The following is a 57671-nucleotide window of genomic DNA, read 5'->3' as shown; positions in this document are numbered from 1 at the left end:
TGCAAATTTGTTCGGCTTTTTGAATGGTTGCAAGGCGGTGGGCAATGACCAACACGGTTTTCCCCTTGCACAATTCGGAAAAACTCTTTTGAATTTCAATCTCGTTATGCCGGTCGAGCGAAGAGGTCGCTTCATCAAAAATCAGAATAGGCGAGTTCCGTAAAAATGCCCGTGCGATGGCAATGCGTTGTTTTTCTCCGCCTGAAAATTTTGTTCCGTGTTCTCCGATGTTCGTATCATAACCGTCGGGCAGGCTTGTAATAAAATCGTGTATCCGTGCCTTTGTTGCTGCTTCAATAACCTCTTCTTTTGCGGCGTCCGGTTTGCCGATAAGAATATTTTCGTAAACGGTTCCAAAGAACATGTGGCTATCCTGCCAAACAGCCGAAATGAGGTCTTGTATTTCAACTACTGTTTTTTCGGACAGGATTGTATCGCCTATGGTGATTGTTCCGCTTTTAAGCGGATAAAACCCTGCAAGAAGGTGCGCAATGGTAGACTTTCCGCTGCCGGAAGCTCCGACCAGCGCCGTCGTGGTTCCGTGCGGAATCGTAAACGAAATATCATCGATTACGGTATCTTCCGTATAGGCAAAAACGGCATTTTTAAAGACAATATCGCCGGTATAGGCTTTTACGTCAGGCGCTTGCAGTGTCTTTTGCGTACTGCTATCTGTATGATCTCTTTTTTCCGTCCGGCTTTCTTTCATCTCGGTTTCTATCGGCACATTTGAAACGTGAGCCGAAAGCGAATGAGTAACCGGCAAGTTAAGAAAATCGTAAATAGTGTATGAAGCCGTAACGCCGCGGTACCCTAAATGCCAAATATTGATAAGCAAATACATCGGCGAAAAGCAAGCTCCCGTTAAAAATAACATATAAATGATATTTTCAGGATTGGTATATGCATATACCCTTAATGCCGCGACCGCAGCGGATAAGGTACCTCCGATTGTAGCGCAAAGCTGTAAAACGCCGTTATCAATCATAGTAACTTTTAAATGGTTCATAATGGTAACACGCAGGATTTCGCCCTGCTTTTGCAGCTTTGCTTTTTTGATACTCATCCGCATTCAAGGCTTTTAGCGACGGTAATCCTTGTACCGCATCCAAGCAATCGGCATAATACTTTGAATGAGCAGCGTTCTCTTTTTCGCCGCGCTCCCGCATAACCTTAAAAAACAACATCGGAAAGCCGAGCATCCCAGCCGCCCCTACAAGACAGATACAGCCTACGGCGCTATCAAGATAAAAAAGGACGGCAATTAACACGGCATCAAGTAAAACGGTTCCGCTTACAAAAGGGAGGTATTGATAAAAATACGGACTGAGCCATTCTATTTTTGTAAACGCCATCGCGGCAATCTCGCCCGAGCGCCGGTTCACCGTATAAGCGGGGCCGAGCGCGAACAGTTTTTTAAACACCTGCTCGCGCAACGCCGTTTTTATTTTGATACTGCATTTTTGTTCGGTTACGCCTACGATACGCTGCAGCACAATAATCGTAACGATGAGTGCTCCCATACAGATAAAGATGGACTGTAAGGACGTAAAAAACGGAACCTTCGCTTTTCTGAATATAAGATCGACTGTTACTGCCGTACAAATCGCCGTAAGCGTTTTTGCAGCGAGTAACACGAAATTAAGGACGGAAGAAAGAATTAACAGCTTTCTTCCCCCACGGGAAAGGCTGATGAGCTGTTTATTTATGAACATCCGCTTTTCCCCTTCGCTGTATGATCCGCATTAGCCGTATGAACTGAGGAGATAAAATCTATCACGATTCTGCCGTCCTGTTCTCTCATTTTGGCGCAGATATGAAAAACATCGCGCAGTATTTCTTTTGTTAACACTTCTTTCGGCGTTCCCTGCGCCAGTATTGCGCCTTGATGCAATAAGATAAGATAATCGCAAAAACGGGCTGCCAAATTCAAATCATGAATAGCCGACAATATCGTCATATCGAGAGTTTTCAAAAATTCCATAATTTGAAATTGATGGCCGATATCCAAGTGATTAGTCGGCTCATCCATAATGAGTAGCTTGGTTTCTTGAGCCAACGCCCTCGCCAATAAAACCCGCTGTTTTTCGCCGCCCGAAAGCGTCGCATAACATTGCTTCCGCTTATCTTCCATATTGACCTGTTTTAAAACGGCGCTTACGATTGCTCTATCCGTGTCGTTTTCGCCTTGAAAGAGCGTATGGTACATACTTCTTCCCATTGCGGTTACTTCTTCTACATTGAACGGGAATTCCGTAAAATTTTCTTGCGCCAAAACACCCATGTTTTCCGCCCGTTTACGGTTACTCAAGCCCGATATATCCTCGCCGCGTAAAAAAATCACCCCCGAAGTAGGTTTGAGTACTCCATATACTTGTTTTAAAAACGTGCTTTTGCCGCTTCCGTTCGGCCCTATGATTCCGGTAAACGCCCCTTTTTTTACCGTAATGGAAATATCATTGCATAAACGTATATTGTGTATGTCAAAGCATACTTTTTCAGTTTTCAGTATATCCATACGTCAATTACCGATGCTTTTTCAGCAAGAATAAGAAAAACGGCCCGCCGAGCAGCGAGGTTAGTACACCGATCGGCAGTTCGCGCGGCGCCAATACGGTTCTTGCAACCGCATCCATCCACATCGTAAATAGACTGCCTGTCAGTAGAATAACCGGTAGCGTTTTTCTGTTATCGGCACCGATAAAAAACCTAACAATATGCGGTATGATGAGCCCGATAAAGCCTATGGTACCTGCCGAGGCAACCATAACGCCGGTAATGGCGGAGATAATCAGAATAAGCTTTTTTTGCAAAGCACCGACATTTGTTCCGAGTATGGTAGCCGTATCTTTTCCCATTGCCAAAAGGTTAATCTGTTCGGCATGTAAAAAAAGAAGCGCCCCTCCTACAGTAAGCGCAATGACCGGTAACGCGAGCACATCCCATCGTGCTCCTGCCAAACTCCCCATAGACCAATACACAATGCTCTTTATCTTATATTCATTGCCTACGAATGTGATAACCAGCTGGGTAAAAGCGGCGCAGATCATCGATATGCCGATGCCGGTCAGAATAAGCCGTGCGTTTGAGGCTCCATAGGTATCCGTTGCAATCCCGTATACCAGCATCATAGCGGCAAAGGCGCCGATAAAAGCACCGATGGAAGGCGTTATACCCGATATTCCGGCAATGTTTCCCATTGTTGCAATGCTTAAAGCGGCCATAAACGAAGCGCCAGAGGCAACGCCTAAGGTATACGGCTCCGCCATCACATTGGCAGTAAGCGCCTGCATCACCGCGCCGCACACGGCAAGCCCCCCGCCGACGCAGATACCGAGCAAAGCACGCGGTAGCCGCAGTTCCCATACAATGTTGATAAAGGCTTTGGGGATTGAAACGGGAGCATCAGGCCTTATCTTGCTCGCATATACCTGTAATACGTCAGCGATACCGAGCTGTGCCGAGCCTAAAAACGATGTCAGCGGTACGGATACGATAATCGCAGCCGTTAGAAGCGTACATAGTACGGCTGTCTTTTTTGTATCGATATCATATTTTTGCATATGAAGCCTAATGCGCTGTAATGCCTTCAATAGCGGTTTGTATTTTTTCTATCGCATCGAATATTTGAAGCCCCGGAAATACTTCTATCAATTTTACTGATGTAAAATTATTATGTTTAATTGCCTCCACATCGGAGAGTCCAGGATTGTTTTTGAGTTCCGCGATCTTTTCTTCGAGAGTCCCGGCTGTATTTCCGTCATTATAATCGTAGATAACGATTAACTCAGGATTCCGCACTGCAATTTCTTCCCAGCTCACCCTGCCATACCGTTTCGCAATATCATTAAAGATGTTTTGACCTCCTGCCATACTGACAATTTTTTCATCAAGACAGTTTTTGCCGATGGTAACCGCTTGTTTTTCATCCCCGCTATTATAAACAAACACCTTGCATGACTTTTCTTTCGGTGCATGAGCTGCATATTGCGCTTCCCGCTCCTTTAAACGTTTAACCAATGTAGCAGCTCTTTCTTCTACCTTAAATATCTTACCGAGGTTTTCAATATCTTTATAGGTGTCCTCAATCCCTGAATTTTCTACGTAGGTACCTCTAAGCGCATAATAGGGAATATCGTTTTTTACAAAATCTTCTGCCGGTGCTACGCCGTATTGCGTAAAGCTGTACACCGTACCGACAACAAAATCAGGATTACTTTCCAGCAGCACTTCAAAAGTAGGTTTACTATCCGAAATAACCTTGAGCTTGCGTAATGTTTCCTGATATTCAGGTAAACAGTCGGCAACTCCTGTTTCCGCCGTCGCGATGCCGACAATCTTGTCCGCTAAACCGAGCGCTACCAAAAGCTGCGTTTCACTAAAACTTAACGAGACAACTCTTTCAGGCACCTTGGTAAAGGTAAAGGTGTTTTTAAAGGTTTCAATCGTTACGGGCTCATACGCTGCCGTTTGTACCGATGTCTGTTCATCAGTTTTTTTTGCCTGATTTGAATCCTTTTTATTCTGACACGAAAGCATACAGGAAACAGCTACAGTCAAGGCCAAAAGCTTCATTATATCTTTCATTTTTTCTACCCCTATGATATAGTATTTGTTAGTATGTACTAACTGACGCAGTATACAGCGAGCGGTAAAAAAAATCAATAATTATTAGATGGATATATGTTAAAATTAGCAATTTTTACAATTTTACTAGAAACACATCTAATGTCTTCTTGATGCTTCGTTTGTTTACGGCCAACACGGATTTACCGTCTTTATCCGTTCTTAAAATCATATTTGCATTGAATAAGTAATTTAAATGATAGGATACGGTGGCCGTTGTCAGCGATAGGGCTTCTGCAAGTTCTTTATTTGTGCCTAATCCTTTTCCGATCAGTTCCAATATCTGAAACCGCGTAGCGTCTCCTAAATTTTTAAAAAAGAATACCAGCCGTTCACGATTATTAATTATCGTTTGTCTGAGTTTTTGTAAACCTTGTTCCAAATGAAAGCCTTGCACATATGTCCTTTTGGTTTTATCGCCTTCATCACGACCCGTACTCATGAGGGGAGCAGCTCCAATAGAAATAAAAAGATACGAAGCATTTGACAGGTATTTCTCAGTATTATCCCACTCGTCATAGATGCCTTTCCACATATCGGAGATAACGGTATATCCGTGTTTTACGAGCCTTTTTTGCAGGTCAAGTCCGTACGCCTTCACTTCCTCGCGGTATAAAGCGTATTCTTCTAAAAACAGAGGCAGAAATGCTTTCATCAATGCAATATAGGAATCCCGTGTACTTTCAGGGTCATTCCATGCGCAAAGGATCCTCCACTTTGCGTTATCGGTCATGGATAATCCATGCAAGAACGTAAACATACCGTTTCGGCGTATATCGTCCAGATATGGAATTACATCTTCCGCTTTTTCGATTGAAATGCCTTTTAAGTTATACAAAAGCGAGGAAAGTATCATTGCCTGCAATTTGCCGCTATCGCAAGCGGCAAGATCGCTTAGCAGCTCTTCTTCCTTTTGATAGTCGGTGTAATACAAATACGGTATAAAATTTCCGAACAAGGCGCATCCGGGATAGTAATATGCTTCAAATTGCTCAAGCATATCCTTTGCCTTATTCAAAAGCGATAAGAAGAGCGTGTAACATACATCGTCATATCCTTTTTCTTCTTCGCGCCGGTTAAGTATATGCTCCTTATGCGCAAAAAGGTTAAAAAAATCGTATAGCCTGCTGCCGTTTTCCGAAAATCGTATGTGCATATGGGAACCTCTAAAAAACTAGCGGCTGCATTTAAAACGGCGGTTTTCTAAAGATGAATTGTCCCCTGCCCTTTTTGCCTAAAAATTCGTTATGCTTTACGATTAATTCCCCGCGGCTGAATACGGAATCGATTGCACACTGCACCTTCATCCCTTCATACGTGCAGTAATCGCAGGCGCTTTTCAGGTTTTTCTTTGTCAGCACTTCTTCCGCATTTGGATTGATAATCGTAATGTCGGCATCGGCGCCGGGCAAAAGACATCCTTTTTGAGGATACATACCGAAGATGCGGGCAGGATTTGCGGCCATCACCTGCACGAAGCGCTCCAACGAAATCCGCTTTTTTTGTACACCTTCGGAGAAAATAATCCGCACCCGCTCTTCAATCCCGGGAGCGCCGCCCGGCCCCTTGGTAAAATCGCCCTTGGTGTCCATCTTTTCTTTTAATAAGAAGGGACAATGATCGGTTGCAACGACTTGGATATCGCCGTTTGCAAGCCCGATCCAAAGCGCTTCTATATCTTGCTTTCTGCGCAAGGGCGGCGCCATCATATATTTCAGCCCTTCGATATTTTCAGGATCATCGGGACTGCCGTTCTCATTTCCATACTTTTCTTCCGAAAGCGTCAGATACTGCGTGCAAGTTTCTACAAACAACCGGTTAACGTGCTGCCGTCCCTCTACAACGCTGATAAGCGCCTCTCCTGTAGAAAGGTGTACAATATACAGCGGCGCATCCTCCACCATTTCCGAAAAATGGATAAGGCGGGAAACAGCCTCAGCTTCCGTTTCGTTAGGCCGACTGCGCGCATGATAGATAGGCAGCATTTTCTTTTCTTTTACGAATTTTGACCGGAGATAGTTGATAAGCGAATCGTTTTCCGAGTGCACGGTTAAAATACCGCCTGCTTCTTTCACGGTTTGCAACAAGCGATAAAAGCCCGTATCGTCAATTTTAAATCCGTAAGTCGTATAAGCCTTAAAGCTCGTAATCCCTTCATTTTTAATGATGCCGGATAGCTCCCGCAAAATTGCATCATCCACATGCTGAATAACACCGTGAAAGCCGTAGTCGATAACTGCCTTTTTTGCAAGCTCATGGTATCGGTCTATGGAATAATGCAGATTACATCCGGCGGGACCGAAAGCGATATGGTCGATAACGGAGGTTGTACCGCCGCAAGCTGCCGCAACGGTACCGGTGTAAAAGTCATCGACGGCGCGGTATTGCGGAGACTGCTGCAACTCAAGATGCGTATGCGCATCGATCAGCCCCGGCATGACATAACAGCCGGGAACTTCATACACGGCATCAAAATCGACGGGATTAAAATGTCCGATTCCGGTTATCTTGCTGCCGGTTATCGCAATGTCAGCCTTAAACGTATCGTTTTCAGTTACGAGCGTACCGCCCGTTATCAATGTCTTTTTCACAATTTCTCCTCCTTATCTATGGACAGCTCTAAAAGCCCTGTTAGATTTTTAGAGTTATCTCTATACAACTTTTCATATACAAAAAATACCGATCAGACTTATGATGACCCAATCGGCATTTTTGTATTTAATTTTTAATCGTCGTCCACCATAATGCGTAAAATCACCTTATCGGTTTCCCTCATGCCGTCTGCAGCGACCGAGCCTACACCGGCGATGGTCTTTTCTATGTCGCCTTTTACAATACCTTCACCGGGTTCAAACACTCGGTTCTGCATTGCAAGATAATGCGCATTCAGCGCCGCATCAACCGATGAGGCAATCTTCGAAGCGCACGAAGGTTTAGCGCCGTCGCAGACAATTCCCGACACAACCGCAAGGGTATTGGTAATCGTCTCGCATACCTGTTCATAGCTTCCACCTGAAAGATAGGTAACGGCAGCGCCGCTTCCGCACGCAGCGCTGACAGCCCCGCAATAGGCGGAAAGCCGTCCGATCCGCGTCTTTTGATGAATCGCAATCAAGTTGCTGACCAACAGCCCGCGCAACAGCTTATCATGCGGGAGCTTTTTTTCTTCGGCAAACACGATAACCGGTAGCGATGCCGTCAATCCCTGATTGCCGCTGCCCGAATTGGTAACGACCGGCAAGGTACAGCCGCTCATGCGGGCATCGGAACCTGCGGCAGCGGCGGCCTGCGCACGGATTTTTACGGTAACAGCCCGTTCCGCTTCAGCAGCCTTTAGGAGATTCGCGCCCGCGTTAATTCCGTAGCGGTGCTCCAATCCTTCCTGCGCGATGCGGGTATTATAATCGATCTGCCGCTCCAGTATCGGGCGGACGCGGTCAAGGTCTATCGTATCGGCAAACTCAAGGATCTTTTTTACCGACAATCCCGACCGGTCGGTCAACGCGGCATTTGCACTTGTAGGATCAAACGGAACGGATAACACGTCTTTTCCGTTTTTGGTTGTACGCACGATATTCGTATGCTGATGGATAATCTCAACCGATGCGCTGTCGGCGCCGGCAAAAACTTCTACAATAAAATGCAGAGAAGCCACCGTATCCAACAAGGAAACCTTACAAGGAATTTTTTCCAAAAATTCCTTGGTGCGAGCGATATCGGCTTCGGTTATGTCGGCAAGCACCTCAAGCCCCTTATCGGGATTGCCGCCGATAATACCGATTGCCGCCGCCGCCGGAATTCCCTTCATATTGCCCGAATTAGGGACGGTAACACTCTTTACATTTTTAATAATGTTACCGCTGCTTTTGATACACACACGGTCGGGAATCTTACCGAGTAAAGTGCGGGCATGAGCGCCCGCATACGCTATGGCAATCGGTTCGGTACAGCCGAGCGCAGGAACCAACTCTTCTTGAAGGATCGCGATAAATTGATTACAGTCGAAGTCCGTGAGTTCCATACCTTACGCCTGTTTTAACGTCCCATCCGGTTTATAGAACACACCGCGCAGAATAAGCGCAAGCGCTCCGTCTCCGGTTACATTGCAGGCTGTACCGAAGCTGTCCTGCAAGGCGAAGATAGCGATCAATAAGCCGGTGCCGATTTCGTTAAATCCGAGTATGCTGATGACGATACCGAGCGAAGCCATAACCGTTCCGCCGGGTACGCCGGGCGCTCCGACAGCGAATACACCGAACAGGAATGAGAACAAAACCATTGTTCCGATTGAGGGAACCGATCCGTACAACATCTGAGATATCGTCATTGCAAAGAATGTTTCGGTAAGAACGGAACCGCACAAATGAGTTGTCGCTCCCAGCGGGATAGCGAAGTCAACGATATCGGCAGGCAGAACGCTGGACTTATGCGCGCAGCGTAAGGCAACCGGCAATGTCGCGGCGCTCGACATCGTACCGACAGCGGTTGCATACGCAGGGCCGTAGTGCTTTACCACTTCAAGCGGATTCTGCTTTGAAACCGCACCGCCGATGAGGTACAGCAATGTCATCCAGATAAAATGACCGATCAGTACGATAATAATCACTTTCAAGAATACGGGGAGCTGGCGGGTTAAGCTGCCGCTGTATGCAAGCTCGGCAAAGGTTGTCGCAATAAAGAACGGCAGTACCGGTACGATAACGCGGTTGACAATTTCAAGTACCATTGCCTGAATCTCTTTTAAGAGTTTTTCAACCGTAGCAGCCTTTGTCCAAATAACCGAAATACCGGCTAAGATAGCCAATACCAGTGCGGTCATAACCGGCATAATCGGCTGAATATTCAGGGAGAATGCCGTCGTCGGTACTGCCACCAATTCGGCAGCCTGTGACGGAATATGCAGGAACGGAATAAGAATATATCCGGCTACAGTCGAAAACAAGGATGCGCCGACCGCAGATAGATATGACATCAGCAAAAATGCACCGAGCATTTTCCCCGCATTTGCTTTTAAATCGCAAATAGCCGGAGCAATAAAGCCGAAGATAACGAGCGGAACGGCAAAAAAGATCAGCGAACCGAGTAACTTTTTAATTGTCGCAATAATCCCCATCACCGGAGCGGGTACAAACAACCCGAGCAGCACACCGGCAAGAATCCCCAAAGCAAGCTGCGGTAACAGTCCCAATTTTCTACCGCTTTGTTTTTCCATAATAGTAGACCTCCTCTCTACAATTACAACAGTGATTGCCCGTCAATTAACATGAAGCAGGTCAATTCACAACAGAAAATATTATATACCTGCTTTTTTCCATTTGTCAAATTATAAATGATAAATATCGCAGCTGTGTGGAATCACCGCTGTCCTTGGCGGTTCTGCAATAGAAATATACTTCCAATTTTTAGGATATGATACGAATACACCGCTCTATGATGAGCAAAAGAAAGCTCTAAGTTTTTCTTCGTTCTGCGGAGACATGGCATAATCCCCCACAATGCCGCCGTTCCCCAAGTGTAAAATACGGGTACAAGCGGAAATCAAAAATTCATAATCATGTGTTACGACAAAAAGCACTTTGCCCATAGCAGAGAGGGTTTGAAAGAGGCGGGAAACATTGACCATGCTGTCATAATCCAACCCGCTAGTGGGTTCATCAAAAAGTAAAATGTCTCTCCGGCATACCATGCTTACCGCGACTGCTGTACGCTGCTTTTGTCCGCCGGAAAGCGTGCTGGGATGTACATTCCGGTACTCCCAAATACCAAGCTGTTCCATCGCCTGTTTTGCAGCTTCATAATCCGGAGATTGTATGCCGAAACAGCACTCCTTTTCCACAGTATCCGCAAAAAGTTGATAGCCCACTTCCTGCATCACCATATAACAATGCTGCAAACGCTCTTTTGCACTCAGTATCTTGCCATTCCACGTAACCGTCCCAGCCGTCTCTTTGTGTAAGCCGCACAATGCACGGGAAAATGTCGACTTTCCTGCACCATTATGACCGATAATCCCGATGATTTCTCCCGGTGCGGCACAAAGGCTAACCCCGGCTAGTACTGTATGATCATGATGTGCAAGAGCAAGATTCTGAATTGCTAATATGGTTTTTTCGTAGTTCCGTGTTCTATCGGGAATACAAATGTGCGATAAGTCCATCGTTCTTAATCCCATAGTACACCGATCAGCTTCTGAAATGTTACACACTTGTTCCGATGTCAAGGATTGCCGGATCGTTCCATGCTCCATATAGAGAATGCGGTCTGCAATATCTTTAAGATAATGGATCCGATGTTCAGCTATCATAATAGTCTTTCCTTGCTTTTTTAATAATACCACTATTTTTCGCAGACTTTCGATGGCTGCCGTATCCAAATTGGAAGAAGGTTCATCCAATAAATAAATATCAGGCGAAAGAGCATAGATAGAAGCGAATGCAACTTTTTGCTTCTCTCCGCCCGATAACGCTGCAACCCGTCTTCCGCTCAGTGTTTCGATTTGCAAATCACGAATTGTTTTACTCAACCGCTCTGTCATCTTTTCTCTCGTCCAAGCGAGATTTTCCATACCGAATACCATTTCGCTGTCTGTGTCTATATTAAAAAACTGTGAACGGGGATTTTGAAATACAGAGCCTACCTGTTCCGCAAGTTGATACAGAGGAGTTTCCTTAACAGCCTTTCCGTTAATCAATACTGAACCGGATAATTCTCCGGAATAGAACGAGGGAATAAGACCATTGATTAATCTAATCAAGGTTGTTTTTCCGCATCCGCTCCGGCCGCACAGCAATACACATTCTCCAGCTTGAATTGTTAAGTCAATGTGAGATATATTCGCGTTTTGTGCGGAGCTATGGTAACTGAAAGATACCTTTTCCATCTCTATCATGCTGTAATCATCCTATGCGAGATTCCTGCCTATCATAAATAGGATAGAAATCACAAAAAAAACGGTAAACGCAAAAGCACACACACAATCTTTCCACGTAAAACGAATATCCGCCATACAGCTTCTCTGCTTTGGATTTTCCAGCCCTCGAGTAATAGAGGCTGCGGAAAGTTCGTCTGCCACCTTGAGGGCGGACATCATCATCGGAACATAAATACATTCAACAGTACGAATAGGATGAGTCAACAAACTTTTCACGGTAGGTGCGACATCCCTCATTTTCATTGCGTCGTGAATAAAGCCCCAGTCTTCCTGAACCATCGGGATATATCGAATCATCACCGTCATAGGAATGATGACAGACTTAGGGACGTGAATACGATGCATCGCTGCCATAAATTCATTAACCTGCGTGGTTCCAACTAATATGCCGCCCATCATCGCGCAAGAAAATATCTTCCGAATATAAAAGGTAAATGTTACAATGGCGATTTGCAGCCAGCCGGTCATCCCATAAATTCCTATATGATATAAGATTATAAGGGATGTGTATATTCCGGTCATTTTCAAAGTAAACCGTTTTTCTCCGCAGCTCAATCCGACTATCGTAATGAGTGCTACCAGTGCAACCTCATAATATACTGTCGGTGCAAGAAAGAGGTCTACGGTACCGACGAGCAGCATATAAAACTTTGTTCGGGGATCCAAGTGCTGTGTTTTACAAAAAATATCCGCCGAAAACGGTGCAGTCATTACACCAACCCGGCTTTTTCAAAATGTTTTCTGAGTAAGTGCTGTCCAAATTTTCCGCTGATACATGAACAGATCAAATTGCCGGCAATCATAGCAGGCAGTACCCATAGATGCGCGTTGGCAATCATCGTATCCATATATGCCTGTTCCGTTCCATTTTTCACGAGGTAGTTTACATACTCATCACGATTGATCCACAGCATTGCATAGGAAAAAATAGGACTGATAACAAAAATCATATACGCAAATAAATTTCTGGTCTTGCTTTTAAAATTTGTAGAGCCAGCCACCAATTCGGCTACTACTCCTAAAATGATATACGCTAAGCACATCAGCCAATACATTCCCGTTACGAACAAAACACCGCCTACTAAAATGCCGGTAATGAAGATAGGTCCATGCTTTGGAACTTTAGCAATAATTAACATAAAAACCGGTCCGCAAAGCAGTGCAATCGACAAAGGACACAGAAACGTCAACACGGGGAAAAATCCGAATATCAGCTCGCCGATAAACGCACAAACAACATACAGTGCTGCTAAAATTCCGGTGGTAATCAGGTCTCGTGTTGTAAGACCTTTTTTGCTCATTTCATTTGCCATAGAGAAGTCCTCCTCACACTCTATTTGTATTTGGAAAAAATAATGTTTCATCTTTTCCCATCGTACCCGTTTGCATCATGACTAAAATATGCTATGTTTTAGTAGTTAGACACGGCTAACGAGTATGAGCTACTATAGTTATCCGGTGAGGCACTGTCAAACAGCCCTCATAAGCTTACAAGCTTTTGGTATATATGATAAATGATTGTGATATATCAATTTATCATTTTTAGTATTGCCATATACGCGGCGTTTAAGGACATAAAAAAAGATGTTTAGGGACATTACTGAAAGTGAGGAATCTCATCTGTGACAGAGAAAAATCAACAGCAGGCATTTCATAAATTGGGCGATGCCTCCTTTTATATGGCAGACTACCATTTTAATGAAACGAATGAAAAATGCGGAACTATTCATACCTACTATCCTCCGGCAAAGGCAGGACACGGTATCATGTATCAGGTGCAGCCGGCTGAGGGCATCTTTCTTTCCGTCAGCGACTGGACTCCCTATCACGATATGGAACGCCGATACCAAATCGAACATAAAATGATAAAAATGTATTATTTGGAATCAGGGGAAGTAAGGCTCATTCAAAATGGCAAGCGCACTGCAGTAATTCAAGAAGGAATAAATCTGTATCTAAATCGCCCTTCCAAAGGACGGGTTCTCTATCGGGCAGGTATTCCCATTCGCTATATATCGGTACTCCTTCTTGAAGATTACTTTCTTCCTTTCCTGCAAAGCCGATATGCGTCTGACGGCTTACAGTATGCAGCCTTGTTTTCTTGGTGCGAATGTAATTATAACACACCGGAAATCGGCAGTATTTTTCTTCAGATTAAGCACAAGATTCTTTCAGGAGAAACATCAAGCCTCTACTATGAAAGTAAGGTGGGGGAACTGCTCTCTGTTGCTGCAGGAAATGTTCAGCGGCACAGAAAGCAAGTAGATGTTTCTTTAAACCCAACGAAGGCTTGTCTTTCTCCCATTGAACGCAAAGCATTGGAGCGAGTCAGACTTGCTATTGAACGCTCCATTCTAAACCCGCCATGCTCGGAAGAATTATGCAGTATAGCAGCTATGGGGCATACAAAATTCCGCCGGACATTTCGGCTCCTTTACGGTCTTTCGCCCCGTGAGTATATTTTAAAAGCACGGATGCAACATGCGTGTTTGTTACTATCTAAACCGGCATTGTCAATCGGGAGCATTGCTGCACATCTCGGCTATGCGAATGCCGGTAAATTTTCTTGTGCATTCCGAAAACTGTATCATCAATCGCCGGCGGAATACCGGGCATCTGTCCACAAGGAGCATTGACCGGGCTGATAGGTTTTGGGTAAGTATTAGACCTCTTCGATATGTGTGTTGTCGAACATCTCGAGGATTTTTCTAAATCCCATGCACTTTCTATACATTTTTTCCAACTCTTGTTAGAATACACCGTATGCGTCTATTCTTTTCATATTTTAAACCTCATTGGAAACTCTTTACTGCCGATCTGTGCTGTGCAGCTTTTATTGCAGCGGTAGATATTATCTTCCCCATGGCAAGTAGATACAGCATACAGCATTTTTTACCCAAGGCTGACTATGCTGCCTTTTATACATTTATTGTAATAATGATAGGATTATATCTTATCCGCAGTGCTGCTCAGTATTTTGTAACGTATTTCGGGCATCTTTTCGGCGTTAAAGTTGAAGCGGATATGCGGCGGGATCTTTTTCGCCATATAGAAAAACAGTCGTTTCATTTTTTTGATACCAATAGAACCGGACAGCTGATGTCCCGCATCACCACAGATTTGTTCGAAATTACCGAGTTATCGCATCACGGACCGGAAGACCTCTTTATTTCAGTATTAACGCTGATCGGCTCGCTGGCACTTATGGCTTCTATCAGATGGGAGCTCGCACTGCTTTTGACGCTCTTTATACCCATCGCATTTTTTCACACTGTCCGCTGCCGTGTACATATTATGAAAGCGTCCCGCCGCGTAAAAGAAGAAACTGCTGCAATCAATACCGCTATTGAACCCGCTCTTTCCGGAATACGTGTAACACAAATATTTACCAATGAAGGCTATGAACAAGAACGGTTTGAAAAAAACAATCAGGCATTTTATACGGCAAAAAAACGTTTTTATTGGAATATGGCATTTTTCTTTAGCCGTTTAGAGTTTCTTATTTCAATGTTACATTTGGTGATTATTGCCGCAGGCGGTTTTTTTATTATGCAGCAGACGATGACGCTTACCGACATTATTACCGTAACGCTTTTTGCCGGTGCATTTTTACAGCCTATCCGCCGGCTTACGGCTTTTATTGAACTATACGCCAATGGTATGGCGGGTTTTAAACGTTTTAAAGAACTCATGGAAACAGATGATAGTATTAGAGACCATGATAATGCGGTAGAAATTACTTCAGCACATGGAAATATCCGCTATAATGATGTTTCGTTTTCGTATCAAGATGGGGTTACGGTATTACAAAATATCGAGCTGGATATACAGGCAGGGCAAACCATTGCCTTTGTAGGACCGTCCGGCGGAGGAAAAAGTAGTTTATGTAATTTACTGCCCCGTTTTTATGAACCATCCGCAGGAAGTATTACCCTCGATGGGCGGAATATACAGGATATTACCGTGCACAGTTTACGGCGGCAAATCGGTATTGTGCAACAGGAGGTTTTCTTATTTGCCGATACCATTAAGGAAAATATTGCTTATGGAAACAGTGCCGCTTCTGAACAGGATATAGTACATGCAGCAAAACGGGCTGAAATTCATGAAGATATTATGCAGATGCCGGACGGGTATAATACGCTTGTCGGAGAGCGGGGGGTACAGCTTTCCGGCGGGCAAAAACAGCGGGTTGCGATTGCACGAACCTTTTTAAAAAATCCCCCGATTTTAATACTGGATGAAGCAACTTCAGCTCTTGATACCGCAACGGAAATAAAAATTCAAAAATCATTTGAAGAACTCGCACAGGGCCGTACAACACTGATTATAGCCCACCGCCTCTCAACAATCCGCAGTGCAGACCGTATTGTAGTAGTTGATGATGAAGGCATTTGCGAGCAAGGAACACATGCAGAGCTATTGGCAAAAGGCGGTGTCTATGCCGCCCTCTATAACGCACAAACCAACATGAGCTAAAAGACAGAGAAATGATGGAGCTTTAGCAAAAGTGTGTGAAAAATTGTCTATAGATATTTGTAACTAGAAAAAACATCCAACATCCACAACATTTAGAACCTCTTGTTTCACAATTTTCCGCATTAAAATCAAGATACAACACCGGCTTAAAAATTTTTATCCCCCCTATCATCGCATGATAGACTGACTATGCTATTAGTATAGTCATTGGGACAATTAGTGAAAATCTAGTGTATGTTCAATTTTAATTCAGGAGAAACACCGATGGAAAAAGTTATTTGGTGCGGCAAACAGTGGCTTAATAATTGCGGCCCTCATTATATAGAACCTGTTTTTGGGGTCAAACGGTTCGAAAGAGCGGAAAAAAATACGAATTGGTTTCAAAAACAACATGATAAAAAAACATTCACGGACTTCTTGAAAGACGCTATCGAAAAAAATAATTTAGAACAGAGGAGAGAATCAGCAGGCAACTAAAATGCCCTGCTATTGGTATTAAGTATGGTTGGTATATTTTGGCTCCTTCCCGATTTATCTGATTTATTTTATGTCGATAAAACAGACATTGCATTTGCACAAAAATATGGTGAATGGCTACTATCTCAAGAAGACCATAGTAATGTATGGGAGAAATTAAAACAAAATGGTTATTTGCACTATTTACCGAAAAGGTACAGAGATGAGTATTGGAAATTACCAAGAGGCAGAGTCTCATATAATATATTACTTGGTAAATATTATGTATATCATGGCGATTGGTTTTTAATAAAACATGCCAAAATTATTGAGAAAAAATTTGAGCTTCCCGTCAATAATATCGTTTATGAAAAAGATGAACACTATTCAAATACTATCAGTTGTTAAAAAAATTTTCACCTCTATCACCGCCTGATAGACTAACTATGCTATTAGTATAGTCGTTGGGACAATTACTGAAGGGAAAGCGGGGGAACTATGCAGACAGATATAATAAGATTTATCGATGATGAAAGTAAGCCGGAATGTATGGCTGTAGCCGGATATCTTTATAATCTATGTTCGAATAGCAAACATCTGGATAAGTATAAATCATTACTGATGTTATTACAGGCACTTATTGTGCGTCTAAAAAAAGAAACACAAGCTGAAACAATTGTGCAAGCATTTATTCAAAAAGGAATAAAGGAAAAACAGCTAACGGTATTTACGCCGGGAAAGAATTACAATCATCCGTTTGAATACGGGAGTAAATTGGATGTAAATTTTAAAGAAGATACGAAAATCGCTGCTGCCATCGATAATTTTACGACCGATTCCATTTTTACGATAAATCTTTGCCGTTGTGTTTTTATGCAGAAAGAAAACCTTGCTAAAATTATCGCGCTTATTTTCTTTTCCACCAAGATAAATAACAATGATACGTATATCATTCCTCAGAAAATAAATGTTTCAGCACGGATAACCAAGATACTTAATGATATAACTCCTGTTGAATTTCTATTTGATACCTTACATCTTTCACACCAAGAAGCGGTATTACTTACGGCAGCATATAGAACACAGACAATCTATGAACTCTATAATTTTTATGGAGATGTATTATTCCAAGATACAGAAAATAAAATAACGCTATATGCAAAATGTATTAATACGTCTTTACAAGCAATAAGAAGCTTATTTGAGAATGATAAAAAGCTTATTTCATTCGGGTTAATGCAAGATAGCGGGTATATCGAAGACGAAAGTATTTATTGTATTTACAATAAAAATTTTGATGCGTTTTTTTCCGGAACATTAAAAGAAGAAAAAACAAACGCTGCCTTTAATCTCAATAGCTACTCTATAAAAAAAGGGTACTCAAACTTAGCAGTACAATTTCTAAAAAGTAACTTTCCGTCAAATATTTTACTCTATGGAAGTCCCGGATCCGGTAAAACAGAATTTGCACGATATATTGCAAATTCTTTGGCTAAAGAGCTTATTTTAAAAAAAGCCTCTGATATATTAGGAAAATATGTCGGCGAAAGTGAACAGAATATTAAAGAGGCTTTTGAAGAAGCGGAAAGACAGGATGCGATACTATTATTTGATGAGGCTGATTCATTTTTTACCAACCGTTTCAATGCAGAAAATACTTGGGAGCGGACAATGGTCAATGAATTTTTAATGCAGATAGAAGCCTTTAACGGTTTATTGATTTGCACTACCAATATGCGCAGCATCATGGATCCTGCATTGCAGCGCCGCTTTCATATTATGGTTAAGTTTCAAGCCCTCTCTGCAAACGGAATAAAAACTTTGTTGATGAAATATTTTCGTAATGTGTCATTTAATGCTGATCAAATAGAAAAGCTCAACCAATGGCAAACCGTTACTCCGGGGGATTTTAACGCACTTTATGGAAAAGCACGGTTTATGCCGCAAGAAAAAATAACTTCTGAATATATTATTACTGAATTAGCACAGATGCAGCAAGAAAAAAACGGCGTACAAAAAATGATCGGATTTAGTATCAATGCATAACTGATAGGTAATGTATAGAACATAACCGGAGGACAATATGGAACAAAGATCTGCATTACAACTTACCGCTGAAGAAAAAGCCAATGTACAATTGTTGAGAATAACGGATGGGATACTCATCGGAGTAACAAATAGAGACGACCTCACCGGAAGTCTTATATTGCCGGACACTATTACCGAAATCGGGAGAAAAGCATTAAGCGGCTGTACGGGTTTAACAAGCATTACCATACCGGACAGCGTTACTCAAATCGGGTACGGCGCTTTTTTCCGCTGCATGAACCTCACAAGTATTACCATTCATTCCAATAATCCAGCCTATTGCAGTCAAGAAAATATACTTTATACAAAAGATATGAAAACACTTTTACGGGCTGTTGCAACAGGATGTGTGGTCATACCTTATGGTGTAGCTGAAATCAGCTATGGGGCTTTTTCCCGATGTAGAGGCGTAACGAGTATTACCATACCGGATAGCGTTATTAAAATCGCTATGGGAGCTTTTTGCTATTGCAGCAGTTTAACACATATTATTATACCAAGCAGTGTTACTGATATCGGTATGGGACCTTTTGGTTATTGCACAAACTTAATGGATATTACCGTCGATAAAGCGAATTCGGTCTATCGTAGTAAAGATAATGTACTCTATACAAAAGATATGAAGACCCTTATACAAGCAACTCCCGTAAAGACTTTCATAATACCGGAGCACGTTACCGCAATAGGCGGTTATTGTCTTGCCGGTTGTACTGATGTAACCACTGTTATCATACCGGATGGGGTTACCGAAATTGGAGAAGGTGCATTTGACAGTTGTGAAAGGTTAGACAATATAATCATAAAATCCGAGTGTTTAACGCAAATCGGATACGATGCTTTTTCGCATATTAAACCCGATGCACGGTTTACCGTAAAAAATGAATCGATAAAAGCGCTGTTACAAACTTGCGGCAGCGATCTACAGAACGGACAAATTACCGTTAATCCGAATTTATAGGATAATGAAAATATGGAACAGATATCTGCATTACGGCTTACTGCTGAAGAAGAATCAAATGTACAGTTGCTGGAAATCACAGACGGGATAGTTATCGGCGTAACAAATAGCGCCTACCTTACTGGAAGTCTTATATTACCGGATACAATTACAGAAATTGCTCATCACGCCTTTGAAAGCTGCAGCGGTCTCACACGTATTGTTATACCTGATAACGTTACTAAAATCGGTGACTGGCTTTTCCGCGATTGTACCGATTTAAAAGAGGTTATTATTGGAAGTGGTATTTCAAAAATCGGTATCGGTGTTTTCTTTAATTGCACTCATTTAAGCACTATCACCATACCGCAGGGCATTACCGAAATCGGAAACCTCGCGTTTAAGAGTTGCAGCAGTTTAAAAACTATCAAAATTCCGAGCAGCGTTCGTAAGATTGGCGAGTGGGCATTTGTCTGTTGTACCGGTTTAACGGAATTGAATATCGAAAAAGGCGTTACCTCAATTGAATATAGAAGCTTTGTTTGCTGCACCGGTTTAACAAGTATTACTATACCGGACAGCGTTACTCAAATCGGTGAGGAAGCTTTTGGTGCGTGCAGCCGCTTAGGAGTTATCAGAATTCCCGACAGCGTTACCGAAATCGGAAATAATGCCTTTTGTAATATTCAAAGCAACGCACAGTTTATCGTTGCAAGCAATGCAGTAAAAAAACTACTAAAGCATTCTGACAGTTCTATACAAGATGAACACATTGTCGTAAATCGATTGAGCAGCGAGGTACTCACCCCTCCGCACGAATAAAATCAAGGAAAACAAGCTATGACTGAAATCCCGCCATGTGGCAATATCGAACAATATCAGTTGTTAAAAAGATTTTTTTACCTCTATCATCGCCTGATAGACTAACTATGCTATTAGTATAGTCGTTGGGACAATCATTGAAGGGAAAGCGCAGATTGAGAGCAATAGATACTATTTCAGCACTTGTGAATCAAAAAAATATTTTCATACTTGACTTTTGGAGGGGGGGGGGGGGGGGTTAGTTATGGAAGAGATTTCATTGAATTGGAGCGATGTTAACAAAATGACGGCTCATGTAAATTCAGCACATGCTGTTTGTACAGGAACAACAAATAGGTTACACGTATTCAATTCAAAAAATAAATGCCAAAAGGAGATTATTATGGCACAGAAATTTTATTGTAAATGGTGTGGTACAAACTATTCAAGCGTTTCAAGTTTAACTTCCGGTCATTGTTCTCGTAATCCGGAAGGAAAATACCACGAGCTGTATGAGGGGGCTGAAAAAAGTCAGTATACCTGTAAGTTTTGTGGAACGAAATATTCTTCATTATTCAGTTTGACAAGCGGCAGCTGTAGCAAGAGCCCGTATAAGAAACACCATCCCGCGTTATAAAAGGGAAATTGAACAGTTGGTAATAAAAAATTCGCCAACTGTTCATATATTTTGAAAATAATAGGAGTTCTGTATGAAAAAAATTATCGGTATTTTTTATTTTTGTATCACTGTAGTCTTAACACTCTACAGCCAAGATTTATTTCCGTATCAAGATGAATGGAAAAAAGATACGTATGGCTATATTGATCGTAACGGAAAAATTATCATAAAAGCTCAATATAAAACAGTCATGCCATTTATTAATGGCGTGGCAATAGCAGAAGATTTTAAGGAAAATAAGTTTTATATAACGCCGGACGGAAAAAAAATAGATATAGATACTACAGGCATGAGAGGTCCGATAACAATATTGACACCTTTCTCTTCAGAAGTTGGTTTAATAACAACATGGTATGCGGAAAAATATTTTGTAAATAAAAAAGGAAAAGTTGTTTCACCAAGATATTATAGAGCTTACCCATTTTCAGAAGATATTGCAATTGTGTATGCAGATGATAAAACCATAGCAGTAAATAAAGAATTTAAAGAACTATTTGAAGTTTATGTAGATGTACGTAACGTACCTGAAACGTATGGTTTCAGTGAGGGGCTTATTGCTGTTCAGAATGCAAAAGAAGAATGGGGATTCATGGATAATCAGGGAAAGATTGCAATAAAGCCAAAATTCAAATGTCATCATCACTCAAAGTTGCCTAGTCCGTTTATCGGTGGATATTCATGGATTAGAAAATCATTTAATTCATTTTTTATCATAAACAAAAAGGGCGATGTGGTATATGAATTTAAAATAACCGGAGCTGATTTTCCAGAATCATATTTTTATCTTAGAGATGGTTATCTTATTTACGATGATGAAGAACTGACAATTAGAAATCTTCAAGACAATACGGAGATAACAACTCAAAGAGGTGATTATTTTACTAACAATTTAGGTATTGTAAAATTAGGAAAGAATTTTTTTATGGCGGTAATATTTTTTCTTTTGATGGGAAATTGATTAAAACTATCCCGATAGAAAATCTACAGTTATGGTCGGATAAATATTTATATTCTTCCGAATTTGATATTATCTTTGATGAGAACGGTGAAGTAATCCTAGGGTCAGAAGATAAGAGACAAGAATATTCAAATGTCGTACGAAAATATGAGGAGAAAAACAATGAACAAAAAGATCGATGAACAACTTTTACGGATTAACAATCTTTGCTGGCTGCCGTGGATAGGAAAGAACTATTCCGCAAGTCAGACAAAGCTGATGGTATTGGGAGAAAGCCACTATCTTTGCGCAGGCGACAGTCCTGATGAGTACGGCATCGATTTTACCCGCAGCTTTATCGGTATGCATCAAAACGGCGAGGAAGGAACAAACGTTATCCGCAATTTTGAAAAAACACTGTTGAATAGAGATTATGATGAAGAGCTGAGCAAAGAAGAAATGACGGCAATTTCTGACAGCTTTGTCTACCAAGTCATTATTCAGCGGCTTCTTAACGCAAGCGAAGAACGCCCGACTGCGGATGATTTTAAAAACGGTTGGAAAATCATTTTTGAAACGATGAAAGTCCTTAAACCTAAAATGGTGATTTCATTGGGTGTAGAATCGAGTAATTTTTTAGCACGCTTGGAGTATGATGGACTTGTTGTTAAACAAGAAAAATGGGGAGATGATAAAATAAATCAGGCCTATCCCCGATATTTTAAAATCGAGTTAGACGGTGAATCTATCGACATGATTTTTTTAAGGCACACAAGCGGCACAAGGAGCGGGTATTATCCTCTCGAATGGCATAAATTCTTAAAAAAATACTTTGATGTCTCCCGATATTTGAGTGAATTGAAGTTATAAAAATAACCATAAGGCACCGGAATCTGCAAAAACATTTTACGTTTTTTGCAGATTCCAAAATCTCCCCTTTCCTACTATAATAACACTATGAAAAAGAAACCAAACCGTGCAATTACCCATCAAATGTTGGAACGTCTCACGTATATTCATAACCGGATAAAAGCAGAATGCTTCCCTAAGACATCCGAACTTGCAAAAGAACTGGAGTGCAGTGTCCCGACAATAAGCCGCGATATAACGTTTTTGCGGGATCGGTTTAATGCACCCATCGAATATAATGCGCAAAAGAAAGGATTTTATTACAGCAAAAAATATGAAATGCCGATCCAAAATATTTCGCAAAAAGATGTAACGGCGCTCATTGCTGCAAAAACGCTGCTGCAGCAATATCAGGGAACGCCGATCTACAAAGAACTCGTTGATGCCATTGATGTTATTACGTTTCCGCAAAGGCAAGGAGCGGGAACGTTTATTGACCGTATCGCTGTTCCGCCGATGCCTTATGCCATTATCGATGAAGCGGTATTTACTGCACTCTACCAAGCGATGATTCAAAACCGCACGATCGAATTCGATTACTGCGGCGTGTTGGATAGCGGGAAGGTACATCGGCGTGTCCGTCCGTATCAGCTCCTTTTTGATGACGGGCGATATTTTCTATTCGGCTATGCAGAGGAACGCCAAGCAGAACGGCTTTTTTATATTCCGCGTATTGAAAACCTTTGCATTACCGATGAGCTTTTTACACTGCCAGAAAATTACGACTTTATTTCCCGCTGCGGCGGCGGAAGATTCGGCTCATTTATGGAACCGGAAACGGTTACCTACCGTATTGCATTCTACGGCGAGTCTCGTCTCGCAATAAAAGATTCCGTATGGGCGGACGACCAAAAAATTACCGAATACGATGCAGAAGGGAAAACCGAAATAGTCTTTTCCGCAGCGCAAGGGTACCGGATATTGAAATGGGTATTGTCTCACGGCTCAAACGCACAGCCGCTTGAACCGGAAGATTTTGTGCAAGACTGGCAAGCAGAAATACGAGCTATGTTGAGGCGGATTTCCGGCGTTTAAATCCTTCGACACGGGCGCTTGCAGGGCAATCGAGAGGGCTCCTGTCGCCACGCACCAAATAGCGGTAGCCTACTCCGGCAATCATGGCGGCATTATCCGTGCAGAGCTTGAGCGGTGGGAAGATGCACGTTAAACCTTTTTGTTCGGCAAGTTTTTCACGAAGCAGCGAATTTGCAGCAACGCCGCCGCCTGCGACAATCGTGTGCAGGCCCGTGTCTTCTACCGCCCGCAGCAGGGAACGCAGCAATATTTTAACGGCTCTGGATTGAAAAGCCGCTGCAATATTTTCGGGCGTTTTTTCATATCCGGGATTCCAGAATTGATCGATTTGATTGATGACCGCAGTTTTTAAGCCTGAATAGGACACGTCATACCGGCGGCCGGATTCGTGCAGTATCGGCATCGGGAAGTTTGCAGCCTTGGGATCGCCGTTTTTCGCCAGCCGGTCGATAATTACGCCGCCCGGATAGCCGAAATCGTAGAACTTCGCAACCTTATCGAATGCTTCGCCCGGCGCATCGTCGATAGTACTGCCGAGCACTTCGATTGAATCAAAATCGTATACTTTACAGATAAGCGAATGGCCGCCTGATACCAAAAGACCGAGGTAGGGATAAGGAATGTCCTGCTCAAGATGCGCTGCGTACAGGTGCCCGAGCATGTGGTTTACGGCAATAAACGGTTTATTGCATGCCCATGCGAGGGTTTTCGCAAAGGTCAGCCCCACCAGCAGCGACCCCATCAGCCCCGGCCGATTGGTTACGGCGATACCGTCTATCGATTGCAACGTTTCGCCCGCTTCCTGCAAAGCGGTTTTGACAACCGGTAAGATCCATTCGGTGTGCTTACGGCTCGCAATCTCAGGCACGACACCCTTATATGCTTCGTGAAATGGTATCTGAGTTGCCACTACCGAACTGATGATTTTATGTCCGTCCTCCACGACGGCAGCTGCCGTTTCATCGCAGGAGCTTTCTATTCCAAGTATCTTCATTCTGTTATTCCTATTGTTCCATGATTAACTTTGGACATCCTCTTTTAGTTGCCGAAGTTAACCGTGCCTTTTTGTGCAACTTGAGCAATTGCCGAAAGCGAAAATCCGTCTTCGATAAGTGCAGGATACATTTCGGTTAAAAGCTCTGCAAGTTCAATCGTAAAGACATGGCCGATCATGATGGCAGAGCCTTTCTGTCTCGCAATGCTCAACCCTTTTTTAATTTGCGTTTCCATTGCAGCGCGGCTTTTATCGTTATCAATAAAAATTGCCCGTTCCCAGACAGCCATGTTTTTCTCCTTTGCAACCTTCGCAACGACTGACCGAGCGGTTGTCCGCGAATCCAAAAAGAATATATGTTTTTCCGCTACGACATCCAAGACCGCGCTCATCGCTGCCTCGTCCGCTGTCATCAGTGAGCCTTCGTGATTATTCATCCCGGCTACCGGCCAAATTTCTTCGAGATTTTTTCTGACGATGTTTTTGATTTGCTCCGCAGAAAGTCCCGGCGTAACAGCCCCCGGTCCCGGATTGATATGCAGATCGACCGATTGCATCGGCTGGTGCAGAATAACCTGTTTGCCGGCTTTGCGTATCCGCCGCGCCGACTCGCTAGAGTACCGCAATCCGGGTAAAACTGCAATAGTACAGGGGAACGGGAGTCGCAAAAAGTATTCAAGCTGGTCGAGGTTATGTCCCGCATCGTCAAACACAAAGGTAAGATTCCCGGCATAAGGAGCACGCTTGCGCGGCTTTTCCGGTTTTGCAGCAGGCTGCACCGGCTGCATTGTTTGTACGGTCTTTTTCTTATCGGGTACGGCAGGTTTCTCCGGTATGGGATTCTTTTGCGGAGCCGGATGGACTACCGGTTTTTCTTTCTTCGCAGTATTTTTCTGCGCTGCAGAAGCGGTCTGAGATACCGGCGCAGATGCAGCAGCAGGTGAATGCGGCGCCGGTTGTGCAGCCGGTGTTGTTTTGTTGGCAGTCGGCGCTTTCTCCTGTGATGACGCCGTTTTTTGCTGCGTTGCCGGTGTGTTTTGCCGTTTTTGCTGCACCGCGGAATCGGTATGCGGCTGTGCTTGTGCGGCAACCTGCGGCACGGTAACCGATGGTGAAGGTTCTTGTGCTGCCGTAAGCGGTTCATTCCGTTTTTGTTCGGTTGAGATTTTATCCTGTTGTACTTGAGTTTGCGCCGTGCCGGTATCCTGTTTTAATGAATTTTTAAGATTAGGCACTAATTTTAATACTAAAACAAGATTAAACCCCAAAAGCAGAACGCACAATATCACCAATGCGGCAATAATATTCCCGCGCGAACGCTTTTTACGGGCGGTTGAACTGCGCGGCTTTTTCTTTGCAGTGGTAGTGCCTGTACGGCTTTTGGTTTTCGATTGGGTTTTTCCGGCCGTCTTTTTCGGCGACGTTTTTTTGCTTGTTTTTACTTTATTCTCTTTTTCGGGCATAGGCAAAAGCATAAAAACAGTACGGCTTAATGTCAAGCGGTATTTGTACAGGGCAGCCGCTATCGAGGAGTCTTTAAAAACCGCAAGCCTATCAGCTTGTTCTGTAAAGAAATCATTTATCGTATACGCTATAAATCTCTATACTTTAAGATAGAGCCGTTTTAATGGAAAGATATAATAAAAGTATGATAGGGATAGAAAAAAATAGAGAAAATAATCGGGCAAGCCGGATTTGAACCGGCGACCCCAAGTCCCCCAGACTTGTACGCTAACCAACTGCGCTATTGCCCGTTTTGTTTTAATAACAGAAACAGATATTATCGATAAAGTTCCGTTATGTCAATACGCTGTGTTGCATCACGTCACATTCTGTTCCGACGCAATCGATAGAATGTTCAAAGAATAATGTAACCATAGATTGACTTTTGCCGTATTTCGTATATACTGATGTGCTAGTGAGGTTATACTATGAAAAAATATATTATAGGAACGTTAATCGTTATCATCGGTTTGCTCGTTTTATTTGCTCCCTTCGGATATGCACATGTCTGTTTTCCGAAAGCTGACGGCGGTTTTATGAAGTGCCATTGGATGGGCGAGGCTGTCCGAATGCTCGGCGGTTTAATTGCCGCATTAGGTGTCATCTTCTTACTATTTAAGAGTTCCCGCATCGGTATCGCATTTTCCAATATCGGGCTCGGTGTTTGTTTGATATTATTGCAAACGGTTGTTATCGGTACATGTAAGACTGCGACCATGCCTTGTAACGTTTATACCAAACCCGTCATTTTACTGCTGGCAATCGTGCTGATAGCCATTGATGTCGGATATCTGTTCGTTAACAGAAAACGATAAATTTTGCCATTGGATTATTACGATATGTTATTGCAAACAAAACAGCTTTCCAGAACGTTTACCAGAAGCGGTTCCGATTTTTTTGCCGTTAAGGAGGCCGATTTCAATATCGATTCTTCCGATTTTGTCTTTATTGTCGGCCGCTCCGGTTCGGGAAAAACGACATTGCTGAACCTTATTTCAGGCATTTTAGAACCGACTGCGGGAGCTGTTTTATTTGAAAATAATGACATCACAACGATGAACGATACTGAAAAAAGCTATTACCGTAACGAGTCGATAGGATTTGTCCCCCAATCGCTCGGCGCTTTACCGAATCTTTCGGTACTTGATAATGTCCGCGTACCGTTTTTTTTATTTAACCGGGACGGCGATACCGAAGGGAGAGCGCTGAGCTTATTGGAAGTGATGGGAATAGCTCATTTAAAAAATGAAATGCCGAAAAATCTTTCAGGCGGAGAAGCAAAACGGATGCTTATTGCGCGTGCACTGATGAATGCGCCCAAGCTGCTCATCGCTGATGAACCGACTGCAAACCTCGACGCGGAAACGGCAGCCGGTGTCATGCAGGCTATAAAAGATATAAACAAACTTGGAACTGCCGTGCTTATCGTAACGCATGATTCCAATATTTTAGATCCGAATTGTACGACTTACCGGATGGACGCCGGAACCCTTTCAAAAGTGTAGTTTTTCCATAATATTGCTTTCTTATGTGTCTTATGCTATAAATTAACGGGCATTTTTTTATAAATCATTGCAGCAGTATTGTCGGCTGCCCTGCCCTTCCGATTAAAAACACATCGGTCAGGAAAAAAATTTGATTCTTTGTAAAAATTTCTAAAAAAAAAGTGATTTTCAGCAGTTTTTTTAAGCCAAAATCGCAACAAAGACATATAACAAAGATAAGAAGCAATGCGGCAGCCGGAATGTGCCGGAAGCAAAAAATGCTTTTGCAGAATGTCATGATAATGTTCTGACGAGGCGCCGGCCGAACGCACTTAATTATGGAGGCCATAAATGGCAAAAACAAAATCAGAAATAAATCAGGTAACCAATATTACCGATGCCGACGAAAAGCTGAAAGCGTTGGAAGCAGCACGTCTACAAATCGAAAAAGAGTTCGGACAGGGTTCTTTGATGAAGCTCGGCACAAAAACGGCAGCAAGCGGTATCGAAGTAATCCCGTCGGGGAGTATCTTGCTTGACGAAGCGCTCGGTATCGGCGGCTATCCGCGCGGCAGAATTATCGAAATATTCGGTCCGGAGTCATCGGGAAAAACTACGCTTGCCCTCCATGTTGTCGCCGAAGCGCAAAAGCGGGGCGGTATTGCAGCGTTTGTGGATGCCGAACATGCCCTTGACCCGCAGTATGCGCAAAAACTCGGTGTCAATATCGACGAACTGTGGGTCGCCCAGCCCGATGCGGGAGAACAGGCTTTGGAAATCACCGAAAACCTCGTCCGATCGGGTGCGGTGGATGTCATCGTTGTAGACTCGGTAGCAGCTCTTACGCCGCAAGCGGAAATTGACGGCGAAATGGGCGATTCACACATGGGATTGCAAGCCCGGTTAATGAGTCAGGCGTTGCGGAAATTGACGGCGATTATCTCACGGTCAAAATGTATTCTCATCTTTATCAACCAAATCCGTATGAAAATCGGTATTGCGTACGGTAACCCGGAAACCACCACCGGCGGTAATGCGCTCAAATTCTATTCCTCGGTACGTATCGAAGTCCGTAAAGGCGAGGTGCTCGGCAAGGATGAGGATGAAGCATGGGGAAACAAGGTGCGCATCAAAGTGGTAAAGAATAAGGTCGCGCCGCCGTTCCGAAAGGTTGAGCTGGAAATCCTGTTCGGCAAGGGAATTTCTCCCTACGGCAGCTTGCTGGACTGCGCGGTAAAATACGAATTGATAGACAAAAAAGGCGCATGGTACTCGTATAAAGAAGATAAGATTGGACAAGGACATGACAACGCCGTAAAATTCTTGGAGGATAATCCCGATGTTGCAATCGATCTTGAAAAGACCTTGCGTGCTCAGCTGTTCCCCAACCAAAAATACGTGTCGAGTTTTGTAAAAACCGATCAAGCTGCCGATTCCGGCACCGGCGAAGCATCGGCTGCGGCAAAGACAGGGGCGTCAAAGGCGGCAGCTTCCGTAAAACCGGGAGATACAAAGGTTGATAAAGAAGCCGATGCTCAGACTGCTCCGGCAGGGAAAAAATCCATGCTCGAAAAAGCAGCTCTCGCTAGCGGCAAAACTGAAAGTTTGGATACCGATTCTGCAGCAGTATCCGCTGCACATAAATCAAAGCCGGGCAGCGCTTTTGACGGCGATAACGAGCTCTTTTAAACGACCTGATATCACAGAGTAATCGCATCAGACTGTTTTGCTATATTTCCCCGCAAAATAAATAGGCTATTCAACCAGAATTTCGCCGCTTTGCGCCTCAAATGGTCTCATAGCCTATTTATTTTGCGATTTTTATTTATCTGTCTGATGCGATTTCTCTCCTGCAGGGAAAAGATGCGTGAAATTTTAGGAAAATTTCACGCAAAAGAAAGACCTGGGTTAGAGTTTGGAGCTTACACTGATGTGCAGGGCGGTACCTTCGTCCATGCGGAAAGCAGCGTTTGCGGCTCCTTCCGTTCAGTGATGAGTGCGGTAAAAAGCGGTTCCAGCTGAGGCAGTGCCGCATCCAGCAGGGTGAATTCTTCTTGAGAAAAAGGAGACAGCACATAGCCTGCGATATCGGGATGATCGGCGCTGCTGCTTTTTTTTCTGCCGGGACGCCCGATACCGATCCTGAGTCGCCAAAAGTCCGGCGTACCCAGTGCAGCCTTTATTGAGCGAAGCCCGTTGTGTCCACCGAGCCCTCCCGACCACTTGAGGCTCAAGGCAGCAGGGGGCAGTTCAAGCTCATCATGCACAACAAGTATTTCCGCCGGGGGGATTTTGAAAAACTGGGCAGCCTCCCCTACTGATTCGCCCGATAGATTCATATAGGTTTCAGGCTTTAAAGCATGGACAGCCTGTCCCCCGCTCACTGCTGCCGGAAACCGCCCATACAAGCCGCGGAATTTATGCTGCCACGAAATTCCCCTGCAAATAGATAAACGATCCGCAGCGATCCACGCTGCGTTATGCCGGGTGCGTTCATACTCCCGCCCGACATTTCCTAAAAATGCTATTAACGAAATCATCTTTTTTGACCCGTAATTATTCTTTTACCTTCGTGTCGATTATGATCGTAACCGGTCCGTCATTGTGAATTTCCACCTGCATATCCGCTCCGAATTGTCCGGTTTTTATCGGCTTACCAAGCGCTTCGCTCAGTTTGCGGATACAGCATTCATAGAGCGGGATTGCAATCGAAGGCTCCGCCGCTGCATTGAAGGACGGGCGGTTTCCTTTCTTGGTACTGGCAAACAGGGTGAACTGACTGACCAATAAAATGTCGCCCTGCACATCCGCAAGGGCACGGTTCATCTTCCCCTCATCGTCTTCGAAAATCCGCATCTGTACGATTTTCTTAACCAACCAATCTATATCGCCCTCAGTATCTTCAGGACAGATACCGAGCAAAATCACAAAGCCCTTGCCGATGGTCTGCGTTTCAAAGCCTTCAATTGCCACGCTTCCCGACCGTACCCGCTGTATCACTGCTCGCATGTCACACGCTCCTCATTCAGTATATCTCCCGATCGTATTTACAAGTTCAATATCGATATATCTCCGATACTGTTCAAAATCTTTATCTAATGCAAATATCGAGAAATTTTTATCGTTACCATCCAGACGCTTTTTTCTAAAAGCAAGCGACCATACGGAAGTGTCAACCAATACAAACTTCATCGCGATCTCATCTTCTTGTAATTATAAGAAGGATGATATTCAATTTTTCCAAACAGCTGTATGAGTTCTTCGGATTTTTGCCGTTCAATAAACTCTTCAAGCGCCGTATTCACCGTTTCTTTTTTTGTGCTGTACCCGCCGATTTCATAAGTGGTATTGAGTAATTCTTCATTTATTGCAAGATTTGTCGCCACTTTATCACCCTCCATACCTATTTTACACATATCATTGTGTAGAAGCAAGCGATAGTCTAAACGACTCATCAGTATAAACGAATCGGATACTTTGTAATACATGCCTGCACAAATAAATAAGAAAAATATATTAGCGGGAACCTCTAAAAACTTCAGTTTTTGAGAGGTTTTCCTATAGTATAATAATAAAATTCAATATATAACGTACTAATGAGGATCTCTAAAAACTGCAAGCCTATCGGCTTGTTCTGTAAGGAAATTCATTAAGTTAACAGCTTTGCAGACTGCGAATCAAATTTTTTTGAGGTTCATGAATATCATTCAATTAACATCCCCCGACACAACGCATCGGGGGATTAGATCATCTGTTCAAACAGTGCTATTCCAAAACAAGATTGACTTTAACGACTTTTTTACCCCCTTCTTCCACAGCAAAAGCGGGGTTTGCCTGCCCTTCAAGTATTGTCTGTCTTTCGGAGCCGGGAATTTTTGTACCGTTGACTTCCCAATGCTTTACCACTTGACCGGGTGATAATTTGGCCTTCAGTATCGCATACAAATAGGCAGAGCCTTCATAGCCCGAAGTGATTGGTGCACCGGTAACGGTTCTACACTCGATTAATGCAGCAGGGGTAAATTGCGCAGTCAGTACTTGCGGATGTTTAACGGTAAAACCGATGCGGACAACCTTGTTGCCGCCCTCTTGGACTGCATCGTTTATATCAAGCGAATAGCTGTTATCGGGTTTATACGTATACTCTTTTGTGTTAAAAAATATCTTATCTATATCTATATCGCTCGATACCAGCGGACGAACAAGCAACAGCGTGCCTGCATCAATCGTTTGTCCGGTCGTTATGCCATGCATACCGGAAAGCGGAGCCTCTACCTGCACAAGCGTAGGATCGAATTTAATAACAACAGGACCGGCTGACAGTTTGGTTGTATAGGTTACCGTAATAACCTTACCCGAACCTTCGGTAATCGCATCGGCAATGTTTACGTTATAGCTATTGCCGCTAATGTTCTTTGTGTTTACCTTCCACTTGTCGAAAACCTGCCCGGTAGGAAGACTTTTAACCTCGAACCAAAGTGAGGCGCCCTCGTAAACAGTAGCCCCATTATTGAGTGCGCCGCTGCCGTTTTTATACACTTCGATCTTGCTGTTGTCAAACTTTACAACAACCGCAGCAGCGGGCTTAGTGGTATACGTTACCGTAATAACTTTATTCGAACCTTCGCTAACTGCATCAGCAGCGTTAACCGTGTACTCATCATCGTCGAGTTCTTTTGCGTTTACCATCCACTTATCAACTTGCTGTCCTGCAGGCGGATTCACAAGTTCAAACCAAAGTGAGGCGCCCTCGTAAACAGTAGCCCCGTTATTGAGTGCGCCGCTGCCGTTTTTATACACTTCGATCTTGCTGTCGTCAAACTTTATAACAACCGCGGCAGCAGGCTTAGTGGTGTAGGTTACCGTAATAACTTTATTCGAACCTTCGGTACTCGCATCGGCAGTGTTAACCGTGTAGTCATCGTAGTCGAGTTCTTTTGTGTTTACCTTCCACTTATCAACTTGCTGTCCTTCAGGAGGATTTAAGAGTTCAAACCAAAGTAAGGCGCCCTCGTAAACAGTAGCCCCGTTATTGAGTGTACCGCTGCCGTTTTTATACACTTCGACCTTGCTTTCGTCAAACTTTATAACAACCGCGGCAGCAGGCTTAGTGGTGTACGTTACCGTAATAACTTTATTCGAACCGTCGATAGCTGCATCGGCAGCGTTAACCGTGTAGTCATCATCGTCGAGTTCTTTTGCGTTTACCATCCACTTATCAACTTGCTGTCCTGCAGGGATATTCTTATCTCGAAAGCGTAACAACGTACCTTCAGAAACTTCAGAATTCGGCAGCAATAATTCATACCGATCGTTTTTTTTGTATCTGACAGTGAGGTTCTCAGCATTATACTTGATGAAGATTTTTCCACCTCCGCCTGACGTAATCTGCCATTGTGCCGTATATGTCGTATCGGCCGCAGGAAATGTTGTAGGTGAAGGCAACGAGGGATTCCATCCTTTAAGCTCGGCATCCGCCTTGACGGGTTCCGGAGCAGTAAATGCTGTTCCGAATTTACCTGTTTTGATTATATCGTCTGTATTACCGCTTACGTTTCCGCCGTTAAGCTTAAAAGTTACGTTTACCGTTTTGCGCTCGTAATAGAGTTTTACAACAGTACTGCCATCAGCGTTTATTGTCCCGCTTGTCTGTACGGAATCGTTTATTTTTGTAAGCGACGAATTGTAGTTAAAACCTTCGAAAGTTTTAGGAGTGTATACAGCAGTTGCTCCTGCAGTGTCGTGTAAACTTTCAGTATCCGATGGCACTACAGAATAGCCGCCTTCCGGTTTTTCTTTATAGTGTTGTACTATATAAGAAGCTTGACCTACCGGAAGCGATTCAAAAGAGACTTTGACCTCTACAGCCTTTGTGACGGTGTGCGTATAAGAACTTGACGTATTACCTGTAACAGCAGAGCCACCTACCCTCCATTCCTTTACTTTATAGTTTTTATCAGGCGTTGCCGTAAAGCTTACTTTTTTATCTTTCTCCACCTTCGTACCGGTTCCGATCGCTACATCGTTTACCTTTGCAATAAGCGTACCGTGTTCGCCGTCTACACTAAAATTTACCGTAAATTTATCCACGGTCGGCACTTCATTGGGCACCACACTGTCTGTCGAGCGCGGGCATGCCGTAAACATGAACAACGAGGCAATGGCCAGTACTGCCATTGTTGCCCATCCTCTAAGTATATTTGTTTTATTCAGATTCATTTTTATCATAAAATCTCCCTTAATTAGTATGCTGCAACCGCAAAAAACGGTTTTCATAATTCTCTTAGCCTAATATGACCGACTGCCGTCCCCAACGGTATAAAGCGGTATTGCACAAGCGTTTATAATACCCTGCTCTACAGCCTTTCGCAGCAACGCATGGCATTTTCCGGGACGCAAAAAGCTGTTTGTGTACACCATGAGAAAAAGGAATATGCGTATCTTGATTCGTATCCGATAGACTTAAAACTGCGGAAAGGTGATGATGCTGTTTGTAGGGAGAAGATAAAAAACCATCTAAATAAGATTCGCTGTGAACTGTGAACTGTGAACTGTGAACTGTGAACTGTGAACTGTGAAAATTGTATTGCCGACTATGAGTGTGTCAAGCCCTGTATACCGATTTTGCTCCGATATGGTGTCCGCTTTGGAAATAAGATTTTTATACTGTGATAATCCAATTCTGCGACTCAACATAGGTATTATTATAGAGTCAAAAATCCGAAAACGCAAGAAAAAAAATTGAGTACCTGCATACACATACGAAATCCGTAATTGACCGCTGAATAGATTTGATTTATTATCTATTTTAGGGAGCGTACTATGAAACATATCAATCTTTTTTCCTACATACTGACAAGAAACGTCAAAAACAAAAAAATGAAACGTATACCCATTGCCGCAGCGCTGTGTCTCGCTGCAATGTTTATATTCGCAGCTATGAACCTTACCGGATGCGCCGATAAGCGGCAAACGGCTGCGGACAGCGGAACGGAGGAATTCGTTACGGCGATTTCTCCGACCAATATCGGAAGGCTTGCTCCTATTGCTGTCAGCTTTGCCTGCGATGTTATCTGCGAACCTGAACAGGCTTTGCAGTTTTCTCCCCGGCAGACGGGGACATGGGAACTCCAAGATAGTAAAACGGTTGTGTTTACGCCGTCAGCTCCCTACCCTTCCAGCCGTAAAATCATCTTATCCGCAGACTGTGCAAAGCTGTTCGGGAAGGAGACGGCGCAGGGTACATACCGCCATGTGTTTTTAGCAGACACCCCTTCCTATGAGGTCGTGCTGGATACGTTAACACTGAATCAAGATGAGGATGCTTATTCGCTCAGCGGCAGTATCACTACAGACATTCCCGTTACCGCGGATACCATCCGGCACTGTGTTTCGGCAAAGTCAGGAGGCTTTTGGGGAAGCTCCTGCCCAATGCAATGGGAACAGGGTTCATCGGGAAAGGTGTGGAAATTTTTTATCCAAAATATCGGTATTAAGAAACGGTCGCGGAGCTTATCGGTTTCGTGGCAGGGGCGGAAGCTCGGTTTGTCGAAAAAACAGGATGCGGCATTTGCAGGCACAAAATCATTCGATATTCCGGCAAAAGACGAATTTTCCATCATCGATATCAATACTTCAAAAAAGAATACCATACTGGTGAGTTTTTCAGGGCTGCTCGATTCTTCTCAGGATATACGGGATTTTGTTTCAACACATAATGAGTACGGCGCACGGAGCGATGATGTTAATGTATCCGTCAGAGGTAACGTACTGACAATTTATGACGATTCAAATTGGCGGAATATCAGAACTATCCGCATTTCAAACGGGATTAAAAGCTCGAACGGTATCTACCTTGCCGCAGCGCGGACTATCACTCTTTCGGATAATTGGGAACTGCCGTCCGTGCGTTTTATGACCGACGGAACTATTTTACCGTCCTCGCAGGGTACGGTACTGCCGGTTGAAACACGAAACGTGAACGGACTTTTAATACAAGCCTTTGCCATTTATGATTACAACATTGTTCAATTCTTGCAGGTAAACGAATTGGACGGCACCGATGAACTGTACCGTGTGGGTGAGCCGGTGTGGACGCAAAATGTTTCATTCGAGTGGGACGATTCAATGCAGAATAAATACATTCCGCGCGGAATTGATGTGTCGGCGCTCACAAAAAAATATCCTCATGGGATGTTTCAAATACGCATCTCATTCAGAAAAAAGAATATCAAATACCGTATTCCCTCCGATGCCGATGAAGCGTTTGCTTCGCTGCCGCAACCTCCCGATATGATCGAAGCGGATTTGCCGCCCGACGAAAAGAGTTTCTGGAATTATTGGGAAGATTTGGATTATGATGAGCGGGATACCTATTGGTCAAATAAAAATAATCCCTATCATCCGGCTTTTTACATTCCGCGTTTCAATAGTAAGAATTTGATAAAGCGGAATATTCTTATCTCGGATGTCGGCATTATGGCGAAAAAGACAACGAGTGGAAAACTGTACGCCAGCGTTGCCGATATCAAAACGGCGCAGCCTATCAGCGGGGCGGAAATTACCTACTATTCGTATGTCGGCTCCAAAAATGCCGAACTCCGATCGGATAAAAACGGCTCCGCAGTACTGGAAGACGCTTCCAAAGCAGTATTCATCGCGGCAAGCTACAAGGGGCAGACTTCATATTTGAAAATTGGAGCCGGAACAGGATTGAGCGTCAGTCATTTTGAAACCGGGGGCGAAAAAACCGTAGGCGGCGTAAAGGGATTTATTTACGGAGAGCGCGGCGTATGGCGGCCGGGTGATCCGCTCTATCTTACCTTTGTGCTGCAGGATTTACAGAAAACCCTCCCCGCGGATATTCCAGTCTCTTTTGAACTTTCAGACCCGCTCGGACGGGTAACGGAGTCGCGCCTCCTAACACATTCGGTAAACGGCTTTTATCCGGTGGAAACAAAAACCGCCGCGGGCGCGGTAACCGGTCTCTGGCAAGCAAAGGTAAAAATCGGCGGACAGGAATGGACTCGGCCGCTCCGCATTGAAACGGTCGTCCCGAACCGCCTGTCGGTTAAACTGGAACCTGAGAAAAAAATGCTTACCGGCGGCAAAAATGCTTTCACGCTTTCGGGGGCATGGCTGCACGGTGCGCCGACGCCCAATTACAACGCAGACGTTGCCGTATTCTTTACCTCTGCGCCGGATAATTTCGGTTATTCCGATTTCAGCTTTACCAATCCGTCGGTAGAAATGGAACTAGGCCGCTCAACCATTTGGGAAGGAACACTGAATAGCGCCTCAAAGGCAACATTCAGCGAGCATTTCACCATCGGCGCAGATGATCCCGTACCGGGAAAACTACAGGCGCATTTTGTCAGCCGCATCTTTGAACCGTCGGGAGCCTTTTCTACCGAACAAAGCGCTTTCCCGTATTCGCCGTACAGCCGCTATGTCGGTCTGCGGCTGCCGAAAGGAGATGCCGCACGGGGAATGCTTTTAACCGATGTTCAACATACCGCCGATGTACTGCTGATAGACCAAGCCGGTAAGCCGGTTCCTTCCGGCGAACTGTCATATACGATTCATAAATTGGATTGGAAATGGTGGTGGGAAAAAGACGCCCTCACCGACGCAACGTATGTCTCCAGCAACTCGTCTTATGAAATTGTACGCGGCTCGGTACCCGTTACAAACGGAAAAGGGAGCTTTCAGTTTGAAATAAAATATCCTTCATGGGGACGGTACCTCGTTACGGTTTCCGACGGGCGGCGCGGACACAGTGCGGCAAAAATCGTGTATATCGACTGGCCGGGCTGGGCGGGACGCGCTCAAGAAAACGGTTCGGGCAGCGCGGCAATGGTTGCGCTCATCACCGACAAACGGCAGTATAGCACGGGCGAAACCGCTTCTGTTTCGTTTGCCTCAAGCGCCGGAAACAGAGCGCTCGTTACGGTAGAAAAGAACGGCGAAATTATCAAACAGGATTGGCTTGAAACCGCCAAAGATACCACGGTGTATAAACTGAAATTGACGGAAGCGATGGCGCCGAATGTGTACGTGCATATCACGGTATTGCAGCAACACTTGCAAACGGCGAACAGTTTACCGATCCGCCTTTACGGTATCGTACCGGTGATGGTCGATAATCCCGCCACAAAACTCACTCCGGTGATTACCGCTCCGGCCGTCTATGCGCCCAACGAAAAAGCGGTTATCTCCGTATCCGAACAAAACGGAAAACCGATGACATTCACGCTGGCTGTTGTCGATGAAGGGCTTTTGGGATTAACGAACTATCACGGGCCGGAGCTGAGACGCGAATTCTATAAGAAAGAAGCGTCGCAACTTTCAAGCTGGGATTTATATCAGTATGTTATGAACGCCTACAGCGGAAAGCTTGAAACGCTGCTCGCAATCGGCGGTTCCGAAGACCTTGTCGATAACCGCGAACGGGGCAGCAATCGGTTTAAACCGGTGGTGCAATACCTCGGCCCCTTTACGATCGCCGCCGGTGAAAAGAAGCAGCTTTCGTTCGATATGCCTGAGTATGTCGGAGCCGTGCGGGCGATTGCGGTTGCAGGCTTTAACGGCGCTTACGGTATTGCGGAAAAGACCGTTCCCGTAAAGGCCGACCTTATGATACAGGCAGCGCTTCCCCGCACACTCGGCGTCAACGAACGGATTGAGGTACCCGTTACGGTATTCAACGGAACCGATTCCGCACAAAATGCAAAAATCACCTTGAATACAAAAGGCGCCATTCCGTCTTTTGCCGGAGAAAAACTCGTAAAGGTTCCTGCTTCTTCGGATATGACTGTTACGTTCACGGTAAAAACGGAAGCGGCCGGTACTGCCGACTTCACTGCCGCCGTAAAAACGGACAAAGGTTTTGCACAGTCGGTAACGCCGGTAGAGGTGCAAGCGCGCGGTATTCCCGTTACCTACCGTACGCCGTTTACCCTGAAACCTTCGGAGAAAACGATTGTGAGCGTGCAAAGTCCGGGAGAAGTCAGTTCGACAACACTTTCGATGGAGCTTTCTTCCATACCCGCGCTCAATTTAGCAAGCAGGCTTGACTATCTGATTCGGTATCCGCACGGATGTATCGAACAGATTACCTCCGGCGGCTTCCCGCAGCTGTATCTTGCAGACTTTGCACAGCTTTCGCCGCAGGAAAAGACGCGCATTCAAAAGCATATCCAATCGGTTATCGAACGGTATCCTCAGTATCAAACCGCATCGGGAGCTTTCGCATACTGGCCGGGCAACAGCGCGCCGTCCGCATGGGGTTCGAGCTATGCGCTCCACTTCTTAACGGAGGCAGAGAAGCAGGGCTATGCGGTACCCGATTCGATTAAAAAACCGCTGACCTCTTGGCTTGCTTCTTCCGCGGCGGAATGGGAATCCTATAGTGAAGATTCGGCTGAAATACAGGCATACCGGCTCTTCTCGCTTGCGCTTGCAGGCAGCCCGAATATCGGCGCAATGAACCGGTTGAAAAATGAACGCCTTGATGCTTCCGCTGCACTGCTGCTTGCTGCTGCATACTCGCTTACAGGCAGGGATGACACGGCGGAAGACGTATTTGCAGATGCATTGGGCGCGTTGACTAAACAGGAGACATCCTACCGGTATACCGGCGGCTCTTTCGGTTCGTCCACCCGCATACAGGCGCTCTATTTGATGGTATGTACACTGCTGCAGGATGATGTAAAGGCAGCGAAAGCAGCCCGCGAAGTTGCATCCGTACTTTCCTCCGATGATTGGTGCAGCACGCAAGAGACCGCATGGCTCCTATTCTCGCTTTTACCCTATTACAAAAACCGCGATGCAGCCTCGTGCAGCTATACCGTTACGGCGAACGGCGCGTTGCGGCAGGGACAGCTTAAAAACGCCTCGATTATCGAAGCCTTGCCTGCGGGAACAGCGGACAAGCAGACCATCGAAGTAACGAACACCGGAAAAGCGATTCTCTACGGCATTTTAACCGCAGAAGGTATGTCCATACCGGGAACGGAACAGCGGCAGAATGAAAATATCGACCTTGATGTCCGGTATACCGATTCCGACGGCGACAGGATTTCTCCTGCGGATTTAAAGGTAGGCGATTCATTTGTCATCAAAATAAGCGTCGATAACCAGATGGCAAAAAAGATTGAAAATATCGCGCTGACGTTCCCCATCCCAACCTGTTGGGAAATCAGCAACGATCGGATAGCCTTGGACAGCAGCGACGGTTCGGATTCTTTTGCCTATCAGGATATCAGAGACGACGTCGTATATACCTACTTTGATTTAGCGCGTAGGGATTCGGTAACCTACAAGTTCTATGCAACGGTTGCCTATAAAGGAGAATACTTTATACCGGCTATCCATGCGCAAGCGATGTACGATAATTCGATTAGGGCGGTGGTGCCGGGTCTCAAAGTGTCCTTTTGAAATATACGGTGCATCTACTGTGTCGTACGGCAAAAAAGTGTCCTCAACGTATCAAAGATACGCCTGCGGTACTTTTTTGCCTAACTCCTTGTATCTGCACCGTCTATTTCAAAAGGCTTACGTGTTCGCGCCTTGTAATTTCAAAACGGACAGGGATGTCCGTGGTTCTACGCAACAGCGATGTTTTTGCGATGCAAAAACTCGCGTCCAGAAGTGTACACGGATGTACACTTCTGGACAGTCTATTTCAAAAGGCTTACGGCGAGTATGTTTTACGATATGCTGCTGAAAATTCTCAACATATCATCTCCGCCACGTGTCCGTTCTGATACGTTGAAGACTACTTACAGTAGCGGCACGGAGGCCGCTGGTTCCATCAGAAGTGATGTTTCGGCTGCTGCCGAAACTCACAGTCAAAACTATACACGGATGTATAGTTTTGACGTAGATGCGCCATATATTTCAAAAGTGCCCCTTACCTCGGATAGGTATAGGTCTTTCCATCTATACCGCGCGCCGAAAAGCGGCCGTCTTTTAACGGGGAGACAATATCCTCATAGAGCAGCAGGGCGGAAAGCGGGAATTTTCCGCCGCCGTTCGGCAAATCCACTGCAAATTGCGGTAACGATAAACCGGAAAGGCGTTTACGTAATGCTTTCCATATAAGCGCGGCTTTTTCGAGCGGTACACGAAAATGCGCTGTCCCCCGCGCCAAATCCGTTTGGAACAAATACCCGGGTTTTATTCCCATACATACCAGCGCATGGAAAAGCTCCGCAAGGATGGCTGACTCGTCATTAACGCCGCGCAGCAATACGGTCTGGGTTTGCACCGGAATTCCCGAATTGATACAACGGGTTAAAGCTTGCCGCTGCGCCGTGCCGAGTTCTGCCGGATGGTTTATATGTGCAATCACCCAGAGCGGACGGACGGAACGGAGCAGCGTTATAAAATCTTCGGTAAAAAGCTCCGGTGCAAAGACCGGTGCACGGGTGCAGAGGCGGAACAGCAAATCGGGACGGACCGAACGAAGGCATTCCAACAGATGCTTTATTTGCTCAAAACTACCGCTCATCGGGTCTCCCCCCGAAACCAGAATTTCCTGTACTTCGGGATGTGTTTTAAGATATGCTGTTACCGCTCCGATTTGCTCATCGGAAATAAAGCCGCTTGAACGGGCGGTAAATTCACGCCGGAAACAGTACCGGCAATACGAGATGCAGCGGCCGGTACTCAACAGCAGCACGCGGTTCGGATATTGGTGTACCAGATACGGGGTAACGCAATAGCGCGCCTCGCCGAGCGGGTCGCCCCGCTCTTCCTCCGACACGACCTGTTCGTCGTCGGAGGAAAGCACCTGCCGACGCAGCGCAGCAGCGGCGGCAGGTGCTGCGGAGGTAATCAAGGCCTTAAATGCCGGCGAAACATATTCCGGCAAGCGGATAACCCTATCGGCGGAATTTTCATTCCGCCAGTTATCGGATTGTTCCGCGTTCATACCTCCGTCACACATTTACAGTGCATCAACTCCGTACATCAATGCCGCCAGTACCTGTGCATCGTCAATTAAGTTTTTCATAATGCAGTATTCATTCGGCTGATGCGCCATATCGTCGAGCGTACTCCATACGACGGCGTTAAAGCCTGCCTGACGGAGCGGAGCCGCAACGGTTCCTCCGCCGATACCGATGGTTTGCGTTTTTTTGCCGTGTATTTTTTCGATAGCCTTTGACAGCATCGTAACAACCTCGGCATCAACAGGCGTTGCAGGAGATTCCGCCGAATCATCAATAATAAGCTCAACCTGTACGCCGTACTTTGCTTCTATTGCACTCGCCTCAACTTTTATCTTCTCCATCACTTCCGCAACAGTGTAACACGGGAGTATACGGCAATCCATATAAAATACATCATCACCCGGAATAGTATTGATGTTCGGAATATTCGCTTCTTTTTTTGTCGGCTGCAATGTCGAATACGGCGGTTCGAACAAATTGTCTTGCTTTGAAAATACTTTTTCCAAAGCATTCAAGCGGAGCGCCAAATCCGCCGCCGCAATGTGCGCATTCTTTCCTAAATCGGGGCGAGAGGCGTGCGTTTGCACTCCATGCACCACAACCTTTAACCACAACAGGTTCTTTTCTGCAACTTCAATTGTCTCGCCCGAAGGATCTCCCCCGTCAGGGACAACGATAATATCCTGCGGCTTAAACAGCTGATGATTATTCAAAAGATAGATAACGCCGTATCTCGAACCCACTTCTTCATCGGCAACAAACAACAATTTCACGGTGTGAGCAGGTTGAATCTTTAATGCAAGAAATGCATAGGCGGCGAATACCGCTCCGGTCAGTCCTTGCTGGTTATCCTCTACACCGCGCCCGATAATTTTATCGCCGTCCTGCTTCAGTACCCACGGATCGCTTTCCCATTTTGCGAGTTCTCCGGGCGGCACCACATCGGTATGCGCCATAATCCACACACGTTTTGAATCGTCTTTGCCCGGAATAGTAACGACAAGGTTAGGTCTGATACCGGAGGATACCCGCGTATCAGGTGCATCGAACCGTTCAAATTGAGTAAAGCCGAGCTTTTTTAAATACGCTTCCAGCGCTTCGCATTTTTTCAATTCCCCGTCGCCATCCGACTCCGGAGCCATAGCAGGAATGGAGCACAAAAGCCGTTCAAGCTCAATCATCTTATCTTTTTGTTGAGCAATAAAATCTTTTACGGTTAAAAAATTTGACATACAACCTCCACATACGTAATGAAATTAAACTCTTTTCAAAAGAGTAAAGCACTCTCAAAAGAGGCTTCTACTATATCATATTGGCGGCGATTCTGCAAACAAGAAGATCGATCGCTCTATGCATCGACTTCCGCAAGAAGATTTTTCATAATAAAGGCTTTGCGTTCGGGGGTATTTTTTCCCATATAAAACTCAAGCACGCCCGGGATCTTTTTCACGGTCTGAATGCTGACCGGTAACAGGCGGATATCTTTTCCGATAAACTGACCGAATTCGCTCGGGCTTATTTCTCCCAATCCCTTAAAACGGGTAACCTCAGCCGCCGCGCCGAGCCGCTTCATTTCGACATCCCGCTCTTTTTCCGAATAACAATAGCAGGTTTCTTTTTTGGTGCGCACCCTAAAAAGCGGCGTTTCCAAAATAAAAATCCGCCCGCTCAGCACCAGCTCTTCAAAGTAGGTGAGGAAAAAGGTGAGCAAAAGGTTTCTGATATGAAAGCCGTCGTTATCGGCATCGGTTGCGATGATGATCTTATTATAGCGGAGACTTTCAAGGCTGTTTTCGATACCGAGCGCCATCATCATATTGTAGAGCTCCGCATTTTTGTAGATGGCGGCGCGTTTTTTGCCGTGCATATTTTCGGGCTTACCGCGCAGCGAAAAAAGCGCTTGCGTAAGGACGTCGCGGCTCGAAACCATTGAACCCGAAGCCGAGTCGCCCTCAGTGATAAAAATCATCGACTCATTGCCGTACTGCTTATCCCCAAGGTGAAACTTGCAGTCTTTGAGTTTCGGGATTTTCATTGCAATTTTTTTTGCGGCAGCTTTCGCCTCTTTTTTAACGCTGTTCAGCTCTGTCCGCAGCCGCTCGTTTGCAAGGATTTTTTCTTCCAGCTTCCGCGCAGCTTCGGCATTTTTTTGCAGCCATTCCACGACAGCGGCCTTGGTACCGTTGACAATCCACGGCCGCACCTCGGTATTGCCGAGCTTATTTTTTGTTTGACTTTCGAACACGGGCGCTTGCACCTTGACCGCCACCGCCGCGCAAGTACCTTCGCGGACATCCTCGCTCTTGTAGTTTTTACGGTAGTATTCGTTAATACCTTTCAGCAAGCCTTCTTTAAAAGCGGAAAGATGCGTGCCGCCATCCGAGGTGTATTGCCCGTTGACAAACGAAAAATAGGTTTCGCCGTAGTTGTTGGTGTGAGTAAAGGCAAATTCGAGCTTTGCTTCCTTAAAATGAGCAATCGTATAGAGTGTTTCTTCGCCGATTTCCGCATTGAGCAGATCGAGTAAGCCGTTTTCCGATATGTATGAAGCGCCGTTAAAGGTGAGCGTAAGACCGGCGTTCAGATAGGCGTAGTTCCACATCCGTTTTTCGATAAAGTCGAGATTGAATGTATAGTCGCCGAATATTTCCCTGTCGGGGATAAACTCCACGAGTGTGCCGTTCTTAATACCTTTTTTGGCATCTCCTTGTTTTTCGTGCTTTAGCACACCCCGCTCAAACACCGCTTCGGCATATTTCCCGTCGCGGACGGAAACTACCCGGAAATATTCGGAGAGTGCGTTCACCGCCTTGGTACCGACGCCGTTCAAGCCCACCGAAAACTGAAAGACTTCATCGTTGTACTTCGCACCGGTGTTGATGACCGACACGCATTCCACAACTTTCCCGAGCGGAATGCCACGTCCGTAATCCCGCACGGTAACTTTGTTGTCCTTCAGCAGCGCGTCGATACGGTCTCCATTTCCCATGATGAACTCATCGATGGAGTTATCGAGCACTTCTTTTAACAGGATGTAAATACCGTCATCGGGATTCGAACCGTTTCCGAGCCGGCCGATATACATACCGGTGCGGAGTCTGATATGCTCCAATGAGCTAAGCGTTTTTATTTTCGATTCATCATACGTATTCTTTGCAGCCATGTTGTTTTAAATTTTCCTCCCATAAAACTTTTGTAGGATAAGATGGTGAAAATCCGAAAAAGTTTTTAGCCGTGCGCATGCTGCGCACATATACATTTTATCCTTAAATTGAAGACAGAACGGTGAGCGGCGGAAGTCCTAAGTTGTCTGCCGTTTGCCGGAGCGCAGCGTCGGAGCAGATTACTGCAGCGGTACCGCCGGATATGCCTCCCGCCGTCGTTGCTGAAAACGCGGTGTTTACTGATATGCCGTCTGCTGTATTTGCCGAAAGCACAGCATTATTGCCCGATACGCTTGCGGCAAGCCGTTCGGCAAGCCGGTTCATGCGTTCCCGTGTACAGGAAATAATGCCTTCGATTGTTTGCATGCGCGCCTGATGGGTTATCCCGTTTAAGAGACGCGAGAACGCCGCCGCACTTCTCTGCGCCGGGGTTCTCGGCTGGAGCGCGGTGCTGTACGTGCCGGTAATCAAGGCCTCCAGTTCGGAGTCGGTAAGCGGTGCCGCAATGCTCTTTTCGATGCAATCCCGTATACTGCGCAAGGATTTGAGCGGCGCAGGGTCGCGGTAAGTAGTCATCGTAAACAGCGCCGTTGCGGAATCGGGATATGCCGAAACGCCGTACGCGCCGCCTTTCACGCGGATTGCCTCCCACAATGCCCCCGTCTCAAGCCACTGGGCATAGACGATAGCAGCGCCGTATTCTGTTTCATCGAACGTAATCGGCAGAAGCTGCGCAGCGAAGCCCACCTGCACGGCGCTGGGAAAGGCCGAAAGCGCCGCCGGTTTTTTAAAGGCTTCGGTTCTAAAGCCGCCGGTACTGCGGTGCGGAAAATCAAACCGCGATAAATGGGAAGTGAGCGCTTTTTTGATAACGCTTACATCGGCACTCGTACCGCACACCTTCACGATAAGGCCGGAGCGCATCAGTTTCCGGTGTATTTCTTCAAGTTTACGGGCGAGTTCACCGATTGCCGCCGGCTTTTGCTCCAGCGCCGCATACTGCCCGCGCAGAAAACGCAGTTGAGGAATTCCCATCCAGAGATTTTCCGCCCGTTTTGAACCCGAATAGGCGGAAGCTGCGTACAGCGCAGTCAACGTATGCCCCGAATATGACGGCAGCGAATCAAAATCGTTTTTCAGCTGAATAAAAACATCCTTCAACCGCTTTTCGTCGGCAAAAGAAATATCGTTAAGATACGAAAAAATACGGTTTACCGCGGGTTCGATATATTCGGGCAGCATTTTAGAGCGGATAAAAATCCAGTCCCTGTCCACTACATCTTCCGTGCGGAGCGCATTATCGAAAAATACCGCGGCTTCGGACGTCCGGTGTCTGCCTGCGGAAAAGGTAACCGCGGAAAAGCCTCCCGTCAGGTAAGCGAATTCCGCCGCAACGGCATCCCAGCTCTGCGTTTTTGTTCCCATCGAGGAAAGCGCGGACGTATAGAGCGTCAAGTATGTATAGTCCTCCGCCGAAAGCGAATCGACGGGAACTGCGATGTCCATATAGGTGATACCGTTTGTCGGCTGTTCATGGATGATAACGGGAACCGTGCCGAAATATTCGAGGCGTTCGGGTATCGGCGGTTCAACCGGCGGCAGCTCCTCTTTTGAAATATGCGGAATAAGATGTTGCGCTTGGGCATCGGTCACCGCATTGGTATTAAGCCCCGTATCCGCATCCGCTTTTTGCCCGCTAACGGTTACGGCCGTCTGTTCGGCGGAACCCAGATGGTGTTCTACGCTGCCGAGGCTTTGCACCGCTTGGTGCGCTTCTTGAGCAAGTCTCGCATCGATGTTCTCGCAAAAGTGAATATCCGGCCGTACGGAAACGGTTGTCCGATGGGGATTATCAAGTAGCAATGTACGGATGAGGTCTTGAGCGTAATGCGGGTTTTGGGAAAGCCGCTGTTTCAGCCGCTGAAAAGCAGGTATGGAACGGAGCGAAGTCTCCGGCGTAAAGCCGTGTATCCAGCCGCGGAGCGCCCGCCGCATCAAAACCAGCGAAAAAGGGCCGCCTGAACGGGTAATTTCTCTGTTATAAAAATCGAGAGAATTGAGTGCGGTTTCAATCAGCTGAGGTTCAAAACCGTTCCGGACAATGTCTTCAAGGCCGGAAAGGATAAAGGCTTCAAACTGCCCTTCCGCACTTTTATCGATGTCTGCAAGTCCGAGCGTAAAGCAGATGTTTTTCAGGTCTGCCTGTCCGCCGTTGTACGGATAAACATCCTCGGCGAAGGGGCAGTCGAGCAGTTTTTTTTGCAAGGGCGCTCCGTCGTGTCCCAGCAACAACTCCTCCAAAAACATACAGTCCATCAGCCGGTCGATGTCGGCGCTTTCGGGCAGCAGCCAATTCATCGTTACCGTGAGCTTGTCGGGATTTTTTCCTTCTCCTGCGGGCGCCGTTGCCGAAAACACGCGGGGTGCGGGATAGGGCGTAATAGCCGGAATGAGCGGCGGCTTTTCCGCCGGTTCAAAAAACCGCAAGAAACGATCCTGCAAAAAGGCGAGCTGCTTTTCGGTTTCGATGTTACCGTACAAAAAGACCTTGCAGTTTACCGGATGATAGTATTTTTTATGGAAAGCGCAAAAGTCCTCATAGCTGAGCTTGACGATATCGGGCGGAAAGCCGCCTGAATCGTGCGCATACACCGTCCCCTGCAAGAGAGAATGCCGCAGTTCACGGTCTACACCGGAATCAAAATCCGCATACGCGCCCCGCATCTCATTTAACACCACGCCGGAAAAATGCGGATTTCCTTTTTCATCTCGTTCAAGCCGATGACCTTCTTGTTCAAAGGTTTCCCGTTTAAGCAGCGGAAAAAACACCGCATCGCCGTACACCGACATCAAATTAAAATAATCTTTTTCGAGGATGCTCGACGCAGGGTACACGGTCTTATCGGGGAATGTCATCGCATTCAAAAACGTTTTAACGCTCTGCTTGGAAAGGATTAAAAAAGGATCTTTCAGCGGATAATTTTTCGAACCGCAGAGTACCGAATGTTCCAGAATATGCGCAACGCCCGAACTGTTTTCAGGCGGGGTCATAAAAGCAAACGCAAATAAATTTTCACTGTCATCGTTATGAATGTGATAAACCTCAAGTCCGGTTTCGCAATGCTGCGCAAGAATGCCCTCCGCCTGCATTTCGTCAAGCGCTGTTTTTGAAATAATTTTAAACCCGTGGATTAGGTTATCCATACGTCATCTCCATCCTTTCCGAATAAGAGCAGCTCGCCGTCTTCCCAGCTTTTCCGCAATTCCTGTAAGAAACGATTGGTAACTTCGCGGCATTCCCGCACGGAAACGGGGTTCGACGCCTGATCGTCAAGGATGAACTGCTGTCTGTTTTTAGAAATGTTATCGAGGATTTTTTTGACAAAGACTTCCGGTTTGTAAGAAATCAATGCGGCAATTACTGAGCTTTCCATACCGGATAATTTTTTCTGTAAAAAGCGGTCATCCGCAATGAGCACATCTTCAAAAGTAAAAAGCCGTTCACGGATATTTTGTTCAAGTTCGGGATTGGCTTCTGCGATGTTCTGTAAAATAAACTGTTCCGTTTCGGAATCGCTGCGCCGTAAAATAGCGGCAAGTACCGCGCGGCCGTCAATTGCTTCGGTAGCCGAGCCTGTTCGTATGCGGGTAAACTTTTCGCGCATCGAAGTGCTTACCGTCTGCAAAATTTCAGGACTGATGGTTTTAAGCCGCGCGAGGCGGAGCACGATGTCTTTTTTTTCCGCATCGTTTAAGCCGGTAATATAGGCGGCCGCTATTTTCGGTTCCAGTTGAGAAAGCACGAGCGCCTGTGTTGCAGGCATTTCGTCCGCTAAGAGCCGCTTGAGCTTTTCTCCGTCGATACCGTCCAAAAAATCGAACGGCCGCTCGGCAGCAGGCGGTATTGCCCGCTCGATAATCTCCCGCGCTTTTTCCCCGCCGAAAGCCGCCGTCAGAATCCCTTGAGCGGTTTCTACGCCGCCGACGGAATTCTTCGCTTCGTTATAAAGCGCCGTAAATTCGCTTAAAATATAGGCGGCTTCGTCCTTATCGACATAGCGGATGGTCAGCATTTCCGCTACTACTTTTTCGATTTGCTCGCGGGTGAGCTTTTGCAGTACCGTTGCCGCCTGCGCCTCTCCGATTAAATATAAAAACTTTGCAACGCGGCGATAGGGACTCTCTTTTTGAGCGTCTTCACTTGCTACCTTTATCAGCCCGCGCCGCCGTATCTCACTTTCCAGATCACTCATACTGTCTCCCAATATAATGGAAAAACAACCGAGTATCAACATCGCATTTTACTGACGTTATACTTGACCTCATATTACAAACTCATTATCCTAAATATCTCGAAAAATATGGAGCTCGTAAGACAGTGATTCCATCAGATGCCACATATAAAAGACGGAATACACCATATTTTTCGTAACGGTATTCAACCTTCTTATGTTTACAATAGTTAACCACGTAGGAGATAATATGACAAAAAACAGTATCACAGCAGGACTGCTGCTCGTTGTTTTCACGATGACCGGATTATACGCACAGACGCAAACGTCTCAGGTAAAACCGATTTTAACTGAAAAAGCGGTGAAGGGATTTATCAAAAATCATGACAAGTTGCTTGAAGGCATCAATGCCTTTCAAAATGATGAGAATTCTACGGAAGCTCAATGGGTCGAAGCCTTTAGGGATGCACTTGGAGAAGACACCAATCAAGCAGCAGCTTTTCTTAAAAAGAATCCGGCACCGAAAAAATTGCAATCACTTTTCCGTAAGTACGGACTTGATGGAAAAACAGGGCTATTGCAAATTACGGTGATTGCCTATGCCGTTTTGAATTCCGAATACGGTGCAATCCCTTTCGGAATTCATCCGAACGACTTGAAACTCGTGCAAAAATACCATGCGGAAATGTCTGAATTACTCAAACCGATACCTATTGAAACAGAAAGCGATAGTAAATAGCGCATCGTAATATCACTCACAACATTGTCTATTTATTACAGGAGATTATATATGGCCATTGTACAAGTTAAGAATTTGCGCAAAACCTATCTTTTAGGAAAGGTTTTAGTAGAAGCGGTAAAAGGAATTAATTTTTCCATCGACAGTGGAGAGTTCGTTTCCATTTCCGGACCATCCGGCTCAGGAAAATCCACTACGCTCAATATGATTGGACTGATCGATACGCCGACATCCGGCGAGCTTATCATAAACGGAGAAACAATTTACGCAGAAAAAGATTTTATCTCCCTTGCAAATAGAAAAAATATGAAGATTCCCGGCAAACTCGATAGACGGATGACGCAGCTGCGCCATGAATATCTGGGCTTTATCTTTCAGTCCTTCAACTTAATTCCCGTTCTGGACGTATACGAAAACATCGAATTTCCGCTGCTGTTCGGCAAAAATAAAGAGAGCAAAGAAAAAAGCAAAGAGTGGATTGAATATCTGATTGAAAAAGTGGGGTTGAGCGAATGGACGCATCATAAATCGAACGAACTTTCAGGCGGTCAACGGCAGCGTGTTGCTATTGCCCGTGCCTTGGTTACCAAGCCTGCATTGGTGCTTGCCGACGAACCCACTGCAAACCTCGATTCCAAAACCGGCGATCAGATACTCGCTTTGATGAAGGATATGAGCCGCGAATTTAACACGACCTTTATCTTCTCCACGCACGATGCAAAAATCGTCAACATGACCGATCACCGCATCAAGATTTTAGACGGAAACGTTGTCGAAGACACGAAGGGAAATTCATAATTATGAATTTCCCCATTTGCCGAACTCGAGATTATCGCCGAGGCAACCAAATTATGAATTATGCATTCATAATTATGAATTGATTTGAAGAGGATATAATGAATAAAACGATTTTTAAGTTGGCGTTGAAAAATCTTTTTTCGCATAAGACAAAGACGCTGATTATTATGATTTTGATCGGGCTCGGCAGCTTTTTGGTGGTGCTGGGGCTCGGTGTGCTGAATTTCGCCGAACAGCAGGCAAAGAATGTATGCGAGAGCGACTTTTGCGGCGATATTTTTATTACCGGAAAACCGGCTGATAAGGATGTCTTTGTAACAATTGCCGGTGCATATAAAAATGTCAACACGGGTAAGCTGCCTTCGATGCCGTATTTATCAAAGATAGAAAAAATTGAGGCAAAGTTACATGACATGCCGGAAGCTTCTGTGTTTACGCGGGGAATGGTTGTCGGGTATGGTATGCTGCGTCCGGCTGACCTTTCCGACACGTGGGAGCCTAAAGGTGAAAACTTTTCGTATATGCCGTATGCCACGACACTCGGTATCGAGCCTTCTTCCTACAAAAAAACATTCGAGACAATCAAAGTGTATGAAGGTGAATTTCCCGATTCCGACGGTGCAGAATTTATCTTATTGCCGCCAAAAGTAAAAGAAAAGTACGAGAAATATTATGAACGGGAATTGCATGTTGGAGATGAAGTTGTGGTGATGAGCTTTGGAGAAAAAGCAAAGCTGCGCAAAATAAAGGTGAGCGGCTTTTTTACCTTTGCACATCCCGATACGGCGGTTCAAGATGTGCTTTATACGGATATCAACAGTGCGCGTATGCTTGCAGGCGTAACGATGGGGGCTCGTACCGTTACGGAAATTCCTCAGTCAATCGATTTAAGCCTTGCAGAGAAAAGCGAAGACGACTTGTTCTCCGATGATGCAGTCGGTGTCACCGAAGAGGCGGAAAGCATCACTGAAAAAAAAGCGACTGCGGAAGATTTGGAAAATATTTTAGGCAGTACGGAGCTGCGCAATCAGCTCAATATGGCGGACACCGATGCATGGCACTTTGTAACGGTTAAGCTGAAGGATTCTTCAAAAACATCCCGGGTGATTGCAGATTTGAATAAATGGTTTGCAGAAGAAGGTCTTATAGCACAAGCGCTTCCGTGGGATAAAGCAGTGGTGCAGTATGCTGCTGCGATAAAAATGACACGGACGCTGATGATCGCGGTGCTGGTATTGCTTGCAGTTGTGGTGCTTATCGTCATTATGAATACGCTTGTCGTTTCCGTTATGGAGCGAACGGCAGAAATCGGTACGATGCGTGCCATCGGAGCAAAGCGTTCTTTTGTCAGGCGGCTCTTTTATACGGAGTCGTTTTTACTTTCGTGCGTTGGGGCTCTGTGCGGGATTGCTCTTGCGATTATCGCAGGGCTTATCTTTAATGCGTTGGGAATCAGACTTCCGAATGAAACGATGGCGGTTATGTTCGGCGGTTATAAAATCCAGACAGCTATCTCGCCGGTCGCAGTATTGAGTACACTTGCCGCTATGCTTGCCGCCGGAGTAATTGCAAATTGGTATCCGGTTGGACTTGCATTAAAGATCAGCCCATTGGAAGCCATCAACAAATAAGGCATTATTAATGAAGGCATTTTAAGGAAAGATTATGAATATATTAAAGATTGCATTTAGGAATTTAAATAGGCAAAAGCGGCGCAGTATGTTGTTGGTTATTGCAATTGTATTTGCATTTCTTATTGTAACATTGATCGACGGACTATCGGCAGGTGCGCGTAAGAGTTTGGAATATCAGATTGCAAAGATTATCGGTGGGCATGTCTATGTAACCGGGGCAGAGAAGGCAGCGGACAAGACAGAAGATGATAAGGCGAATGAATACCTTCCTCCCGAAAGTGTTGAGCTTGTGCATAGAATCATCAAAGAAGAAAAAATTGATGCATTGTATACAACCGTGCGTGCACAGCGTTACGGCACGCTGATTTTTGCAGGGAATCAGTTGACTGCTAAAGTTGCAGGCTGCAAATTCGATGAGGAAGAAGCCTTACGCAATAGTTTTGCGTTTAAAGAAGGCGGATGGGAGAACGTAACCATAGAAAACGCTCTTTTTATCCCTCAAAAAACCGCCGAAGCGCTGAATGTCGCTTTGAATGATGTTATCCTCTACGAAACGACAACATTGAGCGGACAGGCAACGGTTGCGGAATTTCAAATAGCTGGTATCTATCAGGATCAAAGCCAGTTTGATCAAATACAGTTTTATGCAAACTTCGATTATCTCAATAAAATTGCCGAAATTCCCGAAGGGTGTGTTGCTCTGTTCGGTATTTTCTTAAAAGATGAAAACCAGCAAGATGCTGTTGCGTCCATTTTTGAAAAGCGCCTTGCCGAATACGGTCCCGTTACCAGCCGTGAACTGGCGGCGCAGTTTAACCCAACCTCTCCCGGGCAGGAACTGCTGCGGCAGTTGAATGAAGGAAAGTGGGACGGAACAAAATACGCCGTTATGACCTTCTACGATTTTGCGCCGCAGATGGTAACGCTCTCGCAGACGATACAGTGGGTCAGTCTCGGTGTGCTGTTGGTATTGCTGCTCGTTACGATGATCGGTATTTCCAATACGTTCAGGATGGTGGTGCATGAGCGGAAGGGCGAAATCGGTACGATGCGTTCTTGCGGTGTCAGCAGGGGAAAGGTGAGCCTTTTATTTCTTGCGGAGGCAGGCTTTCTTTCGGTTATCGGTGCCGCAGCGGGCTTTGTGCTTGCGCTGCTCGTTATGCTGATTATCAGCCTTATCCCCATATCGATTGACTCGGTACTCAGTATGCTCACCACAAACGGACATTTCTTGTGGATACTGTCGCCGACCGTTATCTGCTTAAAATTCCTGCTAACGGCTTTCTTAGCAATCCTTGCAGCGCTCGGCCCCGCAATCCGTGCAGCCAACATGATCCCTGCGGAAGCCTTGCGATCGAGCAAGTAAAGGGAATATACCCCATGAAGGGGTCTCGTGAGTAAAGTAAGAAAATGCCTCGAGCGTTTTACTAAGAGGAGAATATAATGGATTATAAAACGATGACGAAAAAATATGCCACAGTGTTTTTTGCGGCTATCTTATGTGCGCTGCCGCTCTCGCTTTCGGCACAAATACCGAGCACAGAAGAGATGTACGGTATTTTGGAAAAGCAGTACGAAGCAGGTAACTTTGATAAAGATATAACCTGTACGCTTTCGCTCATTATCGAAAAACCGAACGAACCGAAATCTGCACAGCAGTATAAACTGTTTAGGCGTGATACAAAAGATCAAACCACGCTTGTGCAACTTGCGCCTGAAGCGGATAAGGGAACGGGGTATATGCAGGAAAAGAATAACCTCTGGGTGTATGATCCTACCTCGCATCAATTTACCCACTCTTCGCTTAAGCGCGCTATCGGGGATTCCGATGCAAGTGTTTCGGATGTTAATAAACGGTCTGAATTTAGAAAGACTTACGAAATTACCGATATAGCAGCATCAAAACTCGGTAAGTTTGATGTATATGCAGTTACGCTCAAGACTCTTCTTTCTGACGCGCGGTATGCGCAGGAAAAATATTACGTGCGTAAAACTGATCCGCTTATCTTAAAAATCGAAAGCTACGGCTCAAGCGGACGGCTGATGCGCACCACGCTCCTGCCTAAATACGTCAAAATCGGTAATTTCAACTGGCCTGCTCAATCCATCTATATTAACGAAATCAATAAGGGCGAAAAGACCACGCAAATACTCTCCGATTTTGATACCTCCGACATACCGGATGTGGTGTTTACGAAGGCTTACTTGGAAAAAATCAATTAACGTTTGCAAATATACGGTACATCTACTTCGTTACTGCGCACAAATTAATCCTCAACGTATCAAAGATACGCCTGCGGTTAATTTGTGCTCGTGCCTCGTATCTGTACCGTCTATTTGCAAACGCGCTGGAGGAGCAGAACCGCCACGGATGGCGGTGGTGTTAAACAGTAGCCGGCTCAAAATTTATTTAGTTTACAAATTGCTTTATATCCTTATTTCCTCTTTTTTTATGCGTAGAGCATCTTCAATCATAATCGCTGTCAGACGCATGGTTGCTTTAGTACAATAATGAGCGATACCTGTAGTAAGTGTTTCAGAAACGAGTCCCTTATTGTCTTTTACTTTGACTCTGTAAGCCCAGTTGGACTACTGACGGTAAGTCGGTATCGGAGGGCGATGTAAAAGGCCCCGTCTCCGTAAGCTGTGTAACCGCGGTATGTTCAATAAACTACGTATCGGCAGTTAATCGCTCAATAACTTGAGACGCTCCCCTACCCGTGCAAAAAGCTCGGCATACCGCTGTGCGTCCAACTTGGACTGCTGCACAAAGGCGTTGTCTTCCACATGACCGAGTACGGCATCCCGCTCCGCCTGATTCCGGTAGGTAATATCGCGGAAGTGATTGGTGTAGTCTTTTTTCTTGGTGATAAGAACCTGCGCTTCGATGTAGCGGTTCAAGCAGAGCGCTTCGTCAAGGTAGGTTTGCCAGTGTGATCCGGTAAGGGCGGAAACTCCGGCGAGCCGGCAGAGTACGCTGTAGGCATGTTCTGCGCAGTCAAAGGGATACCGTTCCCAGAGCCGGTCGTATTCGGCGTGGATTGCGTGCCACGAATTGAACTCCCCTGCCCCAACCCTGCTGCGGAGACGGTCATATTCGTCCTCGCGTATCAGCTGCCCGCCTGCATTGACCCACGGGATTGTTCCGTTTTGAAGATTGAACCGGCTGCATACACCACTGCGGCTAAACACCTCACCGCCGGCACCGGTTTCATCGATGTATTTTGCCAAAACGGTTACCCCGTACCATACGAGCATATCGCGGTACGCATACCATGCATCAACGCCGTGCAGAATTTTCACCGGACGGTCGGAATGTTCGATGTTTTCGGCAGTGAGGGGCAGTTTTTTTAGCTCGTCTCGTTTATGCGCTAAAAGATTTTGAGCACTTTCGGATTGATTTCCTGCCGCCGTCCATGCCGTTTCAAAGATGTGTTCAAGCAATTCCATCGCATATATAATTTCTCTGGCGGTATCGCAAGCAAGCACCTCGGTTTCAATCTTTTGTGTCTTAGTCTTTCGTTTATCCCGTTTCTTGAATTTATCGTTATTGCGGGCAAGCGCATACATATTATACATCCAAAAATAGGCAGGCATAATATCGAGGCAGTCCTCCCGCAGATTATCGCTGACCAAGCTGAACGGGAAAGGAATATCAAGTTCGGCAGGATAATTGCCTTTATTCAACAGCACAAAGGATGCAAATCGGCAGTTATGCTTGAGCGTTGCGGAAAGTCCCGGCCAAAATCCCCGACCGGCGATAATCTCTCCGTCGTTGCCGCGGGTATTGTGGTTTGAACCTACCGTGGCGGCGGCCGCCATATTGGACTGCCCCTGAATCATCGCAGCGATAAGGAATGAGTTGTTATGATGCTGCTCATGGTAGGGAAAGATCAATGCATTCAGCACTTCGCAGCAGGAAATGGTTGAATTATCTCCCATCACGGAGTGAATGAGGCGGGCGCCATATTTGAGCGTACAGTTATTTCCGAGCACAAAGCGCACTGCCTTAACGCCGTAGAACACACGGCAGCCGTATCCGATAATCCCGTTAACCAGCTCAACCCCTTCCCCGATCTGCGTCGCTTCTTCTGCGGAAGAGCGGATGGTCAGATTTTTTAACTTATTGGCGCCCTTAATATAGACCGCCTCGCCGAACCGAACGTCTTTGATAATCCTACAGCTTTTAATTACTGCGTTATCGCCGACGGTACCGTAATAACCGCGGGCTGAATCGCAAGAATCCTGCGTCAGCTTTTTCAGCTGCGCCATCAGCTTTGCATCATCGCGGTACCGCGCCCACATAAACGCATCGGCACAAATCATATCCGCAAAGGGGAGAATTTCCCGTCCGCCCGCTTCGTTCATCACATCGATTGTAACGCGGACTGCTTCATCTTCCCCGTCTTTAATGACCCCTTCGCCGAATTTGGCATGATCGGTTGCCGCCATCTCATCTATTCTGCTTAAAATGACGGTATTCCCGATAATATAGTGCGCAAGATAGGCGCAGTCGTGCACGGCGCAGTTCGCTCCGATATCGCAGGAGATAATTTTGCTGTTGGTAATCCCGGCGGGAACAATAAAATCATGGTAACGCAGATAGCATTCGGTTAAAGAGGAAATCCTCACCAATCCCGCAAAAAGCGAGTTTTTAATGAGCGATGGCGTAAAGGGGTCTTCCACCAAAAAGGTATTCCAATTAGTACAGGTGTTTCCGTTCTTAATGAGCGTTTCAACTTCGTTAAAGGTAAGTGGCCGCCATCTATGCTTTTCGGCAGGATTCTGCATAAAACGGACGGTATATTCGTCCCGTCCGGAAGTAAGAAAAGATTTATTGACAAAATTGACCCCAAAGTCATCCGATGTTATAACGCGTACCGGCACAGATTCCTCCAAGCGCTACGATTTTCGGCTGTGAACGCGAAGCTTCTTTTTGAGGGTTTTAAACCAGAATGCCCGCAACTGTTCGGCACACGAGTAGAGATGATAGCGGAAGCCTCGTACCGGAATATCAAGTGTTCCCACCCGATGGATAATTGCCCCGCCGAATCCCGTTTTAAACCGATACAGGCCGTACATAGGATGGTTCGAATCGTCGGTTGGCGGAATCCCGTAAAAATCATAGGATGGACACCCGTACTTTTGTGCATCTTGGATTGCCTGCCATTGCAGCAGGTATGCCGGCATAAGGTTGCGGTGTTCATTTGAAGAAGCACCGTATAGATAGACGGCTCCGCTCGGAGAAAAAAGTGTGATAATCGCAGCAAGCGGTTTTTCTTCAAAATAA

Annotated in this window: 46 protein-coding genes and 1 tRNA gene (2 of these 47 only partly in view); 20 read left to right on the top strand and 27 right to left on the bottom strand. The window is 45.4% G+C overall.

The genetic code is table 11. From position 1 onward, the window contains the following. From QI63_RS12490 to QI63_RS11130, 12 genes are all read right to left on the bottom strand, one after another. Window positions 1-1066 carry the 5' portion of an ABC transporter ATP-binding protein gene (locus QI63_RS12490; protein ID WP_052185555.1) on the bottom strand. 98 nt of this gene lie to the left of the window's left edge, so 1066 of the gene's 1164 nt are visible here — the first part of the coding sequence; the start codon lies at window positions 1064-1066; the stop codon falls past the left edge of the window. Further along, on the bottom strand, window positions 981-1715 hold the full coding sequence (locus tag QI63_RS12485; RefSeq protein WP_052185554.1) for an ABC transporter transmembrane domain-containing protein: 735 nt from the start codon (window positions 1713-1715) through the stop codon (window positions 981-983). The genes QI63_RS12490 and QI63_RS12485 overlap by 86 nt, the downstream gene beginning before the upstream one ends. Next, on the bottom strand, window positions 1706-2518 hold the full coding sequence (locus QI63_RS11175) for an ABC transporter ATP-binding protein (protein WP_052185553.1): 813 nt from the start codon (window positions 2516-2518) through the stop codon (window positions 1706-1708). The genes QI63_RS12485 and QI63_RS11175 overlap by 10 nt, the downstream gene beginning before the upstream one ends. Window positions 2519-2525: 7 nt before the next feature. Beyond that, on the bottom strand, window positions 2526-3563 hold the full coding sequence (locus tag QI63_RS11170) for a FecCD family ABC transporter permease (RefSeq protein WP_044016442.1): 1038 nt from the start codon (window positions 3561-3563) through the stop codon (window positions 2526-2528). Window positions 3564-3570: 7 nt separating this feature from the next. Then, window positions 3571-4587 (bottom strand): ABC transporter substrate-binding protein, encoded by a 1017-nt coding sequence (locus QI63_RS11165; RefSeq protein WP_052185552.1) that lies wholly within the window; start codon window positions 4585-4587, stop codon window positions 3571-3573. Window positions 4588-4702: 115 nt separating this feature from the next. Continuing rightward, complete coding sequence (locus QI63_RS11160; RefSeq protein WP_044016441.1) at window positions 4703-5782, bottom strand: ArsR/SmtB family transcription factor; 1080 nt, start codon at window positions 5780-5782, stop codon at window positions 4703-4705. A gap of 31 nt (window positions 5783-5813) precedes the next feature. Beyond that, window positions 5814-7217: a dihydropyrimidinase gene (gene hydA, locus QI63_RS11155; protein ID WP_044016439.1), complete on the bottom strand. Its 1404-nt coding sequence runs from the start codon at window positions 7215-7217 to the stop codon at window positions 5814-5816. A gap of 134 nt (window positions 7218-7351) precedes the next feature. Beyond that, entirely contained in the window at window positions 7352-8647 is a 1296-nt protein-coding gene (locus QI63_RS11150) for an L-cysteine desulfidase family protein (RefSeq protein WP_044016436.1), read from the bottom strand. A 3-nt stretch (window positions 8648-8650) separates the two neighbouring features. Next, complete coding sequence (locus QI63_RS11145; RefSeq protein WP_044016434.1) at window positions 8651-9838, bottom strand: dicarboxylate/amino acid:cation symporter; 1188 nt, start codon at window positions 9836-9838, stop codon at window positions 8651-8653. A 216-nt stretch (window positions 9839-10054) separates the two neighbouring features. Beyond that, the gene (locus QI63_RS11140) at window positions 10055-11515 is read right to left on the bottom strand and encodes an ABC transporter ATP-binding protein (RefSeq protein ID WP_044016431.1); all 1461 of its coding nucleotides are present in this window, start codon (window positions 11513-11515) and stop codon (window positions 10055-10057) included. 12 nt (window positions 11516-11527) lie between these two features. Then, entirely contained in the window at window positions 11528-12268 is a 741-nt protein-coding gene (locus QI63_RS11135) for an energy-coupling factor transporter transmembrane component T (protein ID WP_052185551.1), read from the bottom strand. Continuing rightward, window positions 12268-12870 (bottom strand): MptD family putative ECF transporter S component, encoded by a 603-nt coding sequence (locus tag QI63_RS11130; protein WP_044016429.1) that lies wholly within the window; start codon window positions 12868-12870, stop codon window positions 12268-12270. Before QI63_RS11130 ends, QI63_RS11135 begins: the two co-directional genes overlap by 1 nt. 309 nt (window positions 12871-13179) lie before the next feature. Here QI63_RS11130 and QI63_RS11125 point away from each other — a divergent pair, with 309 nt between their 5' ends. The 11 genes from QI63_RS11125 to QI63_RS11070 all read left to right on the top strand — a co-directional run bounded on the left by QI63_RS11125 (window position 13180) and on the right by QI63_RS11070 (window position 23878). Further along, the gene (locus tag QI63_RS11125; protein ID WP_044016426.1) at window positions 13180-14193 is read left to right on the top strand and encodes a helix-turn-helix transcriptional regulator; all 1014 of its coding nucleotides are present in this window, start codon (window positions 13180-13182) and stop codon (window positions 14191-14193) included. A gap of 127 nt (window positions 14194-14320) precedes the next feature. After that, window positions 14321-16036 carry an ABC transporter ATP-binding protein gene (locus tag QI63_RS11120; protein ID WP_044016424.1) on the top strand — a complete coding sequence of 572 codons (1716 nt, stop codon included), beginning with the start codon at window positions 14321-14323 and terminating at the stop codon, window positions 16034-16036. A gap of 264 nt (window positions 16037-16300) precedes the next feature. Further along, window positions 16301-16513, top strand: coding sequence for a hypothetical protein (locus QI63_RS11115; protein WP_044016422.1), 213 nt, complete (start codon window positions 16301-16303; stop codon window positions 16511-16513). A 24-nt stretch (window positions 16514-16537) separates the two neighbouring features. After that, window positions 16538-16900: a hypothetical protein gene (locus tag QI63_RS11110; RefSeq protein ID WP_044017359.1), complete on the top strand. Its 363-nt coding sequence runs from the start codon at window positions 16538-16540 to the stop codon at window positions 16898-16900. A gap of 90 nt (window positions 16901-16990) precedes the next feature. After that, the gene (locus tag QI63_RS11105; RefSeq protein WP_044016420.1) at window positions 16991-18538 is read left to right on the top strand and encodes an AAA family ATPase; all 1548 of its coding nucleotides are present in this window, start codon (window positions 16991-16993) and stop codon (window positions 18536-18538) included. A gap of 37 nt (window positions 18539-18575) precedes the next feature. Then, the gene (locus QI63_RS11100) at window positions 18576-19538 is read left to right on the top strand and encodes a leucine-rich repeat domain-containing protein (RefSeq protein ID WP_044016418.1); all 963 of its coding nucleotides are present in this window, start codon (window positions 18576-18578) and stop codon (window positions 19536-19538) included. 12 nt (window positions 19539-19550) lie between these two features. Beyond that, complete coding sequence (locus QI63_RS11095; RefSeq protein WP_052185550.1) at window positions 19551-20339, top strand: leucine-rich repeat domain-containing protein; 789 nt, start codon at window positions 19551-19553, stop codon at window positions 20337-20339. A gap of 382 nt (window positions 20340-20721) precedes the next feature. Further along, complete coding sequence (locus tag QI63_RS11090) at window positions 20722-20955, top strand: hypothetical protein (protein ID WP_044017355.1); 234 nt, start codon at window positions 20722-20724, stop codon at window positions 20953-20955. 73 nt (window positions 20956-21028) lie between these two features. Further along, window positions 21029-21955, top strand: coding sequence for a WG repeat-containing protein (locus QI63_RS11085; RefSeq protein WP_044016416.1), 927 nt, complete (start codon window positions 21029-21031; stop codon window positions 21953-21955). Window positions 21956-22117: 162 nt separating this feature from the next. Next, on the top strand, window positions 22118-22804 hold the full coding sequence (locus QI63_RS11075) for a hypothetical protein (protein WP_044016411.1): 687 nt from the start codon (window positions 22118-22120) through the stop codon (window positions 22802-22804). Window positions 22805-22891: 87 nt separating this feature from the next. Continuing rightward, on the top strand, window positions 22892-23878 hold the full coding sequence (locus QI63_RS11070; RefSeq protein WP_044016409.1) for a helix-turn-helix transcriptional regulator: 987 nt from the start codon (window positions 22892-22894) through the stop codon (window positions 23876-23878). On the opposite strand, the gene tsaD is transcribed toward QI63_RS11070, so the two are convergent. From tsaD to QI63_RS11055, 3 genes are all read right to left on the bottom strand, one after another. Next, window positions 23850-24872: a tRNA (adenosine(37)-N6)-threonylcarbamoyltransferase complex transferase subunit TsaD gene (gene tsaD / locus QI63_RS11065; protein WP_044016407.1), complete on the bottom strand. Its 1023-nt coding sequence runs from the start codon at window positions 24870-24872 to the stop codon at window positions 23850-23852. The two genes, QI63_RS11070 and tsaD, sit on opposite strands and share 29 nt — an antisense overlap. A 44-nt stretch (window positions 24873-24916) precedes the next feature. After that, window positions 24917-26335 carry a divergent polysaccharide deacetylase family protein gene (locus QI63_RS11060; protein ID WP_235619703.1) on the bottom strand — a complete coding sequence of 473 codons (1419 nt, stop codon included), beginning with the start codon at window positions 26333-26335 and terminating at the stop codon, window positions 24917-24919. Between the two features lie 217 nt (window positions 26336-26552). Further along, window positions 26553-26626: transfer RNA gene (locus tag QI63_RS11055), tRNA-Pro, on the bottom strand. 177 nt (window positions 26627-26803) lie between these two features. Here QI63_RS11055 and QI63_RS11050 point away from each other — a divergent pair. The 3 genes from QI63_RS11050 to recA all read left to right on the top strand — a co-directional run bounded on the left by QI63_RS11050 (window position 26804) and on the right by recA (window position 29548). After that, complete coding sequence (locus tag QI63_RS11050) at window positions 26804-27190, top strand: DUF4418 family protein (protein ID WP_044016401.1); 387 nt, start codon at window positions 26804-26806, stop codon at window positions 27188-27190. 24 nt (window positions 27191-27214) lie between these two features. Further along, on the top strand, window positions 27215-27880 hold the full coding sequence (locus QI63_RS11045; protein WP_044016399.1) for an ABC transporter ATP-binding protein: 666 nt from the start codon (window positions 27215-27217) through the stop codon (window positions 27878-27880). A gap of 330 nt (window positions 27881-28210) precedes the next feature. After that, complete coding sequence (gene recA, locus QI63_RS11035; RefSeq protein WP_044016395.1) at window positions 28211-29548, top strand: recombinase RecA; 1338 nt, start codon at window positions 28211-28213, stop codon at window positions 29546-29548. 233 nt (window positions 29549-29781) lie between these two features. Here recA and pth read toward each other — a convergent pair whose 3' ends face one another. From pth to QI63_RS12480, 5 genes are all read right to left on the bottom strand, one after another. Beyond that, complete coding sequence (gene pth, locus QI63_RS11030; RefSeq protein ID WP_044016392.1) at window positions 29782-30399, bottom strand: aminoacyl-tRNA hydrolase; 618 nt, start codon at window positions 30397-30399, stop codon at window positions 29782-29784. A gap of 16 nt (window positions 30400-30415) precedes the next feature. After that, window positions 30416-30868, bottom strand: a complete 453-nt coding sequence (dtd, locus tag QI63_RS11025; protein WP_044016390.1) for a D-aminoacyl-tRNA deacylase — start codon at window positions 30866-30868, stop codon at window positions 30416-30418. A 12-nt stretch (window positions 30869-30880) separates the two neighbouring features. Then, window positions 30881-31051, bottom strand: a complete 171-nt coding sequence (locus tag QI63_RS13085) for a hypothetical protein (RefSeq protein WP_200877754.1) — start codon at window positions 31049-31051, stop codon at window positions 30881-30883. After that, a complete protein-coding gene (locus QI63_RS11020; protein ID WP_044016388.1) occupies window positions 31048-31245 on the bottom strand; it encodes a type II toxin-antitoxin system VapB family antitoxin in 198 nt (65 codons plus the stop codon). The genes QI63_RS13085 and QI63_RS11020 overlap by 4 nt, the downstream gene beginning before the upstream one ends. Before the next feature lie 379 nt (window positions 31246-31624). Further along, complete coding sequence (locus QI63_RS12480; protein ID WP_144389685.1) at window positions 31625-34087, bottom strand: InlB B-repeat-containing protein; 2463 nt, start codon at window positions 34085-34087, stop codon at window positions 31625-31627. A 594-nt stretch (window positions 34088-34681) separates the two neighbouring features. Here QI63_RS12480 and QI63_RS11010 point away from each other — a divergent pair. Then, window positions 34682-40297: an alpha-2-macroglobulin family protein gene (locus QI63_RS11010; protein WP_044016386.1), complete on the top strand. Its 5616-nt coding sequence runs from the start codon at window positions 34682-34684 to the stop codon at window positions 40295-40297. A 475-nt stretch (window positions 40298-40772) separates the two neighbouring features. Here the strand turns inward: QI63_RS11010 and QI63_RS11005 are convergent, their stop codons facing one another. From QI63_RS11005 to QI63_RS10985, 5 genes are all read right to left on the bottom strand, one after another. Next, window positions 40773-41810: a KamA family radical SAM protein gene (locus QI63_RS11005; protein ID WP_044016384.1), complete on the bottom strand. Its 1038-nt coding sequence runs from the start codon at window positions 41808-41810 to the stop codon at window positions 40773-40775. Then, window positions 41811-43046, bottom strand: coding sequence for a M20 family metallo-hydrolase (locus QI63_RS11000; RefSeq protein ID WP_044016383.1), 1236 nt, complete (start codon window positions 43044-43046; stop codon window positions 41811-41813). A 116-nt stretch (window positions 43047-43162) separates the two neighbouring features. Further along, window positions 43163-44977: a DNA topoisomerase IV subunit B gene (locus tag QI63_RS10995; RefSeq protein ID WP_044016381.1), complete on the bottom strand. Its 1815-nt coding sequence runs from the start codon at window positions 44975-44977 to the stop codon at window positions 43163-43165. A 103-nt stretch (window positions 44978-45080) separates the two neighbouring features. Beyond that, window positions 45081-48182 (bottom strand): insulinase family protein, encoded by a 3102-nt coding sequence (locus QI63_RS10990; RefSeq protein WP_044016379.1) that lies wholly within the window; start codon window positions 48180-48182, stop codon window positions 45081-45083. Beyond that, entirely contained in the window at window positions 48170-49231 is a 1062-nt protein-coding gene (locus tag QI63_RS10985) for a flagellar motor switch protein FliG (RefSeq protein WP_044017351.1), read from the bottom strand. The genes QI63_RS10990 and QI63_RS10985 overlap by 13 nt, the downstream gene beginning before the upstream one ends. Before the next feature lie 229 nt (window positions 49232-49460). On the opposite strand from QI63_RS10985, the gene QI63_RS10980 reads away from it, so the two are divergent. The 5 genes from QI63_RS10980 (at window position 49461) to QI63_RS10960 (ending at window position 54604) form a co-directional block, all read left to right on the top strand. Next, window positions 49461-49949, top strand: coding sequence for a hypothetical protein (locus QI63_RS10980; RefSeq protein ID WP_044016377.1), 489 nt, complete (start codon window positions 49461-49463; stop codon window positions 49947-49949). 51 nt (window positions 49950-50000) lie between these two features. Then, window positions 50001-50747 (top strand): ABC transporter ATP-binding protein, encoded by a 747-nt coding sequence (locus QI63_RS10975; RefSeq protein ID WP_044016374.1) that lies wholly within the window; start codon window positions 50001-50003, stop codon window positions 50745-50747. 98 nt (window positions 50748-50845) lie between these two features. After that, a complete protein-coding gene (locus QI63_RS10970) occupies window positions 50846-52378 on the top strand; it encodes an ABC transporter permease (RefSeq protein ID WP_044016372.1) in 1533 nt (510 codons plus the stop codon). Between the two features lie 34 nt (window positions 52379-52412). After that, on the top strand, window positions 52413-53747 hold the full coding sequence (locus QI63_RS10965) for an ABC transporter permease (RefSeq protein WP_044016370.1): 1335 nt from the start codon (window positions 52413-52415) through the stop codon (window positions 53745-53747). 77 nt (window positions 53748-53824) lie between these two features. Continuing rightward, window positions 53825-54604 (top strand): outer membrane lipoprotein-sorting protein, encoded by a 780-nt coding sequence (locus QI63_RS10960; RefSeq protein WP_044016367.1) that lies wholly within the window; start codon window positions 53825-53827, stop codon window positions 54602-54604. A gap of 462 nt (window positions 54605-55066) precedes the next feature. Here the strand turns inward: QI63_RS10960 and QI63_RS10955 are convergent, their stop codons facing one another. Beyond that, window positions 55067-57268, bottom strand: a complete 2202-nt coding sequence (locus tag QI63_RS10955) for a DUF4954 family protein (RefSeq protein WP_044016365.1) — start codon at window positions 57266-57268, stop codon at window positions 55067-55069. A gap of 15 nt (window positions 57269-57283) precedes the next feature. Continuing rightward, on the bottom strand, window positions 57284-57671 hold the final stretch of the coding sequence (locus tag QI63_RS10950; protein WP_044016363.1) for a lipid II:glycine glycyltransferase FemX. 764 nt of this gene lie beyond the right edge of the window; the window shows 388 of its 1152 coding nt (coding positions 765-1152); the start codon falls outside the window, past its right edge; its stop codon occupies window positions 57284-57286.

It is taken from the genome of Treponema sp. OMZ 838 (assembly GCF_000775995.1).
Lineage (GTDB): Bacteria > Spirochaetota > Spirochaetia > Treponematales > Treponemataceae > Treponema.
This window is presented reverse-complemented; position numbering and strand designations above follow the sequence as displayed.

Bases quoted from the DNA above. Each gene is read 5' to 3' on its own strand.
- QI63_RS12485 (WP_052185554.1), bottom strand. From the start codon at position 1,715: ATGTTCATAAATAAACAGCTCATCAGCCTTTCCCGTGGGGGAAGAAAG.
- QI63_RS11175 (WP_052185553.1), bottom strand. From the start codon at position 2,518: ATGGATATACTGAAAACTGAAAAAGTATGCTTTGACATACACAATATA.
- QI63_RS11170 (WP_044016442.1), bottom strand. From the start codon at position 3,563: ATGCAAAAATATGATATCGATACAAAAAAGACAGCCGTACTATGTACG.
- QI63_RS11165 (WP_052185552.1), bottom strand. From the start codon at position 4,587: ATGAAAGATATAATGAAGCTTTTGGCCTTGACTGTAGCTGTTTCCTGT.
- QI63_RS11160 (WP_044016441.1), bottom strand. From the start codon at position 5,782: ATGCACATACGATTTTCGGAAAACGGCAGCAGGCTATACGATTTTTTT.
- QI63_RS11150 (WP_044016436.1), bottom strand. From the start codon at position 8,647: ATGGAACTCACGGACTTCGACTGTAATCAATTTATCGCGATCCTTCAA.
- QI63_RS11145 (WP_044016434.1), bottom strand. From the start codon at position 9,838: ATGGAAAAACAAAGCGGTAGAAAATTGGGACTGTTACCGCAGCTTGCT.
- QI63_RS11140 (WP_044016431.1), bottom strand. From the start codon at position 11,515: ATGATAGAGATGGAAAAGGTATCTTTCAGTTACCATAGCTCCGCACAA.
- QI63_RS11135 (WP_052185551.1), bottom strand. From the start codon at position 12,268: ATGACTGCACCGTTTTCGGCGGATATTTTTTGTAAAACACAGCACTTG.
- QI63_RS11130 (WP_044016429.1), bottom strand. From the start codon at position 12,870: ATGGCAAATGAAATGAGCAAAAAAGGTCTTACAACACGAGACCTGATT.
- QI63_RS11120 (WP_044016424.1), top strand. From the start codon at position 14,321: ATGCGTCTATTCTTTTCATATTTTAAACCTCATTGGAAACTCTTTACT.
- QI63_RS11115 (WP_044016422.1), top strand. From the start codon at position 16,301: ATGGAAAAAGTTATTTGGTGCGGCAAACAGTGGCTTAATAATTGCGGC.
- QI63_RS11110 (WP_044017359.1), top strand. From the start codon at position 16,538: ATGGTTGGTATATTTTGGCTCCTTCCCGATTTATCTGATTTATTTTAT.
- QI63_RS11105 (WP_044016420.1), top strand. From the start codon at position 16,991: ATGCAGACAGATATAATAAGATTTATCGATGATGAAAGTAAGCCGGAA.
- QI63_RS11100 (WP_044016418.1), top strand. From the start codon at position 18,576: ATGGAACAAAGATCTGCATTACAACTTACCGCTGAAGAAAAAGCCAAT.
- QI63_RS11095 (WP_052185550.1), top strand. From the start codon at position 19,551: ATGGAACAGATATCTGCATTACGGCTTACTGCTGAAGAAGAATCAAAT.
- QI63_RS11090 (WP_044017355.1), top strand. From the start codon at position 20,722: ATGGCACAGAAATTTTATTGTAAATGGTGTGGTACAAACTATTCAAGC.
- QI63_RS11085 (WP_044016416.1), top strand. From the start codon at position 21,029: ATGAAAAAAATTATCGGTATTTTTTATTTTTGTATCACTGTAGTCTTA.
- QI63_RS11075 (WP_044016411.1), top strand. From the start codon at position 22,118: ATGAACAAAAAGATCGATGAACAACTTTTACGGATTAACAATCTTTGC.
- QI63_RS11070 (WP_044016409.1), top strand. From the start codon at position 22,892: ATGAAAAAGAAACCAAACCGTGCAATTACCCATCAAATGTTGGAACGT.
- tsaD (WP_044016407.1), bottom strand. From the start codon at position 24,872: ATGAAGATACTTGGAATAGAAAGCTCCTGCGATGAAACGGCAGCTGCC.
- QI63_RS11060 (WP_235619703.1), bottom strand. From the start codon at position 26,335: ATGCCCGAAAAAGAGAATAAAGTAAAAACAAGCAAAAAAACGTCGCCG.
- QI63_RS11050 (WP_044016401.1), top strand. From the start codon at position 26,804: ATGAAAAAATATATTATAGGAACGTTAATCGTTATCATCGGTTTGCTC.
- QI63_RS11045 (WP_044016399.1), top strand. From the start codon at position 27,215: ATGTTATTGCAAACAAAACAGCTTTCCAGAACGTTTACCAGAAGCGGT.
- recA (WP_044016395.1), top strand. From the start codon at position 28,211: ATGGCAAAAACAAAATCAGAAATAAATCAGGTAACCAATATTACCGAT.
- pth (WP_044016392.1), bottom strand. From the start codon at position 30,399: ATGATTTCGTTAATAGCATTTTTAGGAAATGTCGGGCGGGAGTATGAA.
- dtd (WP_044016390.1), bottom strand. From the start codon at position 30,868: ATGCGAGCAGTGATACAGCGGGTACGGTCGGGAAGCGTGGCAATTGAA.
- QI63_RS13085 (WP_200877754.1), bottom strand. From the start codon at position 31,051: ATGAAGTTTGTATTGGTTGACACTTCCGTATGGTCGCTTGCTTTTAGA.
- QI63_RS12480 (WP_144389685.1), bottom strand. From the start codon at position 34,087: ATGATAAAAATGAATCTGAATAAAACAAATATACTTAGAGGATGGGCA.
- QI63_RS11010 (WP_044016386.1), top strand. From the start codon at position 34,682: ATGAAACATATCAATCTTTTTTCCTACATACTGACAAGAAACGTCAAA.
- QI63_RS11005 (WP_044016384.1), bottom strand. From the start codon at position 41,810: ATGTGTGACGGAGGTATGAACGCGGAACAATCCGATAACTGGCGGAAT.
- QI63_RS11000 (WP_044016383.1), bottom strand. From the start codon at position 43,046: ATGTCAAATTTTTTAACCGTAAAAGATTTTATTGCTCAACAAAAAGAT.
- QI63_RS10995 (WP_044016381.1), bottom strand. From the start codon at position 44,977: ATGGCTGCAAAGAATACGTATGATGAATCGAAAATAAAAACGCTTAGC.
- QI63_RS10990 (WP_044016379.1), bottom strand. From the start codon at position 48,182: ATGGATAACCTAATCCACGGGTTTAAAATTATTTCAAAAACAGCGCTT.
- QI63_RS10985 (WP_044017351.1), bottom strand. From the start codon at position 49,231: ATGAGTGATCTGGAAAGTGAGATACGGCGGCGCGGGCTGATAAAGGTA.
- QI63_RS10980 (WP_044016377.1), top strand. From the start codon at position 49,461: ATGACAAAAAACAGTATCACAGCAGGACTGCTGCTCGTTGTTTTCACG.
- QI63_RS10975 (WP_044016374.1), top strand. From the start codon at position 50,001: ATGGCCATTGTACAAGTTAAGAATTTGCGCAAAACCTATCTTTTAGGA.
- QI63_RS10970 (WP_044016372.1), top strand. From the start codon at position 50,846: ATGAATAAAACGATTTTTAAGTTGGCGTTGAAAAATCTTTTTTCGCAT.
- QI63_RS10965 (WP_044016370.1), top strand. From the start codon at position 52,413: ATGAATATATTAAAGATTGCATTTAGGAATTTAAATAGGCAAAAGCGG.
- QI63_RS10960 (WP_044016367.1), top strand. From the start codon at position 53,825: ATGGATTATAAAACGATGACGAAAAAATATGCCACAGTGTTTTTTGCG.